66 protein-coding genes, 3 riboswitches and 2 other annotated features (2 of these 71 cut by a window edge) are annotated in these 56,183 nt (G+C 36.1%); of the genes, 49 read left to right on the top strand and 17 right to left on the bottom strand.

Features of this window, described 5'->3' with window-relative positions; all coding sequences use genetic code 11:
* The 3 genes in view from dltB to DN408_RS15160 are tightly spaced (at most 12 nt apart) and all read right to left on the bottom strand, a layout consistent with a single transcriptional unit that may run on beyond the window.
* On the bottom strand, positions 1 to 341 hold the 5' portion of the coding sequence (gene dltB, locus DN408_RS15170) for a D-alanyl-lipoteichoic acid biosynthesis protein DltB (RefSeq protein ID WP_002186338.1). It extends 826 nt beyond the left edge of the window; the window shows 341 of its 1,167 coding nt (coding positions 1-341); its start codon is at positions 339 to 341; its stop codon lies off the left edge, out of view.
* Positions 338 to 1,852 carry a D-alanine--poly(phosphoribitol) ligase subunit DltA gene (gene dltA, locus DN408_RS15165; RefSeq protein ID WP_078177948.1) on the bottom strand — a complete coding sequence of 505 codons (1,515 nt, stop codon included), beginning with the start codon at positions 1,850 to 1,852 and terminating at the stop codon, positions 338 to 340. The genes dltB and dltA overlap by 4 nt, the downstream gene beginning before the upstream one ends.
* A gap of 12 nt (positions 1,853 to 1,864) precedes the next feature.
* Positions 1,865 to 2,011, bottom strand: coding sequence for a teichoic acid D-Ala incorporation-associated protein DltX (locus DN408_RS15160; protein ID WP_002011626.1), 147 nt, complete (start codon positions 2,009 to 2,011; stop codon positions 1,865 to 1,867).
* 359 nt (positions 2,012 to 2,370) lie between these two features.
* Between DN408_RS15160 and DN408_RS15155 the strand changes: the two genes are divergently transcribed.
* The 5 genes from DN408_RS15155 (at position 2,371) to DN408_RS31475 (ending at position 5,432) form a co-directional block, all read left to right on the top strand.
* Entirely contained in the window at positions 2,371 to 3,549 is a 1,179-nt protein-coding gene (locus tag DN408_RS15155) for an amidohydrolase (protein ID WP_002188904.1), read from the top strand.
* Between the two features lie 223 nt (positions 3,550 to 3,772).
* Entirely contained in the window at positions 3,773 to 3,937 is a 165-nt protein-coding gene (locus DN408_RS31480) for a hypothetical protein (protein ID WP_002011628.1), read from the top strand.
* Positions 3,930 to 4,376, top strand: coding sequence for a flavodoxin (locus DN408_RS15150; protein WP_050000109.1), 447 nt, complete (start codon positions 3,930 to 3,932; stop codon positions 4,374 to 4,376). Before DN408_RS31480 ends, DN408_RS15150 begins: the two co-directional genes overlap by 8 nt.
* Before the next feature lie 24 nt (positions 4,377 to 4,400).
* Positions 4,401 to 5,174 (top strand): hypothetical protein, encoded by a 774-nt coding sequence (locus tag DN408_RS15145; protein ID WP_078177947.1) that lies wholly within the window; start codon positions 4,401 to 4,403, stop codon positions 5,172 to 5,174.
* A 96-nt stretch (positions 5,175 to 5,270) separates the two neighbouring features.
* Positions 5,271 to 5,432, top strand: coding sequence for a hypothetical protein (locus tag DN408_RS31475; RefSeq protein ID WP_002126244.1), 162 nt, complete (start codon positions 5,271 to 5,273; stop codon positions 5,430 to 5,432).
* Here DN408_RS31475 and DN408_RS15140 read toward each other — a convergent pair.
* Positions 5,429 to 6,337 carry an aminoglycoside phosphotransferase family protein gene (locus tag DN408_RS15140; protein WP_002126246.1) on the bottom strand — a complete coding sequence of 303 codons (909 nt, stop codon included), beginning with the start codon at positions 6,335 to 6,337 and terminating at the stop codon, positions 5,429 to 5,431. The two genes, DN408_RS31475 and DN408_RS15140, sit on opposite strands and share 4 nt — an antisense overlap.
* Before the next feature lie 112 nt (positions 6,338 to 6,449).
* On the opposite strand from DN408_RS15140, the gene DN408_RS15135 reads away from it, so the two are divergent.
* Positions 6,450 to 6,947, top strand: a complete 498-nt coding sequence (locus tag DN408_RS15135; protein WP_002126248.1) for a hypothetical protein — start codon at positions 6,450 to 6,452, stop codon at positions 6,945 to 6,947.
* 25 nt (positions 6,948 to 6,972) lie between these two features.
* On the opposite strand, the gene DN408_RS31470 is transcribed toward DN408_RS15135, so the two are convergent.
* From DN408_RS31470 to DN408_RS15125, 3 genes are all read right to left on the bottom strand, one after another.
* The gene (locus DN408_RS31470; RefSeq protein WP_000743737.1) at positions 6,973 to 7,122 is read right to left on the bottom strand and encodes a hypothetical protein; all 150 of its coding nucleotides are present in this window, start codon (positions 7,120 to 7,122) and stop codon (positions 6,973 to 6,975) included.
* Positions 7,123 to 7,140: 18 nt separating this feature from the next.
* The gene (locus DN408_RS15130) at positions 7,141 to 7,314 is read right to left on the bottom strand and encodes a hypothetical protein (protein ID WP_000343684.1); all 174 of its coding nucleotides are present in this window, start codon (positions 7,312 to 7,314) and stop codon (positions 7,141 to 7,143) included.
* A gap of 76 nt (positions 7,315 to 7,390) precedes the next feature.
* A complete protein-coding gene (locus DN408_RS15125; protein WP_002126252.1) occupies positions 7,391 to 8,749 on the bottom strand; it encodes an MATE family efflux transporter in 1,359 nt (452 codons plus the stop codon).
* A gap of 182 nt (positions 8,750 to 8,931) precedes the next feature.
* Here DN408_RS15125 and uppP point away from each other — a divergent pair, with 182 nt between their 5' ends.
* Together uppP and DN408_RS15115 are read left to right on the top strand one after the other, a co-directional pair.
* Positions 8,932 to 9,723 carry a bacitracin resistance undecaprenyl-diphosphatase gene (gene uppP, locus DN408_RS15120; protein WP_002011643.1) on the top strand — a complete coding sequence of 264 codons (792 nt, stop codon included), beginning with the start codon at positions 8,932 to 8,934 and terminating at the stop codon, positions 9,721 to 9,723.
* Positions 9,724 to 9,918: 195 nt separating this feature from the next.
* Positions 9,919 to 10,383, top strand: a complete 465-nt coding sequence (locus DN408_RS15115) for an SRPBCC family protein (protein WP_002126258.1) — start codon at positions 9,919 to 9,921, stop codon at positions 10,381 to 10,383.
* Between the two features lie 32 nt (positions 10,384 to 10,415).
* Here DN408_RS15115 and DN408_RS15110 read toward each other — a convergent pair whose 3' ends face one another.
* Both DN408_RS15110 and DN408_RS15105 read right to left on the bottom strand, forming a co-directional pair.
* Positions 10,416 to 11,003 (bottom strand): thioredoxin family protein, encoded by a 588-nt coding sequence (locus tag DN408_RS15110; protein WP_078177946.1) that lies wholly within the window; start codon positions 11,001 to 11,003, stop codon positions 10,416 to 10,418.
* Between the two features lie 33 nt (positions 11,004 to 11,036).
* A complete protein-coding gene (locus DN408_RS15105) occupies positions 11,037 to 11,468 on the bottom strand; it encodes a regulatory YrvL family protein (protein WP_002126264.1) in 432 nt (143 codons plus the stop codon).
* Positions 11,469 to 11,630: 162 nt separating this feature from the next.
* Here DN408_RS15105 and DN408_RS15100 point away from each other — a divergent pair, with 162 nt between their 5' ends.
* A complete protein-coding gene (locus DN408_RS15100; protein ID WP_002064429.1) occupies positions 11,631 to 12,050 on the top strand; it encodes a MarR family winged helix-turn-helix transcriptional regulator in 420 nt (139 codons plus the stop codon).
* Between the two features lie 153 nt (positions 12,051 to 12,203).
* Positions 12,204 to 12,359 carry a hypothetical protein gene (locus DN408_RS15095; RefSeq protein WP_002011733.1) on the top strand — a complete coding sequence of 52 codons (156 nt, stop codon included), beginning with the start codon at positions 12,204 to 12,206 and terminating at the stop codon, positions 12,357 to 12,359.
* Positions 12,360 to 12,381: 22 nt separating this feature from the next.
* On the opposite strand, the gene DN408_RS15090 is transcribed toward DN408_RS15095, so the two are convergent.
* Entirely contained in the window at positions 12,382 to 13,662 is a 1,281-nt protein-coding gene (locus DN408_RS15090; protein ID WP_078177945.1) for a dicarboxylate/amino acid:cation symporter, read from the bottom strand.
* Positions 13,663 to 14,834: 1,172 nt separating this feature from the next.
* Here DN408_RS15090 and DN408_RS15085 point away from each other — a divergent pair.
* Positions 14,835 to 16,178, top strand: a complete 1,344-nt coding sequence (locus DN408_RS15085; protein ID WP_002168825.1) for a TrkH family potassium uptake protein — start codon at positions 14,835 to 14,837, stop codon at positions 16,176 to 16,178.
* A 34-nt stretch (positions 16,179 to 16,212) separates the two neighbouring features.
* Here DN408_RS15085 and DN408_RS15080 read toward each other — a convergent pair whose 3' ends face one another.
* On the bottom strand, positions 16,213 to 16,587 hold the full coding sequence (locus DN408_RS15080; RefSeq protein ID WP_002011728.1) for a hypothetical protein: 375 nt from the start codon (positions 16,585 to 16,587) through the stop codon (positions 16,213 to 16,215).
* Positions 16,588 to 16,759: 172 nt separating this feature from the next.
* On the opposite strand from DN408_RS15080, the gene ytfJ reads away from it, so the two are divergent.
* Positions 16,760 to 17,167, top strand: a complete 408-nt coding sequence (ytfJ, locus tag DN408_RS15075; protein ID WP_002030645.1) for a GerW family sporulation protein — start codon at positions 16,760 to 16,762, stop codon at positions 17,165 to 17,167.
* 108 nt (positions 17,168 to 17,275) lie between these two features.
* Positions 17,276 to 17,365 carry a hypothetical protein gene (locus tag DN408_RS15070; protein ID WP_000608225.1) on the top strand — a complete coding sequence of 30 codons (90 nt, stop codon included), beginning with the start codon at positions 17,276 to 17,278 and terminating at the stop codon, positions 17,363 to 17,365.
* 428 nt (positions 17,366 to 17,793) lie between these two features.
* Here the strand turns inward: DN408_RS15070 and DN408_RS15065 are convergent, their stop codons facing one another.
* Positions 17,794 to 18,033, bottom strand: coding sequence for a YkuS family protein (locus DN408_RS15065; protein ID WP_002011725.1), 240 nt, complete (start codon positions 18,031 to 18,033; stop codon positions 17,794 to 17,796).
* Positions 18,034 to 18,119: 86 nt separating this feature from the next.
* On the bottom strand, positions 18,120 to 18,359 hold the full coding sequence (locus DN408_RS15060; protein WP_002126272.1) for a DUF3911 family protein: 240 nt from the start codon (positions 18,357 to 18,359) through the stop codon (positions 18,120 to 18,122).
* A 59-nt stretch (positions 18,360 to 18,418) separates the two neighbouring features.
* On the opposite strand from DN408_RS15060, the gene DN408_RS32480 reads away from it, so the two are divergent.
* From DN408_RS32480 to DN408_RS14955, 21 genes are all read left to right on the top strand, one after another.
* The gene (locus tag DN408_RS32480; protein ID WP_078177944.1) at positions 18,419 to 18,634 is read left to right on the top strand and encodes a hypothetical protein; all 216 of its coding nucleotides are present in this window, start codon (positions 18,419 to 18,421) and stop codon (positions 18,632 to 18,634) included.
* A gap of 141 nt (positions 18,635 to 18,775) precedes the next feature.
* A complete protein-coding gene (ilvE, locus tag DN408_RS15050) occupies positions 18,776 to 19,672 on the top strand; it encodes a branched-chain-amino-acid transaminase (RefSeq protein ID WP_002011723.1) in 897 nt (298 codons plus the stop codon).
* A gap of 15 nt (positions 19,673 to 19,687) precedes the next feature.
* Positions 19,688 to 19,916, top strand: a binding site (T-box leader).
* A 72-nt stretch (positions 19,917 to 19,988) separates the two neighbouring features.
* Positions 19,989 to 21,689 (top strand): acetolactate synthase large subunit, encoded by a 1,701-nt coding sequence (gene ilvB, locus DN408_RS15045; RefSeq protein WP_002086744.1) that lies wholly within the window; start codon positions 19,989 to 19,991, stop codon positions 21,687 to 21,689.
* The gene (gene ilvN / locus DN408_RS15040; RefSeq protein WP_000822948.1) at positions 21,686 to 22,195 is read left to right on the top strand and encodes an acetolactate synthase small subunit; all 510 of its coding nucleotides are present in this window, start codon (positions 21,686 to 21,688) and stop codon (positions 22,193 to 22,195) included. The genes ilvB and ilvN overlap by 4 nt, the downstream gene beginning before the upstream one ends.
* Before the next feature lie 27 nt (positions 22,196 to 22,222).
* The gene (gene ilvC / locus DN408_RS15035; protein WP_002126277.1) at positions 22,223 to 23,233 is read left to right on the top strand and encodes a ketol-acid reductoisomerase; all 1,011 of its coding nucleotides are present in this window, start codon (positions 22,223 to 22,225) and stop codon (positions 23,231 to 23,233) included.
* A 1-nt stretch (position 23,234) separates the two neighbouring features.
* Positions 23,235 to 24,755 carry a 2-isopropylmalate synthase gene (leuA, locus tag DN408_RS15030; protein WP_002064438.1) on the top strand — a complete coding sequence of 507 codons (1,521 nt, stop codon included), beginning with the start codon at positions 23,235 to 23,237 and terminating at the stop codon, positions 24,753 to 24,755.
* Between the two features lie 78 nt (positions 24,756 to 24,833).
* Positions 24,834 to 25,898, top strand: a complete 1,065-nt coding sequence (gene leuB / locus DN408_RS15025; protein ID WP_002011718.1) for a 3-isopropylmalate dehydrogenase — start codon at positions 24,834 to 24,836, stop codon at positions 25,896 to 25,898.
* Positions 25,898 to 27,292 (top strand): 3-isopropylmalate dehydratase large subunit, encoded by a 1,395-nt coding sequence (gene leuC, locus DN408_RS15020; protein ID WP_002011716.1) that lies wholly within the window; start codon positions 25,898 to 25,900, stop codon positions 27,290 to 27,292. The genes leuB and leuC overlap by 1 nt, the downstream gene beginning before the upstream one ends.
* Positions 27,270 to 27,851, top strand: a complete 582-nt coding sequence (leuD, locus tag DN408_RS15015; RefSeq protein WP_147740233.1) for a 3-isopropylmalate dehydratase small subunit — start codon at positions 27,270 to 27,272, stop codon at positions 27,849 to 27,851. The genes leuC and leuD overlap by 23 nt, the downstream gene beginning before the upstream one ends.
* 309 nt (positions 27,852 to 28,160) lie before the next feature.
* Positions 28,161 to 29,423, top strand: coding sequence for an ATP phosphoribosyltransferase regulatory subunit (locus DN408_RS15010; protein WP_002186327.1), 1,263 nt, complete (start codon positions 28,161 to 28,163; stop codon positions 29,421 to 29,423).
* Positions 29,399 to 30,034 (top strand): ATP phosphoribosyltransferase, encoded by a 636-nt coding sequence (gene hisG / locus DN408_RS15005; RefSeq protein ID WP_147740232.1) that lies wholly within the window; start codon positions 29,399 to 29,401, stop codon positions 30,032 to 30,034. Before DN408_RS15010 ends, hisG begins: the two co-directional genes overlap by 25 nt.
* Positions 30,035 to 30,045: 11 nt before the next feature.
* Positions 30,046 to 31,335, top strand: coding sequence for a histidinol dehydrogenase (gene hisD / locus DN408_RS15000; protein WP_002168817.1), 1,290 nt, complete (start codon positions 30,046 to 30,048; stop codon positions 31,333 to 31,335).
* Positions 31,335 to 31,919, top strand: coding sequence for an imidazoleglycerol-phosphate dehydratase HisB (hisB, locus tag DN408_RS14995; protein ID WP_147740231.1), 585 nt, complete (start codon positions 31,335 to 31,337; stop codon positions 31,917 to 31,919). The genes hisD and hisB overlap by 1 nt, the downstream gene beginning before the upstream one ends.
* A complete protein-coding gene (gene hisH, locus DN408_RS14990; RefSeq protein WP_002168816.1) occupies positions 31,920 to 32,549 on the top strand; it encodes an imidazole glycerol phosphate synthase subunit HisH in 630 nt (209 codons plus the stop codon).
* Entirely contained in the window at positions 32,522 to 33,241 is a 720-nt protein-coding gene (gene hisA, locus DN408_RS14985) for a 1-(5-phosphoribosyl)-5-[(5-phosphoribosylamino)methylideneamino]imidazole-4-carboxamide isomerase (protein WP_002186325.1), read from the top strand. Before hisH ends, hisA begins: the two co-directional genes overlap by 28 nt.
* Positions 33,235 to 33,993 carry an imidazole glycerol phosphate synthase subunit HisF gene (hisF, locus tag DN408_RS14980; protein ID WP_002126292.1) on the top strand — a complete coding sequence of 253 codons (759 nt, stop codon included), beginning with the start codon at positions 33,235 to 33,237 and terminating at the stop codon, positions 33,991 to 33,993. Before hisA ends, hisF begins: the two co-directional genes overlap by 7 nt.
* On the top strand, positions 33,990 to 34,295 hold the full coding sequence (hisI, locus tag DN408_RS14975; RefSeq protein WP_002086731.1) for a phosphoribosyl-AMP cyclohydrolase: 306 nt from the start codon (positions 33,990 to 33,992) through the stop codon (positions 34,293 to 34,295). The genes hisF and hisI overlap by 4 nt, the downstream gene beginning before the upstream one ends.
* Positions 34,296 to 34,305: 10 nt before the next feature.
* Positions 34,306 to 34,629, top strand: a complete 324-nt coding sequence (gene hisE / locus DN408_RS14970; protein WP_002168814.1) for a phosphoribosyl-ATP diphosphatase — start codon at positions 34,306 to 34,308, stop codon at positions 34,627 to 34,629.
* A 12-nt stretch (positions 34,630 to 34,641) separates the two neighbouring features.
* Entirely contained in the window at positions 34,642 to 35,661 is a 1,020-nt protein-coding gene (locus DN408_RS14965; protein WP_078203005.1) for a histidinol phosphate phosphatase domain-containing protein, read from the top strand.
* A 68-nt stretch (positions 35,662 to 35,729) separates the two neighbouring features.
* Positions 35,730 to 35,894, top strand: a complete 165-nt coding sequence (locus tag DN408_RS14960) for a YozQ family protein (RefSeq protein WP_002193236.1) — start codon at positions 35,730 to 35,732, stop codon at positions 35,892 to 35,894.
* 135 nt (positions 35,895 to 36,029) lie between these two features.
* Positions 36,030 to 37,010 carry a 2-hydroxyacid dehydrogenase family protein gene (locus tag DN408_RS14955; protein ID WP_003188176.1) on the top strand — a complete coding sequence of 327 codons (981 nt, stop codon included), beginning with the start codon at positions 36,030 to 36,032 and terminating at the stop codon, positions 37,008 to 37,010.
* Between the two features lie 32 nt (positions 37,011 to 37,042).
* Here DN408_RS14955 and pssA read toward each other — a convergent pair whose 3' ends face one another.
* A complete protein-coding gene (gene pssA, locus DN408_RS14950; RefSeq protein ID WP_002011698.1) occupies positions 37,043 to 37,744 on the bottom strand; it encodes a CDP-diacylglycerol--serine O-phosphatidyltransferase in 702 nt (233 codons plus the stop codon).
* A 182-nt stretch (positions 37,745 to 37,926) separates the two neighbouring features.
* Positions 37,927 to 39,813, bottom strand: a complete 1,887-nt coding sequence (locus DN408_RS14945; RefSeq protein WP_147740230.1) for an LTA synthase family protein — start codon at positions 39,811 to 39,813, stop codon at positions 37,927 to 37,929.
* Between the two features lie 253 nt (positions 39,814 to 40,066).
* On the opposite strand from DN408_RS14945, the gene DN408_RS14940 reads away from it, so the two are divergent.
* The 12 genes from DN408_RS14940 (at position 40,067) to DN408_RS14885 (ending at position 51,075) form a co-directional block, all read left to right on the top strand.
* Complete coding sequence (locus DN408_RS14940) at positions 40,067 to 40,462, top strand: DUF3888 domain-containing protein (RefSeq protein ID WP_041868037.1); 396 nt, start codon at positions 40,067 to 40,069, stop codon at positions 40,460 to 40,462.
* Between the two features lie 89 nt (positions 40,463 to 40,551).
* Positions 40,552 to 40,733: riboswitch (Lysine riboswitch) on the top strand.
* A gap of 180 nt (positions 40,734 to 40,913) precedes the next feature.
* Positions 40,914 to 42,230 (top strand): diaminopimelate decarboxylase, encoded by a 1,317-nt coding sequence (lysA, locus tag DN408_RS14935; RefSeq protein WP_002126306.1) that lies wholly within the window; start codon positions 40,914 to 40,916, stop codon positions 42,228 to 42,230.
* A 117-nt stretch (positions 42,231 to 42,347) separates the two neighbouring features.
* Positions 42,348 to 42,456, top strand: a riboswitch (SAM riboswitch).
* Between the two features lie 72 nt (positions 42,457 to 42,528).
* A complete protein-coding gene (locus tag DN408_RS14930) occupies positions 42,529 to 42,672 on the top strand; it encodes a YezD family protein (RefSeq protein ID WP_000116159.1) in 144 nt (47 codons plus the stop codon).
* An 87-nt stretch (positions 42,673 to 42,759) separates the two neighbouring features.
* Positions 42,760 to 43,464: a phosphoadenylyl-sulfate reductase gene (locus tag DN408_RS14925; RefSeq protein WP_002126308.1), complete on the top strand. Its 705-nt coding sequence runs from the start codon at positions 42,760 to 42,762 to the stop codon at positions 43,462 to 43,464.
* Positions 43,465 to 43,503: 39 nt separating this feature from the next.
* The gene (sat, locus tag DN408_RS14920; RefSeq protein WP_147740229.1) at positions 43,504 to 44,640 is read left to right on the top strand and encodes a sulfate adenylyltransferase; all 1,137 of its coding nucleotides are present in this window, start codon (positions 43,504 to 43,506) and stop codon (positions 44,638 to 44,640) included.
* Positions 44,641 to 44,652: 12 nt separating this feature from the next.
* Positions 44,653 to 45,246 (top strand): adenylyl-sulfate kinase, encoded by a 594-nt coding sequence (gene cysC / locus DN408_RS14915; RefSeq protein WP_002030679.1) that lies wholly within the window; start codon positions 44,653 to 44,655, stop codon positions 45,244 to 45,246.
* 11 nt (positions 45,247 to 45,257) lie between these two features.
* Positions 45,258 to 46,880 carry a nitrite/sulfite reductase gene (locus DN408_RS14910; RefSeq protein ID WP_078421978.1) on the top strand — a complete coding sequence of 541 codons (1,623 nt, stop codon included), beginning with the start codon at positions 45,258 to 45,260 and terminating at the stop codon, positions 46,878 to 46,880.
* Between the two features lie 11 nt (positions 46,881 to 46,891).
* Entirely contained in the window at positions 46,892 to 47,092 is a 201-nt protein-coding gene (locus DN408_RS14905; RefSeq protein WP_000366913.1) for a DUF3906 family protein, read from the top strand.
* Positions 47,093 to 47,176: 84 nt separating this feature from the next.
* Positions 47,177 to 47,953, top strand: coding sequence for a uroporphyrinogen-III C-methyltransferase (gene cobA / locus DN408_RS14900; protein WP_147740228.1), 777 nt, complete (start codon positions 47,177 to 47,179; stop codon positions 47,951 to 47,953).
* Between the two features lies 1 nt (position 47,954).
* Positions 47,955 to 48,707, top strand: coding sequence for a sirohydrochlorin chelatase (locus DN408_RS14895; protein ID WP_002030685.1), 753 nt, complete (start codon positions 47,955 to 47,957; stop codon positions 48,705 to 48,707).
* The gene (locus DN408_RS14890) at positions 48,682 to 49,299 is read left to right on the top strand and encodes an NAD(P)-binding protein (RefSeq protein ID WP_002186321.1); all 618 of its coding nucleotides are present in this window, start codon (positions 48,682 to 48,684) and stop codon (positions 49,297 to 49,299) included. Before DN408_RS14895 ends, DN408_RS14890 begins: the two co-directional genes overlap by 26 nt.
* Positions 49,300 to 49,360: 61 nt before the next feature.
* Positions 49,361 to 49,608: a binding site (T-box leader), on the top strand.
* A 111-nt stretch (positions 49,609 to 49,719) separates the two neighbouring features.
* On the top strand, positions 49,720 to 51,075 hold the full coding sequence (locus DN408_RS14885) for a sodium-dependent transporter (RefSeq protein WP_002186320.1): 1,356 nt from the start codon (positions 49,720 to 49,722) through the stop codon (positions 51,073 to 51,075).
* 32 nt (positions 51,076 to 51,107) lie between these two features.
* On the opposite strand, the gene DN408_RS31465 is transcribed toward DN408_RS14885, so the two are convergent.
* On the bottom strand, positions 51,108 to 51,272 hold the full coding sequence (locus tag DN408_RS31465; protein ID WP_003188170.1) for a hypothetical protein: 165 nt from the start codon (positions 51,270 to 51,272) through the stop codon (positions 51,108 to 51,110).
* Between the two features lie 98 nt (positions 51,273 to 51,370).
* Positions 51,371 to 52,645 (bottom strand): murein hydrolase activator EnvC family protein, encoded by a 1,275-nt coding sequence (locus DN408_RS14880; RefSeq protein ID WP_002126328.1) that lies wholly within the window; start codon positions 52,643 to 52,645, stop codon positions 51,371 to 51,373.
* Positions 52,646 to 53,138: 493 nt separating this feature from the next.
* Here DN408_RS14880 and gltP point away from each other — a divergent pair, with 493 nt between their 5' ends.
* The 3 genes from gltP to DN408_RS14865 all read left to right on the top strand — a co-directional run.
* Positions 53,139 to 54,413 carry a glutamate/aspartate:proton symporter GltP gene (gene gltP / locus DN408_RS14875; RefSeq protein ID WP_002126331.1) on the top strand — a complete coding sequence of 425 codons (1,275 nt, stop codon included), beginning with the start codon at positions 53,139 to 53,141 and terminating at the stop codon, positions 54,411 to 54,413.
* A gap of 68 nt (positions 54,414 to 54,481) precedes the next feature.
* Positions 54,482 to 55,000, top strand: coding sequence for a ribonuclease FAU-1 family protein (locus DN408_RS14870; protein ID WP_002168807.1), 519 nt, complete (start codon positions 54,482 to 54,484; stop codon positions 54,998 to 55,000).
* Between the two features lie 120 nt (positions 55,001 to 55,120).
* Positions 55,121 to 55,226, top strand: a riboswitch (SAM riboswitch).
* 94 nt (positions 55,227 to 55,320) lie between these two features.
* Positions 55,321 to 56,183, top strand: partial view of a Na+/H+ antiporter NhaC family protein gene (locus DN408_RS14865; protein WP_147740227.1) — the 5' portion only. The gene runs 454 nt beyond the window's last position; 863 of the gene's 1,317 nt are visible here — the first part of the coding sequence; it begins with the start codon at positions 55,321 to 55,323; its stop codon lies off the right edge, out of view.

Raw genomic sequence — 56,183 nt, 5'->3', positions numbered from 1 at the left:
ATTCCTAAAAATACAACAAACTTTAGCTCAGGTACAAACGGTGCAATTTTTGCTAAAACAAGCGGTAAAATCGACAAAATAACAGCCATATAAAACCTAAATGTACTATTATTTTGTTTTCTTAACATTAAATAGCCTTTAATAAGGGCATATTGCCAAATAATAAATGCGGCTAACATGATTGCTTGCTTCGGTTTATCAGAGAAGATAATAACGAGCATTACTAATGTTAAAACGGCATTATATTTACGCAACATTTTACCTTTTAATCCAGCTATGATAGTAGGTATTAATAAAATGCCTACTATAGCGAAAAAATAAAATGATCCATATGCGGTCATGCTGTAACCTCACTCAATAATTTTTTGCGATCTACCTTTCCATTTGGTGTCATTGGAATAGAAGATTGATACATGAATTTACGTGGAATCATGTAATTTGGTAATCGCTCATTGAGTTCTTTTTTGATTGCAGATGTTAATTTGAATTCTTTTTCAAACGAATGCTCTCCAGGAACAACAACCGCTAATAAGTAATCATATTTTTCACCTTTTTTAATTGGAACAGCAACTGCACCTTCTACGTAAGAACACGCGCGAAGATGATGTTCGATTTCTTCTAATTCCATTCGATAACCATGAAGCTTAATTTGGAAATCAAGACGACCATTATAGAATAGAAGACCATTTTCTACATAGCCAGCATCACCTGTTTTATAGGCACGCTCACCATCAATCATGGTAAATACTTTTTCTGTTAATTCAGGGCTTCCTAAATAGCCAACGCTTACGCTTGGACCGACAATTACGATTTCACCTTTTTCACCGTCAGGTGCAATTGTACCATCTTCTTTCATAATAAGAAGGCGGCAGTCTGATTTACAGTAGCCAACTGGAAGTGATTTGTATTGATCAAGCACTTCTTCTGTAACGTGAATGCCTGTTACAGCAACAGTAGCTTCTGTTGGACCGTACGTATTCATAATTGCTGCTTTCGGGAAACGCTCAATTAATTTTCTAGCTACTTCATTTGGCAACACTTCACCGCAGAATAAGAATGTTTTCATGTTTGGTAGCATACTTTCAGAGAAAGAGGCTTCCATTAAACACATTTCTGCGAAAGATGGTGTCGAAGTCCATACTTGTATATCCGATTGCTCTAAAGAAGCAAACAAGTCTTTTGGACGTGCAATCATGTCTTTATCGATTGCCCATAGTGTGCCACCCGTTACTAATGATGGGTAAATATCCATTACAGATAAATCGAATGAGAAAGGTGCTTGGTTTAAGAATACTTGCCCTGTTTGTAAGTTGAAATCTTCTACAGCCCATTTTGTAAAGCTAACAAGACAGTTATAAGTAATCTGAACCCCTTTCGGATTACCTGTACTTCCTGATGTGTAAATAATGTAGAAGTTCTCATCACCTTTTACCGCATGTTCAGGATTTGGAATGTTCCCTTTATGAGTAAAGAAAATATCTTTTAAGTTGTCTTCACTTACGATACGAACTGGTAAATCAGTTACAGTTACTTCAGTTCCTGATAAAAGTAATTTCGCACCAGAATTTTCAGCGATACGTTGTACGCGATCAGCTGGGATAGATAAATCTACAGGAATGTAAGCATGTCCAGCTTTTACACAACCTAAAAAGTTAATAATCATTTCAGGTTGCATATGGCCATAAACCATAATTGGTGAACGATCATCTGGATACTCAGAAGAAATCCAATGTGCTAACGCATCAGAATCTTCCTTTAATTGTTTGTACGTAATTTTCGCATCTCGCCAAACAAAAGCGGTTTGATCAGGCGTTTCTACAGCCCACTTTTCAATTTGTTCTAATAACTTCATAACGTTCCCACCCTAAAATTCGTTGTAAATAAATGTACTTGTGTTTGTATCATGGAATCCATACAACCAAAGCAATGCAAATAAAATTGCAAGGTAATAAACCGTCTTTGCAACCCATTGTGTGAGTGGTTGAGACCATATCTCTTTTAATCTTTCCATGTCTTTCCCTCGCTTAATGAAATAATAGCTCTTTGTAGGTATCATGTCCTACATTATTGTGAAAAAAACAAAATCCCACATTTTAGGTAAAAATAAGTCAAAAGGCTCTTTTCTGATATTAGCACTAAATACTAAAAAAGAAAATCCCTAACTTAGCAATTATATTACATTCAGCATGAATTTGTAATGGGTTTGACATGTAAATAGGAAGTGGATTGTGTGAATGTATAAAAGTGGATTGTGAGAAGGCGGGAAAATATTATATTTGTTTTGTTATTCCTGAATTGGAGTGGGTTAATAATCACTGGGTACTTAGTACATTTTCAAGGTATAGAGCCTTTTAAAAGGAGGTAATTATTATGAAAAGAGAGTGGAGGAGTTTTATTTCAGAGGAAAATATCATTAAATGGAGACGGCATTTCCATAAGTATCCGGAATTATCGTTTCATGAAAAAGAAACTTCGCAATTTATATATGAAACATTATGCTCATTTTCTTCTTTTGAAGTAACGAGACCAACGCAGTACAGTGTGCTAGCAATTAAAAGAGGAAGGCAACAAGGGAAAGTAGTTGCGATTCGAGCTGATATAGATGCTTTACCAATCCAAGAGGAAACAAGGAAACCTTATACGTCTGTGCATAAAGGAATAATGCATGCATGCGGGCATGATGCTCACGCAGCTATTTTATTAAGTGCAGCAGAGACGATAGCAAATATGAAGGAAGATTTTGCAGGCGAAATCCGTCTGTTCTTTCAGCACGCAGAGGAAGTGTATCCCGGTGGTGGACAAGAAATGGTGGAGGCCGGTGTTATGGACGGCGTCGATTATGTAGTAGGTTTGCACGTTATGTCTGGATTAGAAAGTGGAAAGATAGGAATTGTATATGGCCCTATGATGGCAGCACCAGACGTATTTACAATTGAAATTTTAGGAAAGGGTGGTCACGCGGCACGACCAGAAGAAACGATAGATCCTATTGCTATCGGAGCACAAATTATTACAAATTTACAACATATCGTATCAAGAAATACAAGTGCTTTTATGCATAGAGTAGTGTCAGTTACACAATTTCATGGGGGGATGGCCGATAATATCATTCCTAGTGCAGCAGCTTTAATGGGAACTGTTCGATCTTTTAATCAAACATTAAGAGAGGAAGCAAAAGAGAAAATTGAGCAAATTGTAAAAGGAATTACAGAAGCACATGGGGGAGATTATACATATACGTATCGTTACGGATATGATCCAGTTGTTAATAATGAGTACATTACGAAAATAGTAGAAAAAAGTGCGATAAAATTGTTCGGAAATCAGCGTATTGTGCATCTTGAACCTTCTATGGGAGGAGAAGATTTTTCAGCGTATTTAAGAAAAGCACCTGGTTGTTTCATTAAATTAGGAACAGGGAATAAAAATATTGATACTTGTTATCCACATCATCATCCGAAATTTGATGTGGATGAATCGGCTTTAATTAATGGAGTGGAACTATTTTTAGAGACAACTATAAGACTACTAGAAACTGATAAAGCATAAAAAAAGGCAACTGCACTCTATTGCAGTTGCTTTTATTTCTTCCGTCAGAGAGGGCTGAGAAAGAACTATGCTCATTTATAGTATATGAATAGCTAACGGACAAGCTTGTACATTTTAACTATTTTTTAAAAAATAGTTATTGACTTTGATAATCAATTTCAATTAATCTAATGGTATAATTGAAATTGATAATTATTATCAACGAAACAGATGAGGAACCTTAATGAGAAAAACATTTCACCTTTTACGAAGGGGATTAAAAAATAAAGATGTTGATAAGCATATTGAATGGCAACGAAATGTAATTCGTTCTGAATATGTAGATGAGAAGAGTACACTTCAAACAGAAAAAGAGATACAAGGTAAAAGGAGAGGTTCAGTTGAGTAAGTTAGTAATGATTTTTGCAAGTATGAGTGGAAATACAGAGGAAATGGCTGACCATATTGCGGGTGCGATTCGTGAAACAGAAAATGAGATTGAAGTAATTGATATTATGGATACACCAGAAGCTTCTATATTAGAGCAATATGACGGGATTATTTTAGGTGCTTATACTTGGGGAGATGGTGATCTTCCTGATGATTTTTTAGATTTTTATGATGCAATGGATTCTATTAACTTAACTGGTAAAAAAGCAGCTGCATTCGGTTCTTGTGATTCGGCTTATCCGAAATACGGGGTAGCGGTTGATATTTTAATAGAAAAGCTGCAGGAGCGCGGGGCAGCAGTTGTGTTAGAAGGATTGAAAGTAGAATTAACGCCAGAAGATGAAGAGGTAGAAAAATGTTTACAGTTTGGAGCTGAATTCGTAAAACACCTTTCTTAATGGCAGAAGGGAGATGAAGAGCAATTGCATGAGAATATCTCAATCAAAACGATGACAGATTACCATTTGTATGATTTTATGCGTTGTCCGCATAAATTTTATTTCCGTCATATAAAAAGAAGAGAACCTTCTTCATTTGAATGGCAACAAATAGCGCAAATGATTGTGAATCAAATTATTAATGAATATTACACGCTACCTGCGGGCCAACAAACGAAAATTGTACTTTTAATATTAATAGAAAAGTATTGGAAAAAAGTAAGGATTAATATGTTTGCTTCAAAGGCGGAGTACTATATTGTTTTAGCGAAGCTAACTGATCACTTATTACAGTTTGTTGAAAGGGATGATAGTCAGGCACCGCCGTTATTTTTATATGAGAAGTTTCAAACATATATGGAAGAGTTAGGTGTCCACATGTCATTGACATTTGAAGTTGGTGAGTGGAGTACTGAATCGTTTGTAATTAAAAAGTATGTTATCGATGCGGATGAGGAAATGCTTGCTCTTTGTCAGAAGCTAATGACAGTATTCAGTTATAAAGCTTTCGGTATTCTTCCAGGGAAAATTGAAGTTATTAATTTAATAGAAGGAACTAAGTATGAGTACATTCCAAAGCAGGAAGATATTATAACTGGAATGGATGATTTATTTAGAATGAAAGAAATGTTGCAGCAACCTGAGCACTATACAGAGCGTCATTTTCGTTCTGAGTGTATGAGTTGTGCGTTTCGTAGTGAATGCCAAAGGGAAGAAGTAAAGAAAGAAGCGAAGCAGAAGAAAAATATAGTACATTAAAGGATGCAATTTTGCATCCTTTTTTGTTATTGACATGAAAAGCTTTTCATCATTTACCGTGTATTTGTAGCAGATTAATAAAGGGAGGAATAATCAATGAAAGATGAAACGGCAGTATTTCAATGGTTAAAAGAACAGAATGCTCCTTTTGGAATTCAACTGCAAATTTTACAGGCATTTCAATTGTATAAAGTTATTGTTGAAATGGATAAAAAGTTAATGATGTATGAGGAGAGAGAGTATAGGGAGAGAATTTAATCTCGTCCCTGCAGTATTGCTTTAAGCTGTTCTTCATTCTTCTTTAATGTTATTTCGTTGTTTGTTTCAATGTTATAAATAAGGTTATGTAGTAAAGGGCTGTATTGATAAAAGGTAGTGATGCGGTGAATGAATAATGGATCGCGGTGAGAAATAAGTGCACTGTATTGTTCATATACAGATGTAGTAAACTCACGACCGAAATCATAATATAGCCCAGCAAAATCAAAAGCGGGATCGCCAATTTGAGCATCTCCAAAATCGATAACACCTGAAATGGTTTTGTTCAAGTTGTTAAATAAAATGTGGTGATGTGTAAAGTCAGCATGGATGATTGTATTTTGAAAGGTAGATTTAGCTATACAGGTAAAGAAATTTTCGAATAAACGATTTAAGGCTGATTTCTGTAATGAAGTAAGATTGTTAGTAAAATATTGATTTAATTTTGTTTGTAGTTCTTTCCAGTAGGTAAGTGTTTTTTCGATAGGGAACCCTAGCGTTTCAGTACGTTTTAAAGGAATACTATGTAAAGCCGCAAGGAAAGTGGCTAATTGTGTAATAATTACTTCAAGTTCTTTTTTCTCTAGCTTTGCAAGTAGTTCAGTTGTTAACGGTTCACCATGAATGAGAGGATAATAGCTGCAAAATGGAACCGTATTACAATCATTCTTATACAATAAATGATACTTAGGAATCTCGATTTCTTGTAATGAATGAGAAAGAATTGTGCACAGTTCTTTTTCTAACGGAATTCGGTTTGCATATTCAAGTTTTCGTGGGAAACGAAATAGTAGTTCGGCATTTATAATAACCGTTATATTATCCCACCCTTCTTCATTTTGTATATATGAATGTATAGAAAGATCTGGTAGAGCTTCTTTTATATATTGTTTGTAAGAGTCCATAATTGTTCCTCGTTTCTAAGTTAAAGGTAGGGTATTCCATTTTATGATATCAGAATTTTCTTTCTATATGTTAAAATATAACTATCATTAATGGAGGAGGGTGGGGTGCATTATGAAGAAAAGAATATTAATCATTTCTCTATGTATCGCTTTTGGATTGTTTTGGCCATATAAAGAGGAGGTTTTTGCCACCTTTAAACCGATAGATCGCTACGAGTTAAATAAGGAATTAAAGAACAAAAGTATAGAAACTTTAACTGATAAAGAAATGAAAATGATAGGAGAACACTTTGTGACAGCGCAACTAGCAGTGTTTGAGTTTAATAATAAAGAAGATGTGAAACGAAAAGGTGAAGAAATATTTGTAAGTAGAGGGTATGAACAGTTAATAGAAAATTATTACCCAAACCGTTTTCGGGATTTAGAGTATAAATTTACAAACGAAGAGATACGTGAAGAGACAGATGAGAGTTTTCGCTATCATGCTGTAGCGTACGTTACTGGTATTGAAAATGGCAAGAGAAGTGAAATGAAATTAAATTATGACATGAAAATTGTAAAGGTTAATAATTTATTCATGGTGTTAGAACAAAAACAATATGTACAATAAAAAACCCTCTAGAAGCAGAGGGACTTTAAAGATTTTCATTTTGTTGACCAAGTTCTTTTTGAGCAATGTATAAATTTCCTTGCTCAACTTGTTTCAGTGTATGAACAGAATCTCCTGCATATCCTTTTTCCGTTTTCACAGTTCTTTTTGAACGATTTGAATCTTGTTTCTTCATATAATAGACCACCCTTCTTTAAAAATAGACGAAAATGATGAGCACGAGTAATACAGCTGCGAAAATGGTAATGCCCATTAAAAAAGAAGTATTTTTATATTTAGGTGGCTTATGTACATCTTGCCGATATCCAGGTGAAATTTCAGGGGCGAACTCTTCATCGAATGATTGTTTCTTTTGTTTTTCGTCCATATGTATCCACCTTTCTTTTTCATTATGTTACACGTTACAAGAAAAAATATGCATGAAGAAAACAGCCGCTATATCATTAGCGGCTGCTTTGCGTTGTATATTTTCTTTGTACTTGAAAGAGACGGATAAGCAGGAAGATTGCTCCAAATGCTAGACCGATAATAAGACCGATCCAATAACCTTTTGCTGCCCAGTCAGTATAAGTTGCTAACATGTAGCCAAGAGGTAGACCTATTACCCAATAAGCTATTAATGTCATAATTAAGGCAACATTTACGTCTTTATAACCACGAAGTGCTCCTTGTACTGGAGTTGCAATCGCATCTGAAATTTGAAATAAAATCGCGAATATAAGAAATTCTTTAGCTAAATGATGGACATTTGCATTTGTCGTATAAATAGAAGCAATTTCATCATCAAAGAAATAAAGAAGGATTGAATATAAAAGAGCGAAAGCAAGGGCTAACCCAATTCCGATAAATCCATATTGTTTCGCATTATTGTATCGTTTTGCGCCAACTTCAAATCCAACGGCTATCGTCATTGCCATTGCTAAACTTAAAGGAGTCATATATAACAAGGAAGCAAAGTTCATAGCTGCTTGATGTGCTGCTATTGTTGTCGTACTAAAATTACTCATCATAAGTGTTACCGCAGCGAAAATACTCGTCTCAAAAAAGATAGCAAATCCGATAGGGACGCCAAGTTTCAGGAATTCCTTCCAGATTGTAAAGGAAGGGCGGTATAACTGTTTAAAGATATTGAAAGAAGCGAAAGGCTCTTTCGTACGAATAATAATAACCGTAATAATTAAAATACACCAATAGGTTGCTGCAGAAGCGATTGCCGCACCAACACCACCGAGTTTTGGAAAGCCAAAGTGACCAAAAATTAATAAGTAATTTAATACTACATTAATTGGTAATGATAGTAATGTAATAATCATCGTTGTTCGAGTTTTCCCTAATGCATCAATAAATCCACGTAAAACGGTGTAAGTAAATAAAGGGATAATTCCAATCGCGATAATAATTAAAAATTGTGCTGCAATACGTTCCACGGGTTCTTCTAATTGCATGCCATTTAAAATAGGTGAAACAGCGAAGAATCCGATAAGGATAACAACGAAACTAGCACAAATTGCTAAATATACTGCTTGTATGACAATGTGGGGAACGTCCTCCTTTTTCTTTGATCCAACGAGCTGTGCAACAATAGGAGTAGTAGCCATTAAAATTCCTGTTAAGCCGGTACTAACGGGAAGCCATATACTTGTTCCGATAGCAACACCCGCTAAATCAATAGGACTCGCATGTCCTGACATTGTCGTATCAAAAAAGCTCATCGCAAATAATGACATTTGCGTTACAAAAATCGGGAAAAAGAGTAATAAAAATTGCTTTAACTTTTGTGAGAATGAATTAGTTTCTTTCATAAAATCCCCTTTCAACGTAAAAAACAAACTCTTATTATCATACAATTTAATCAAAAAATAGAAAAGAAATAAGCGTATACAACAAATGAAATCAATAAAAAAAGGATGCACTTTGAAAAGGGATAAGGTATTATGATAAGGTGTGAAAAAATTACATATGCGTTATTAAGGAGGCACTAATTGTGGCTGATTGGTTAATTGGATTAATCATGGGTGCTGTTGAAGGTTTAACAGAGTTTCTACCAGTATCATCAACAGGACATATGATTTTAACAGGACACTTAATTGGATTTGAAGACGATAGAGCGAAAGTTTTCGAAGTTGTTATTCAGTTGGGATCGATTTTAGCAGTTGTTGTTATATTTTGGAAGCGTTTATGGTCATTGGTTGGAATAGGGAAAGTAACAGATGGGCCATCGTTAAATTTATTACATATTATTATCGGGATGATCCCTGCCGGAATTCTTGGTGTATTATTCCATAGTACAATTAAAGAAGTTTTATTCGGTCCAGGACCGGTTGTTATTAGCTTAGTAGTTGGTGGTATTTTAATGATTGTTGCTGAGAAGTTTTCAAAACCAAGTACAGCAAGAACGTTAGATGAAATTACATATAAGCAAGCATTTACAATTGGAATGTTCCAATGTTTAGCACTTTGGCCAGGATTTTCTCGTTCTGGATCAACAATAAGTGGTGGTTTATTAGCTCGCGTTTCGCATACAGCGGCAGCTGAATATACGTTCATTTTAGCGGTACCAATGATGGTAGCTGCAAGTGGCTTAGATTTAATTAAAAGCTGGGATATATTAAGCTCGGCTGATATAACGTTATTTGCAACTGGATTTATTACAGCATTCGTTGTTGCGTTGCTTGCAATCGTTTCATTCTTAAAATTATTAGCTCGTGTAAAACTAACACCGTTCGCTTACTATCGTTTCATTTTAGCTGCGGTATTCTATTTCTTCATTATGTAAGTATAAAATATCAGCAATACCCTATAGAATAGACACTTGAAAAAAAAGTCTACACTGTAGGGTATTTTTTTATAGAGAGAGAAAAATGAAACTTTTACCTTCAATTACTTGTATTTCACCATGTGAAATATGCCATAATGATTTCGTTATAATAATTTTAAGGAAATCGATAGGGTATTTGAGAGGAGCAATTTAGTGAGTTTTGCAATAGAAATAGTAATTCCAGCACCAATTGATGTTGTATTTGATTATGTACACAATGACGAGAAAATACTAGAATGGAGTACCTTTATGGTAGAAAATAGGTATCCTTCAAATATAGATGTTGAAAACCCTCGTGAAGGTGACAAATATATATCTGTGCAAAAGATGGGGAAGAAAATATATGAATTTGAGGCGGAAATTTTAGAGTATGATGAACCGTATATCGTTTCAGTTGGATGTGAGATGAAGCAAGGTTATACAGCTGCAACTTATATGTTAGAAGAGGATGAAGAAGGTACATCGCTTACTTTAATCGTAGAATTTGAACCGAAGAATTTTTTATATAAGATTATGTACAAGTTGACTGGGTGGATGACACGTGGAATATACATGGGTGAAATGGAACGTTTAGCAGCGTGCGTAGATGCTGTATATTCTCAGAAAAAAGGATTATAATTTAGTAAAATAAAAAACCTGCCGCAGGTTTTTTATTTTACTACTTTCTCAATCATGCTTTCCATTACATGTTCCCAAAGAGAAGTATCATCAGCTAATGTAGCACGGAAATTAGCATACATTTCTTTTTGTTTCTCTTCGAATGTTGGATCTTCTTTTTCAGGTAATGTAGCGCGCATTGAAGTTACTAATTCTTGTACTTTTGGAGCGCGTGGTCCAAAGACGGCTTGTTCATTTCCGTCTTTATCAATGAAAATAAAGATTGGAATCGCACGTGCTGTTCCGTTTGTTAAGTATTGATCCATTAACTCTAAGTTTTCATCGCGAATTAATAAACGCATATCAATATTTGCAACTTCAGAAATTCGTTTCATAACAGGTACACATAAAAGAGCGTCGCCGCACCAGTCAGCTGTTAATACGATAACGCGCCAGCCATCATTTTGACGTTCTTCTAAAACTGGAAGTAATTCATTTGGAATTAAAAAGTTATTGTAAATGTGTAGTAGCTCGTATTGGTTTACTTCCATTTCATTCACATATGTATCAAAGGACATGCCTTTATCAGCCCATTGTAGTAAGTTCATAAGTAACACCTCTTTAGTATGATTTATTTTTATTGTACCAATTTTTATATAGAAAAGCTTGTATTCTTACTCTTTCTTATCACTAAATAATTTATTTAGTGTGTAAAGGAATAGTGTGACACATAATTCAGCTATGTTGGGCATTTGTACACTCTCTATCCAGTCATCGGCGGTATGTATGACAAACCAATCTAACGTAATTTCAATTATAGAGAGCAGAGCAATTGAGAGCCAATTGGGCATACTTGTCATCATTGGATGTAGGAGCACTTTAAAGAAAATGAATATAAAATATGTAATACCGTCTAATAAAAGAATGAGTAAAAAAAAGAGTAGTAGAGCTGTTCTTGATGAATATTCTATACCTGTAATATGAAAGATTCCTACATATACAAAAAATATAAATGCAAAGAATATAATGAGAATAAGAATAACAACACTAATAATAATAGTCTTATCTTTTAGACTGAGATTAGAAAGTTTGTCTTCTTCACTCATTGCCCCAACTCCTTTTTCTGGAAAATCAATTTCATTGTACCATGAAATATCTATTAAAAAACTACGAATTATGGGGAAATAAGGTGACAAAAAGTAAGATTTCGTGTAAAATTATTAATAAGGTTTTTATTTAACTAAATTAAATAAAAGGGGCTGTCAAAGTTGTCTCAAAATCGAGAACAATTAATGGAAGAACTATCGACAAATGTTTTTGCAATGTTTCGCACGTTGCGTAATGATATTGGAAAAATATTTGGTGGTTACATACCGTGGAATGAGTTCATTGTCCTTAGAATATTGAACCGTACGAATAAAGAAATGGTCTCACGTGTAGCTAATGAGTTAAATGTGTCGAATAGTCATATTACAGCTGTTACAGAAAAATTAATTAATAAAGGCTTTGTAACTCGTTCACGTTCTACATCAGATCGCCGAGTTGTATATTTAGAGATTACAGAACAAGGGAAAGAGTTAGTTGCGAAAATGGAAGGTGAGAAAAAGAAATATTTACAAGAAAGATTTTCCGCACTTTCAGAAGATGAAATGGATATAATGATATCTATTTCTAAAAAACTTATTTAAATAATTACAAATAAGAAAACGCTTACCTAATTAAAAAGAAGACCTTCCTCATATATGGAAGGTCTTCTTCTGTGTGTAATAGATGATAAAAAATAAAATGTGTATGAAAAAAGATAGAGCGCCATACTACTAATAAAGGAAGGAGGGAGAAATATGACGAATCGTAATGGTAGTCAAGGAAGTGGAAATCAAGGTTCACCAAAATCAGGGCAATTCCAGCAGGAGTTTAGTACTGAATTTGAAACGGGAAATGATAATAAAGGAAAAGAATATCGTTCGAAAAAAGGAAGTAAATCAAAAAAGGAGTGAAATGATTCACTCCTTTTTTGATTTAAGATGCTGCAGATTGATCCGTATTATATTTTTCTTCTGATTTTGCAACAATCATTGCACAAATTGCATCACCGGAAATATTTACAGCAGTTCTAGACATATCTAGAATGCGGTTAATACCGATAATTAAAGCAATGCCTTCTACTGGTAGATTTACTTGATTTAAAACCATCGTAAGCATTACTAGTCCAACACCTGGTACACCTGCAGTACCGATACTAGCTAGTACAGCAGTTAATACGACCATAGCTAATTGTGGTAATGTAAGTTCAACGCCGTATACTTGAGCGATAAATACAGTTGCTACCCCTTGCATAATAGCAGTACCATCCATATTAATCGTTGCACCTAGTGGTTGTACAAAAGAGCTTATCGCTTTTGGAACTCCAAGTTTTTCTTGGGCGGTTTTCATGGCAAATGGAAGGGACGCATTAGAGCTAGATGTACTAAACCCAATTGCCATTACCGGACCGAAATGTTTAAAGAAACGAATAATACTTTCTTTGGCTAGTACCTTTAATAAGCCGCCATATACGAAGACACCGTGAATAATGAGTACCAACATAACGACAATCATATACTTGAACATCGCAGCGACGCCTGCAAGACCCATTTTACCAACGGACGAAGCGAGCAACCCGAATGTTCCGATTGGAGCTAATTTCATGACGAGATTAACAAGATACATCATTAATTCGTTGCCCTGTTCAAGTAATGAATGGACACCTTGAACTCGTTTTCCTAAAACAGCTAAACCGAGTCCGATCAATGCGGCAAAGACAATAATTTGTAGCATGTTCCCATCAGCCATCGCTTTTGCTGGATTATCTGGCACAATATTCAGCAATGTATCAACGAAAGATGTTTCAGTTTTTGCACCTTCATACTTAAGCCCGTCTGTTTTAAAGTTACCGCCAGCTCCTGGTTTTATGATAAGTGCAAATGTAACTGCAATAGAGATAGCGACAGCTGTTGTTACGAGAAAGAATGAAATTGATTTTAAACCAATTCTTCCAAGTTGTTTCGGATCTCCAAGACCAGCAGCCCCAAGTACGATAGAAATGAACACAACAGGAACAACTAGCATTTTAATAAGGCGAATAAACAGTTGACCAAGTGGATTGAACGCATATTGATTCAATGGCTCAAAAATAGATGGAGCAGCTAAATTTAAAGTGAGTCCGACAACTAGACCGAGAAATAATTCAATTAAGATTGCCTTTGTTTGTTTCGATAAAAACCCCCCTTTTGTTTTTGTAAAATTGCTTTCTAAATTAATTGTACCAAAAAATACCTATTTTGACAATATTTTCTAAATATTTAGTATAAAACTATCTGTTTCAATGTATATAGTCCAGTTTTGCTGAAATATGTGGAAAGAATACATTTATGTATTTGGAAAAAAAATAGACCATCACATGATGGCCTAGGGAAGGGGACAATTTATATCAATTTAATTAGGGATGGAAGCTATTCAAAGACACTGGGGAATGTCTTATAAATTAGGGAAGAACAGCTTCGATACATATACTATAAAAGATAGATGTGAACATAGAGTGAAAGAGAGAGGGAGTTTTAAGTAAGAAGAAAGAGAGAATAAAAAAATAAGACCATCACATATAGGATGGTCAAAGGAAGGGGACAATTTATGTCAATTTAATTAGGGATGGAAAGCTGTTCAAGACACTGGGGAATGTCTTATAAATTAGGGAGGAACAGCTCCGATACGTATACTATAAAAGGTAGATGTGATCCTCGTGTGAACATGGAGTGAAAGAGAGAGGGAGTTTCAAATAAAAGATAGAAAGAATAAAAAAATAAGACCATCACATATAGGATGGTCAAGGGAAGGGGACAATTTATGTCAATTTAATTAGGGATGGAAGCTATTCAAAGACACTGGGGAATGTCTTATAAATTAGGGAGGAACAGCTTCGATACATATACTATAAAAGGTGGATGTGATCCTCGTGTGAACATGGAGTGAAAGAGAGAGGGAGTTTCAAATAAAAGATAGAAAGAATAAAAAAATAAGACCATCACATATATGATGGTCAAGGGAAGGGGACAATTTATGTCAATTTAATTAGGGATGGAAAGCTGTTCAAGACACTGGGGAATGTCTTATAAATTAGGGAGGAACAGCTCCGATACATATACTATAAAAGGTAGATGTGACCCTCGTGTGAACTTGGAGTGAAAGATATGGGAATTTGAAAAGGGATAAAATAGTTGTTGTAAGAGTTATAGTATAAGTGGAGATATAATAGAAAATATTCTTTTGTAAAACGATAGGAGTCTGAATATAAATAAAAGTTGAAATCTATGAAAAAAAGGATTATGCTCAACTATGTTATGAGAATATAAGGTTTATCCCGCTACTTGTAGGTTCTTAAAGAGTCTTTATTTATGAGGGGATAAAAGCTTCACTTGATAAAGGGAGTTAGTGATATGGAAGTAGCAAAAAAACAAGGGTTGTATAATCGTTTTATACGATTGAATCCACCACAAATTTTAGCATTAGGCTTTTTTTGTTTAATTGTGGTCGGAGGATTGTTATTAAAGTTACCGTTTGCAACGAAAGTACATATTAGTTGGGTAGATGCTTTCTTTACAGCTACGTCGGCAGCGACTGTAACCGGTTTAGGTGTTGTAGATACTGCGAGTACGTTTACGATGTTTGGTGAAATTGTTATTATGTTTTTAATTCAAACGGGTGGTCTCGGTCTTATGACGATAGCCATTTTAATTGTTTGGGTATTAGGGAAAAAAATTGGTTTACGCCACCGATTATTAATTGGAGAAGCATTTAATCAAACAAATATTGGTGGTCTTGTGAAATTAGTAAAACGTGTTTTTATTTTTTCTATTTGTATTGAGCTAATTGGAGTTATCTTTTTATCGATTCGCTTTATTCCAGAGTTTGGTTTTGGAAAAGGTTTATACTATAGTATTTTTCACGTTATTGCGTCATATAATAATGCCGGCTTTGCGCTTTGGCCAGATAATTTAACAAGATATGTAGGAGATCCTATTATTAATATTGGGATTTGTTCTTTAATTGTAATAGGAGGGTTAGGATTTACGGTATTAATTGATATATGGTATAGCCGTAGTTTCCGAAAATTATCACTGCACTCCAAAATCATGATTGTTGGAACGATAGCACTTAATGTTATTGCGATGCTTGTGATTTTTGTATTGGAATATAATAATGTGAAGACTTTGGGGCACTTATCTTTAAATGAAAAATTATGGGCTTCGTTCTTCCAAGGAATTACACCTCGTACAGCTGGTTTTAACACGGTAGATTATGGGGGGATGGAAGAGTCATCGATACTATTTACAATGGTATTAATGTTTATTGGTGCGGGAAGTGTATCGACAGGCGGTGGAATTAAGTTAACGACATTCGTTATTTTAATTACATCAGTTCTTTCTTTCTTTAGAAAGAAAGAGGATTTTGTTTTATTTCAGCGTACGATTAAAATGTCGACAGTAACGAGAGCGTTAGCAATTGTCGTTGCTAGTCAAATACTTATTTTTACAGCGGTATTTGTATTAATGCTTACAGAAGACTTCAGTTTTATTCAGTTATTATTTGAGACAATTTCAGCGTTTGGTACAGTAGGGTTAACAATGGGGATTACTGCGAAGCTATCGGCGTTTGGAAAATGTATTATTATGTTTGTTATGTTTTGTGGATTAATCGGACCGTTAACACTTGTGTTCTCTTTGGCACGACCAGCAAAACAAAAAATTAAATATCCATCAGAAGATGTATTTACAGGATAAGGTATCCCGCATAAAGCGAGATACCTTTTTCTTTTTAAAAAAGAGAGAACAATAAACCAATAAGCGCCACTCGGAATAAAATCGCAATGAGTGCAGCGATACCACCCACAATGGCAGCGGTACCGCCAGTTACAGTAGCCCCGCGATTATAAGCGTAAATACCAAGTAGAACAGACACAAGACCAAATAGTGTTGGGAATGTGAATAATGATAATATTGCTAAGGCAAGAGCAATGAAACCAGCAGTCGATCCAGCTGCAGACGATCTTACATCATCGTTATCTTTATCATCATAATCGATACGCTGTGGTGCAACTTCAGCTGCGTATTCTTCTTTATAATCACTATCTATTCGATCTCTTTTTTTATATTCATCAAATTTCTCAGTCAAAGTAAGGACTCCTTTCATAACAAGGTTCAATAGTAGTATGTATCTCTTTTTCCTTTTTATCCGAGCATGTACAGGGAGTAATATCCAATTGGAAAGTGGAAAATGTTTTTTCAAAATAGGAAAACTTAGTATGACTTCCTCTATTTTGGAAAGTATAAAAAAGAATAATGAGGAAAGGGTGTAGTACATAATGGAACATCCAATTGAAAATTTAATGAAAACAGCAATGACAAATTTAAAAGAGATGGTAGATGTAAATACGATTGTTGGAAGTCCGGTTTCAACAGCTGACGGAAATGTAGTATTAACAGTATCTCAAGTGGCTTTTGGTTTTGGAGCTGGTGGAAGTGACTTTAAAGGTGATTTTATTTCCGAAAAACATAACGGCGGACAAGGGCAGCATAAAGAGAACAAGCAAAGTCATCCATTCGGAGGCGGAAGCGGGGCTGGGGTTTCTATTAGCCCAGTTGCTTTTTTAGTAGTTGGTTCTAACGGTGTGCAAGTGTTGCATCTCAATAGTAGTACACATTTAATTGAAAAAGCGTTAAATACTGTGCCAAGCACTGTGGATAAATTTGTGAATGGTCGCCAAAAGTGAACTTGCATTTTTTAGGAATTATGATATATTAGAAAAAGTGCGCTTTAGGACGATCGGAATAATTGAACTGTAAATATATATGATGTGTGGAATAAGGGAGAGGAATTTATGATTAATATCAAAAACTTAGTAGTTGGCTTATGTATGTTAGTAAGCGGTTTTGTTGTATATGTAATAAAAGAAAAAGCTCCATTCTAAAACAGACAAACCGTTAATGTCTGTTTTTAATTTGTAAAAAATGTTGACAAGTTATTGTATTGGTGTTAAAATTTTAATTCGTGTCTCGGTTAAAGCTAGTGTAAAGTAAATAAATCTTATGAATATAATACGAAAAGTTTGCGAAAGATCGGGTAGTCTTACCAACAACTTTTGTGAACAAACCCTATAAATTGTATATGTAAGCTTTATATGTATACTAGTGAATCAAGGAGCGGTCAGTGGAACCGTAATGATGAGAGAGAGGTAGGGCTTTCATCCAGTATATGTTACTTTCCCGTTAGGTGAATATAAAAAAGAGGGCTCCTTTTGAAAAGGAGCCCTTTTTCTATAAATAAATTGAAACTATAATCAGTGGGACCATTCCATTCCCTTTACATGTTAGCTCACAAATAATGTGATAAAAATGATTAAGTGCGGTTTTCAACTTGCTGACAAATTTCATCTGTTGTTAAACCATGTGCTTTAATTACAGATCCTTTTATCGATGTATCTGCAATGCCCATCATATTAGAATCTTGCCCGGTTACAACGCAACAATCACACCCATGTGCATCATTTTCAGAGTTAAGTGAAACGACTTCATGTCCTTGTTGCTGAAGAGCTTGTTGAACATCTGTTAAAGAGTTCTCAACACCAATTCTAGCCATAATTTTCACCTCCTACCATCTAGTTGCTAGTATGCTCAAGTCCATAGCATATATTTATGAAAAGATGGTAGGAAGAGAATATTTGTTTAGTCGTTATATACACCAGTAAGCATTTGACTAACGAATTGATCATTTAATGTATCTTGTGATGAACTGTTATTAGACTGAATATCGATTGAAGCTGTGTAGTTGTTATGTTTCCTACTATTTGGTTCTACTTCAACGTAATTATCGAATTTACAAAATCCTTTCGTATCCATTAGATCAAATAGTTGTAGCATTTCTACTACCTCTTGTCTCGTTCCTTTAATTTGTACACACGCCATTGTTATTTCCTCCTTCAATTTGACAAATTGTTTTTTAAAAATAGGATTATGATTACTAAATGAAAAATATGAATGTTATTTTTAGACAGCGTTATTTTTGTTATTTTCCCCCTTTTTCACCAAAAGTCGTTGTATATTCCCGGATTTATAAAATCGGACGTCCGTTTATTGAATACAATAGATTCGTATCAATTGGCGAAAACCCTTCTTTTAAACAAATATTTTTTTTAGTAGAATTTGACGAAAAAATTTTTTTGACTTTTTGTAAACGTTAACAATGTTATTAAATCAGTATGAACAAAGATGTACGTACGATTAAAAATTAAAAATTTTCTAAAAATTAACTTGATTTATTTGAAAAGGAGAGTAGACTAGGAAACAATAAAAAACTCATAGAACATAGGGGGCGCTTTCAAGTGAACGAGCAGTGGATTTTCTTAAATGGAGAATTTGTTCCAAAAGACGAAGCAAAGGTTTCAGTATATGATCATGGCTATTTATATGGCGATGGAGTGTTCGAAGGAATTAGGGTATATAGCGGTAATGTTTTCCGTTTGAGAGAGCACCTTGTCCGGTTATATGAATCAGCGAAATCCATCATGTTAGAAATTCCATATACGTTAGAAGAAGCAACGAAAATCGTTGTTGAAACGATTCGACAAAACAAACTATCTAATGGATATATCCGCCTCGTTGTATCAAGAGGACCAGGGAACTTGGGATTAGATCCTGATTCTTGTACGAAACCAAATGTAGTAGTAATTGCAGAGCAATTATCTTTATTTCCACAAGAATATTATGAAAAAGGGATTCCGATTATAACAGTTGCAACGCGTCGCAATCGCCCGGATGTTCTATCGCCTCAAGTAAAATCTTTAAATTACTTAAATAATATTTTAGTTCGCATTGAGGCGAAATTAGCTGGAGTACAAGAAGCACTTATGTTAAATGACCAAGGATATGTAGCTGAAGGCTCTGGAGATAATGTATTTATTGTGAAGGGAAATAAATTAATTACACCACCAAGTTCTGCTGGAGCGTTAGAAGGTATTACACGAAACGCGATTTTAGAAATCGGCGAAAAACTTGGATATGACGTAAGAGAAGAATTATTTACAAGGCATGATGTATATGTAGCTGATGAAGTGTTTTTAACAGGAACAGCTGCTGAAGTAATTGCTGTTACGACAGTAGATGGAAGAACGATTGGTTTAGGTAGAACAGGGCCACATACGAATCGTTTATTAGAAGAATTCCGTAAATTAGTTGTAGAAGATGGAGAGAAAATTTACGAAGAAAATAAAGTTGGATAATAGCTCTTATGACATGATAAAGCGTTGATAGGGAGGAGTAGTTGACTGTGAAGCCTCACAGAGAGTCGGTGGTTGCTGGAAACCGATGGTTCACGTCGACGAACATCACCCTTGAGTGCTAAGCTGAAACGTTTGTTTAGGCTTAGACGGTAGCTCCGTTATTAGCTAGACTCATATCCCGAGTCACTGAGGCAAGAGTAATCTTGCGAAGAAGGGTGGTACCGCGAAATCTTTCGTCCCTTCAGCACATAGCTGGAGTGTGGACGTAGGATTTTTTTATTTTATAAATGTTTAAAAAAGGGGGCTTATAAGAAAAATGTCTTCAAAAACGGAAGAGAAACTGGCAACTGGTGCACAGCTATTGTTAGAAGCGCTAGAAAAGGAAGGAGTAGAGGTGATTTTTGGTTATCCAGGTGGTGCGGTTTTACCTCTATATGATGCGCTTTATGATTGTGAAATTCCGCATATTTTAACGAGGCATGAGCAAGGTGCAATTCATGCTGCTGAAGGATATGCAAGAATTACAGGAAATCCAGGAGTGGTAATTGCAACAAGTGGACCGGGTGCTACAAATGTTATTACTGGTCTAGCTGACGCGATGATTGATTCATTGCCACTTGTTGTATTTACAGGGCAAGTAGCAACAACGTTAATCGGGAGTGATGCTTTCCAAGAAGCTGATATTATGGGGCTTACGATGCCGGTGACAAAACATAATTATCAAGTACGAAAAGCATCGGATTTACCCCGAATTATTAAAGAAGCATTTCATATCGCTAGAACAGGAAGACCAGGCCCAGTCGTAATTGACCTTCCGAAAGATATGGTAGTAGAGAAAGGTGAGCGATGTAGTGATGTTCAAATGGATTTACCAGGATACCAGCCTAATTACGAACCGAATCTACTACAAATAAACAAATTATTACAAGCGATTGCGACTTCAAAAAAACCGTTAATTTTAGCTGGAGCAGGTGTATTGCATGCAAAGGCATCGAAAGAATTAACAAGCTTTGCTCGTAAATATGAAATTCCTGTTGTTCATACATTACTTGGTCTTGGTGGTTTTCCGCCAGATGATAAATTATTTCTTGGGATGGGAGGAATGCACGGTTCTTACACGGCTAATATGGCGTTATATGAATGTGATCTACTTATAAATATAGGAGCAAGATTTGACGATCGTCTTACTGGAAATTTAGCTTATTTTGCTAAAGAAGCGATTGTCGCACATATAGATATTGATCCAGCGGAAATCGGAAAAAATGTGCCGACTGAAATTCCAATTGTTGCGAGTGCGAAGCAAGCATTAGAAGCTCTACTCAACTTTAAGGAAGGGGAAGTAAATCACAATGATTGGCTCTCATTATTGAATAGTAGAAAAGAAAAATACCCTCTTTCTTACAAAGAGCATTCGGAATGTATTAAGCCTCAATATGCAATTGATATGCTATACGAAATTACGAAAGGGGAAGCAATTGTAACGACAGATGTTGGGCAACATCAAATGTGGGCAGCTCAATATTATCCGCTGAAAAATCCAGATAAATGGGTAACTTCTGGAGGCTTAGGAACAATGGGCTTCGGATTTCCAGCAGCAATTGGTGCACAAATTGCAAGGCCAGAAGAATTAGTTATTGCGATTGTCGGTGATGCGGGATTTCAAATGACCTTGCAAGAACTAAGTGTATTAAAAGAGCATTCTTTACCAGTTAAAGTGTTTATTTTAAATAATGAAGCTTTAGGAATGGTAAGACAATGGCAAGAGGAATTTTATAATGGGCGATATTCGCACTCCTTACTTTCATGCCAACCAGATTTTGTTGCGCTTGCCAATGCTTATGGCATAAAAGGTGTTCGTATTGAAGACCCACTTCTTGCAAAGCAACAATTACAGTATGCAATTGAGTTAAGAGAGCCTGTTGTAATTGATTGCCGCGTACTTCAATCCGAAAAGGTAATGCCGATGGTTGCCCCAGGAAAAGGCGTTCATCAAATGGAGGGAGTGGAGAAAAGGTGAAGAGAATTGTAACAGCGACAGTTCGAAATCAAAGCGGTGTGTTAAATCGAATTACAGGTGTTATGACACGTAGACATTTTAATATTGAAAGTATTTCAGTAGGTCATACGGAATCATCGGATATTTCGAGAATGACGATTGTTGTACACGTTGAAAATGAACAGCAAGTTGAGCAGTTAATTAAACAACTTCATAAGCAAATCGATGTACTGAAAGTATCAGATATTACAGAAGAAGCGATGATCGCTAGAGAACTTGCACTTATTAAAGTAGCAACGTCTGTAGCAAGAGCAGAATTATATAGTTTAATTGAACCGTTCCGAGCCGCTGTAATAGACGTTGGGAAGGATTCCATAGTGGTGCAAGTAACAGGTACCCAGGAGAAAGTAGAAGCGTTAATTGAATTACTTCGTCCATATGGTTTGAAAGAAATTGCTAGAACAGGTGTAACAGCATTTACACGTAGTATGAAAAAACAAGATAAACAAGTTATGTTAATTCAATAATTATTTAAAAAATAGGGGGAAATGAAAATGGCGAAAGTTTATTATGAAAAAGACGTAACGGTAAATGTATTAAAGGAAAAGAAAGTAGCAATCATCGGATATGGATCGCAAGGCCATGCGCATGCGCAAAACTTACGTGATAACGGATTTGATGTGGTAGTAGGACTGAGGAAAGGGAAGTCATGGGATAAGGCGAAAGAAGACGGTTTTTCTGTATATACAGTAGCGGAAGCAGCAGAAAAAGCAGATGTAGTAATGATTCTACTACCTGATGAATTACAGCCGGAAGTATATGAAGCTGAAATTGCACCAAACTTACAAGGCGGTAATTCTCTCGTTTTCGCGCATGGATTTAATGTTCACTTTGATCAAGTAAAACCGCCAGCTAATGTAGATGTATTTCTAGTAGCACCGAAAGGTCCAGGACATCTAGTACGTCGTACGTTTGCGGAAGGGGGAGCTGTTCCTGCATTATTTGCAGTATATCAAGATGCAACAGGAGTTGCGACTGAAAAGGCACTTTCATATGCAGATGGAATTGGGGCGACGAGAGCAGGTGTATTAGAAACAACGTTTAAAGAAGAAACAGAAACAGATTTATTTGGAGAGCAAGCTGTACTTTGCGGCGGAGTAACTGCACTAGTAAAAGCTGGGTTTGAAACGTTAGTTGAAGCTGGTTATCAACCTGAACTTGCATATTTTGAATGTTTACATGAACTGAAACTAATTGTTGACCTTATGTATGAAGGTGGACTTGAAAATATGAGATATTCAGTTTCAGATACAGCGCAGTGGGGGGACTTCGTATCAGGGCCACGCGTTGTTACTGAAGATACGAAGAAAGCGATGGGTGCAGTACTAGCAGAAATTCAAGATGGTACATTTGCAAGAGGCTGGATTGCAGAGCATAAAGCAGGAAGACCAAATTTCCAGGCGACAAATGAAAAAGAAAATGAACATGAAATCGAAGTAGTTGGACGTAAATTACGTGAAATGATGCCTTTCGTACAGCCCCGAGTAAAGGTAGGGATTAAATAATATGAAGCAAATTTTGTTCATGGATACGACGCTTCGTGATGGCGAACAATCACCAGGAGTTAATTTAAATGAACAAGAGAAATTACAGATTGCGAGGCAACTAGAGAGACTTGGTATTAATGTAATGGAAGCTGGATTCGCAGCAGCTTCTGAAGGTGATTTTCAATCGGTAAAACGTATCGCAAATACCATTCAAAATGCTACGGTTATGAGTTTAGCTAGAGCGAAAGAAAGTGATATTCGAAGAGCCTATGAAGCTGTGAAAGGCGCTGTCTCTCCTCGTTTACACGTATTTTTAGCTACGAGTGACATTCATATGAAATATAAGCTTTGTATGTCAAAAGAAGATGTATTAGATAGCATACATCGCTCGGTTACGCTTGGGAAATCACTATTTCCAACAGTTCAATTTTCAGCAGAAGATGCAACAAGAACATCGAGAGCATTTTTAGCGGAAGCAGTAGAAGTCGCGATTCGCGCAGGAGCGAATGTAATCAATATTCCTGATACAGTTGGATATACGAATCCAGAAGAATATTATTCTCTTTTTAAATACTTACAAGAATCCGTTCCGTCGTATGAAAAAGCAATTTTCTCTTGTCATTGTCACGATGATCTTGGGATGGCAGTAGCGAATTCGTTAGCTGCGGTTGAAGGCGGAGCGTTACAAGTAGAAGGAACGATTAATGGAATTGGAGAAAGAGCGGGGAATGCGGCGCTAGAAGAAGTCGCGGTTGCTCTCCATATTAGAAAAGATTTCTATGAAGCAGAATCCTCTATGACATTAAAAGAAATTAAAGCGACGAGTACGTTAGTAAGTCGGTTAACGGGTATGGTTGTACCGAAAAATAAGGCGATTGTTGGAGCAAATGCTTTTGCTCACGAATCAGGTATTCATCAAGACGGTGTATTAAAAGAAGTAACGACGTATGAAATTATTGAACCATCACTGATTGGAGAGTCACAAAATTTATTTGTATTAGGAAAGCATTCCGGGCGCCATGCGTTTACTGAAAAAATGAAAGAACTTGGTTATGAGTTTACAAAAGAAGAACGAGATGTGGTGTTTGAAGCATTTAAAAACTTGGCTGACCGTAAAAAAGAAATTACAGAAGAAGATTTACGTGCGCTTATGCTTGGTGAAGCAGCATTTGCGGCCCAGCAATATAGCATTACTCAATTGCAAGTACATTTCGTATCAAATAGTACACAGTGTGCAACGGTTGTACTAAAAGATGAGGAAGGAAATATGTACGAAGATGCAGCAACTGGTTCTGGAAGTATTGAAGCGATCTATAATGCAATTCAAAGAATTTTAGGATTAGAATGTGACTTAGCGGATTATCGCATACAATCTATAACGCAAGGTCAAGATGCACTTGCACATGTTCATGTTGAATTAAAAGAAGGAACTCATCAAGTATCAGGTTTTGGTGTTGCGCAAGACGTATTAGAAGCATCGGCGAGAGCGTATGTTCATGCGGCCGGAAAATTAAAATCTTTTATTACTCTTGTGAAGTAACTGTTTGATAAGTGAGGGGATTGTCCCTTACTTATCAAAATATATTTCTGAAAATTCAGATAAAAAGGGGTGTTTTAATTGGAAAAACGTATCGTTTGTTTAGCGGGTGATGGTGTTGGTCCGGAAATTATGGAAAGCGCGAAGGAAGTATTGCATATGGTAGAGAGGCTATATGGACATCACTTTCATTTACAAGATGAGTACTTTGGCGGAGCGGCTATCGATTTAAATGGGCAACCATTACCACAGCGAACACTTGCCGCTTGTTTAGCGAGTGATGCGGTTTTACTTGGAGCGGTTGGTGGACCGCGGTGGGATGATGCGAAAGAAAGGCCAGAGAAAGGATTATTAGCTTTAAGAAAAGGACTTGGTGTATTTGCGAACGTTCGTCCTGTAACAGTAGAAAGCGCAACTGCACATTTATCGCCATTAAAAAACGCAGATGAAATTGACTTCGTTGTCGTTCGTGAACTAACAGGCGGTATTTATTTCTCTTATCCGAAAGAAAGAACGGAAGAATCGGCAACTGATACACTTACGTACCATCGTCATGAAATTGAACGTATCGTGTCGTATGCTTTTCAATTAGCGAGTAAGAGAGAGAAAAAAGTAACCTCTATTGATAAAGCGAATGTTTTAGAATCTAGTAAATTGTGGAGAGCTGTTACGGAAGAAGTAGCTCTTCGTTATCCTAATGTTGAATTAGAGCACATTTTAGTAGATGCAGCTGCTATGGAGTTAATTCGAAACCCAAGGAGATTTGACGTTATCGTAACAGAAAATTTATTTGGTGATATTTTGAGCGACGAGGCTTCTGTATTAGCAGGTTCATTAGGAATGCTTCCATCAGCGAGCCATGCGGAAAACGGGCCGTCTTTATATGAGCCTATTCACGGATCAGCGCCAGATATTGCAGGTAAAAATAAAGCGAATCCAATTGCGATGATGCGTTCAGTAGCGATGATGCTTGGGCAATCATTTGGATTAACGAGAGAAGGGTATGCGATTGAAGAGGCAATTTCTGCAGTTCTTCAATCTGGGAAATGTACAGCTGATATTGGGGGGAATGAGACGACAACTTCATTTACGAGGGCAGTTATTCAAGAAATGGAAGAGCAGGCACTAGTAGGGAGAGGAAGATAATGGGGAAAAGGTTACTAGATAAGCTTTGGGAAAGACATGTAGTTGTAACGAATGAAAATGGATTGGATTTATTATATATCGATCTTCATCTCGTTCATGAAGTAACGTCACCGCAAGCCTTTGAAGGCTTGCGGCTTGCAAATCGAACTGTTCGGAGACCGGAATTAACGTTTGCAACGATGGATCATAATATTCCAACGAAAGATGTTTGGAATATTACCGATCGCATTGCGAAGCAGCAATTGGATACACTTCGTGACAATTGTAAACAATTTAAGGTGCGATTAGCCGATATTGGTGATGAAGAGCAAGGAATCGTTCACGTTATAGGACCAGAACTTGGGCTCACACAACCGGGGAAAACGATTGTATGCGGTGATAGCCATACAGCAACCCACGGTGCTTTCGGTGCTTTAGCGTTTGGTATTGGTACGAGTGAAGTAGAACATGTATTAGCAACTCAAACGTTGTGGCAACGAAAACCGAAAGCGATGGGGATTGAATTAAAAGGAAAGTTACCGAAAGGCGTTTATGCAAAGGATATTATTTTGCATCTTCTCTCAAAGTACGGTGTAGCGGTTGGAACGGGGCATGTAATGGAATTCTACGGAGAGACGATTCGTGATATGGGTATGGAAGAGAGAATGACACTTTGCAATATGGCAATTGAAGGGGGAGCGAAAGCTGGCATCATTGCACCAGATGAGAAAACATTTTCTTATGTAAAAGGGCGTGAATATGCACCGAAAGACTATGAAACGTTTACGGGAAAATGGTCGGAGCTTTATACAGATTCAGATGCAATTTATGATTTACATATTTCGGTAGATGTTACGGATTTAGCACCGTATGTCACTTGGGGAACAAATCCTAGTATGGGTGTTCCTATTGATGAAAAATTACCAGAGAAGCATAACGAAAATGATGAAAGAGCATTTTCATATATGGGATTGAGCCCTGGGCAAAGTACGTTTGAAATTCCTGTTAAGCATGTCTTCATTGGTTCTTGTACAAATTCACGTTTATCTGACTTAGAAATTGCTGCATCTGTTGTGAAAGGGAAAAAGGTAAAAGAAGGTGTGCGAGCACTCGTTGTACCAGGATCAAAAAGTGTGAGAGAGCGGGCGATGCAAAAAGGCTTACATCGCATATTTGAAGAAGCGGGATTTGAATGGAGAGAGCCTGGATGTTCAATGTGTCTTGGGATGAATCCAGATCAAGTACCTGAAGGAGAACATTGTGCTTCTACTTCAAATCGTAATTTTGAAGGAAGGCAAGGGAAAGGAGCACGAACACATTTAGTAAGTCCAGCTATGGCTGCAGCAGCTGCGTTATATGGTCATTTTGTTGATATTAGAAAGGAGAGTTACGATGGAACCATTTCATATTCATAAAGGTACTGCCGCAGTACTTATGAATGATAACATTGATACAGATCAAATTATTCCGAAGCAATATTTGAAGAGAATTGAAAGGACGGGATTTGGAAAATATTTATTTGATGAGTGGCGTTACGGTAATGAGCGCCATGAAAATCCTAATTTCTCCCTTAATGCACAAGAACGAAAAGGAGCAAGTATATTAATTACAGGTGATAATTTTGGATGTGGTTCTTCAAGAGAACATGCTCCGTGGGCGCTTGCGGATTATGGTTTCCGCGTTATTATCGCCGGAGGATTTGCAGATATTTTTTATATGAATTGTATGAAGAATGGTATGTTACCGATTGTAATGGATAAAGAGATACGTGAACAACTTGCCAAAACGAATGCGAGAGATCAAATGGAAGTTGATTTAGAAAATGAAGTAATTATTACGAATACGCACAGGTTTCATTTTACAATCGAGAAAATGTGGAAAGAAAAATTATTAAATGGTCTAGATGAAATCAGCATTACAATGCAATATGAACAAGAAATTGAAGAGTATGAAAGAAAAGTAACTTCACATTAACTAAAAGTAGAATATTCGAAATGTATTTACATTCAGAATTAACTGTTATATACTATGTAAAAAATCAGAGGAGAAAGGGAGTAAGTATTATGAATATCGTGCAATCTATTAAAATGCTTACAAAACTACATCATCATACATGAAACCCTTGAACCTAACGTGAAAACGTGTAGGCACAAGGGTTATTCCCGTTGTACCTACACTCTACTAAAGAGCCTTGTAGGTATTTTGTCTACAAGGCTCTTTTTATTTTCGGTTTGGGTGGATGGAATGGGCATAAATTAAAGAGGGAAGGGTGTGTGAATTCAGATGACAAAGTGGAAACGGGCAAATCCGAATGGAACGAGAGATTACTTATTCGAAGAATGTACGTTAATTGAAGAAGTGGAACAAAAATTAAGACGGACCTTTTTAGAGAGAGGTTATGAAGAAATAAGGACACCTACAATTGAATTTTATGATGTTTTTGCATTTCAAAACAGGCCGATAGATGAAGAAAAGATGTATAAATTTTTCGATGAAAAAGGACGGATTATCGTTTTACGCCCAGATATGACAATTCCTTTAGCAAGAGTAATTGGAACACAGAGAGGGGATATTCCTCTTAAAGTAACTTATAGCGGGAATGTATTTCGGGCGAATGAGTCCCTTACTGGGAAATATAATGAAATAGTACAAAGTGGTATTGAAATTATCGGGATTGAAAATGTAAGGGCTGAAATTGAATGTGTGATAAGCGTAATTCAAGCACTTCAAAAATTAAAGGTGCAATCTTTCACAATTGAGATTGGGCAAGTGCAGTTATATAAATGTATCGTAAAAAAGCTCCCCATTAATGATGAAGAAGAGAAGTTACTTAGAACGTATATTGAAAGTAAAAATTATGCCGGACTCTCACACTTTATAGAAGAAAAGAAATTAAATCGGTGTGATGAAACAGTAAGGTTACTTGAGAAACTACCAAGGTTATTCGGGAGTTTAGATGTTGTTGAGGAAGCAGAAAAACTCGCCTCAAGTAATGAAATGAAAATGGCCATTGCGAGAGTGAAAGAAATATATGAAACAATTGAACAGTTAGGATATGGCTCTTACATATCAATTGATTTAGGTATGGTTCAACATTTGGATTATTATACGGGTGTTATTTTCAAAGGGTATATATATGAAATTGGAGAAGAGATTGTTAGTGGCGGAAGATATGATGAGTTAATTGGAAATTTTGGAGAGATGACGCCAGCGGTTGGGCTCGCGGTGCAAGTAAATCAAATAGTTAAGGCACTTCAAGAGCAGCAAGAACCATATAAACGAAAGAGAATAGATATTATGATTCATTATGAGTTAAATAGATTAGCAGAAGCGGAAAGGTTACGAAATTTACTTCAAAAGGACGGGAAGAATGCCCAGTTATCTTTATTCTCTAATTTAAACGATACTTTTCAATTTGCAAACAAGAATAAAATAATGACAGTCGTTGAGGCGAAGAGTGAGTCACTAGTGGAATATGTATGGAGAGAGAAATGGATCATCCAGAAAGAAGGGGAGGCTTCATGCGTAACATTCAAATTGCGTTAACGAAAGGAAGATTAGAAAAGCATGTTATTCCACTTTTTAAAAAAATTGGAATTGATTGTTCAGAGCTCAAAGATAAAGGAAGAAAACTTGTGTTTAAAAGTAAAAACACAAACATTTCATTTATTTTAGTGAAAGCGGTAGATGTTGCTACTTATGTAGAACATGGCGTAGCTGATATTGGAGTCGTTGGAAAAGATATATTAATGGAATTTGAGAAAGATATATATGAGATGGTCGATTTAGGAGTGGGCGTGTGTAAATTTTGTGTCGCTTCTATTCCTACGTATAATCCGAAGAGTTATCGAAAAAAACGAATTGCTACGAAATATCCGCACATTACTTCTACATATTTTCATGATAAAGGGGAGGATGTAGAAATTATTAAAATAGAAGGATCTGTAGAGATTGCTCCACTTCTAGGTTTGGCAGATGCAATTGTTGATATTGTTGAAACAGGAAAAACATTACAAGAAAACGGGTTAATTGTATTTGAGGAAATGTGCTCTATATCAGCTCGAATGATTGTGAATAAGGCTGCATTGAAAACTAAAAAAGACGAAATATTCTGCATTATAAATATGATGGAACAAGAAATTTTGTCAGGGAAATAGGGGGACTTTAAATGGAGATAGTTTTTGAAGATTTCCAAGAGGCTTTATCGAAAATAAAATTGCTACGAGAAAGCGCTCATATAATAGAAGAAACTGTTCAAAGAAGTGTAAGCGAAATTGTTCAAAACGTAAGGGAGAGTAAAGATGAGGCGTTATCGTTCTATACAAAAAAGTTTGATGGTGTAGAAATCAAAAATTTTCGTGTAAGTGCAGAAGAAATAAAACAAGCAAGTAGGTTTGTAGAACAAGCTTTTTTAGAAGCGTTAGAAGAGGCAAAGAAAAACATTGTCTCGTATCATGAAAAGCAAAAAAGACAATCTATGTTTGATTGCGTGAGTGAAGGGGTAATTAGAGGGCAGCTTATTCGTCCGTTAGAAAATGTAGGTGTATATGTGCCGGGCGGGACTGCTTCGTATCCTTCATCAGTATTAATGAATGTATTGCCAGCAAAACTCGCAGGAGTGAAAAAAATTGTAATGGTAACACCGCCGAAGCAAGGAGGAATTGATCCGCATATTTTAGCTGCTGCAAGTCTTGCAGGTGTAGATGAAATATATATGGCCGGTGGTGCTCAAGTAATTGCTGCTCTAGCATATGGAACGGAATCGATTCCTAAAGTAGATAAAATAGTTGGACCAGGGAATTTATATGTCGCGCTAGCGAAGCGAGAAGTATATGGGATAGTCAATATCGATATGATTGCTGGACCATCAGAAATTGTAGTTATCGCAGATGAAACAGGAAATGCCGAATATATTGCTGCTGATTTATTATCACAGGCAGAACATGACGAGAGGGCAACAGCTATTTGTATTACAACAAATATAAAGCTTGCTAAAGAAGTAGAAAGAGAAATAGAAAGGCAGCTAGAGACGTTGCCTAGAAGTGAAATCGCTCGTGAATCCATAAAAAGAAATGGAGCAATTTTTATTGTCCCTTCTTTAGAAGAGGCGTTTCAATTATCAAATGAAATCGCTCCAGAACATTTAGAGTTACACATAAAAGAGCCAATGAATGCTCTAGCTTATGTAAAGCATGCTGGATCAATTTTTCTTGGTCCATATGCACCTGAACCGCTCGGAGATTATTTGGCGGGGCCGAATCACGTATTACCGACAAGTGGAACGGCAAGATTTTTTTCTCCGTTATCCGTCGATGATTTCGTAAAAAAATCAAGCTTCGTTTCGTATACGGAAGAAGCGTTAAGAAGTGTACAGCATCATATTGTAGAACTTGCAAATAAAGAAGGTTTACATGCACACGCAAGAGCAATCCAAATTAGGTTTAAGGAGGAAGAATAATGCGCGAGTCTAGTCAAGTACGTGAGACGACGGAAACAAAAATTAAATTAAGTTTGCAACTTGATGAAAGTACGAATGTTTCTGTGCAAACAGGAGTTGGATTTTTTGATCATATGCTAACTTTATTTGCTAGACACGGAAGATTTGGTTTGCAAATTGAAGCTGAAGGTGATGTATTCGTTGATGCTCATCATACGGTTGAAGATGTTGGAATTGTACTCGGAACTTGCTTGAAAGAATCATTGCAAAATAAAGAGGGGATTAACCGTTACGGCTCAGCGTATGTACCGATGGATGAATCTTTAGGATTTGTCGCGATTGATATAAGCGGGCGCTCATATATTGTATTTCAAGGTGAATTAACAAATCCGAAGCTAGGAGATTTTGACACAGAACTAACGGAAGAATTTTTTAGAGCAGTTGCCCATGCTGCAAATATTACGTTACATGCTCGCATTTTATACGGAAGCAATACACATCACAAAATTGAAGCTTTATTTAAAGCGTTCGGTCGAGCGCTTAGAGAGGCAGTCGATAAAAATACCAATATTAATGGTGTAAATTCAACGAAAGGGATGTTGTAATTGATTGCAATTATAGATTATGGAATGGGAAATATTCGTAGTGTGGAACAAGCATTAAAATATATTGGAACAGAGTACATCATAACGGATGATAAAAAAGAAATATTGAGAAGTGATGGAGTTATTTTACCAGGAGTAGGCACATTTCCGAAAGCGATGGGCGTTTTAGAAGAAAAAGATTTAGTATGTGTGCTAAAAGAAGTTGGGAGCTTAGGAAAACCGCTTCTGGGTATTTGCTTAGGAATGCAGCTTTTATTTGAAAAAAGTGAGGAACTACAAAATTGTAACGGATTAAATTTATTGCCAGGTGTTATTCGAAAGTTAAAAGTTCCTTATAAAATTCCACATATGGGGTGGAATGAATTAAAAAAAGAAGGAGAAATATCGCTTTGGAATGGAGTAGAGGACGGTTCTTTCGTATATTATGTCCACTCTTATTATGCAGATTGTCCGAATGAAATTGTGTATGGGGCAAGTGAATATGGAGTGAAAGTACCTGGTTTTGTAGCAAAAGGAAATATATTTGGCGCACAGTTTCATCCTGAAAAAAGTGGGGAAATTGGGATGCGAATGTTAAAAAATTTCAAAGGGGTGGTAGAAGCATGGAAATCTTCCCAGCTATCGATGTAAAAGAAGGACGATGCGTCAGGCTTTATCAAGGAGAGTTTAGTAAAGAAACGGTGATGAATGAAGATCCAGTCGCACAAGCAATCATATTTGAAAAACTTGGAGCGAAAATACTACACGTTGTTGATTTAGATGGAGCAATTGTTGGGGAGTCAGTAAATTTACCTGTCATTGAAAAAATATGCAAGGCGGTACGTATTCCAGTGCAAATTGGAGGAGGAGTTCGGTCACTCGCGGCAGTGGAGAAGTTGTTGTCAGTAGGTGTAGAAAAAGTGATATTAGGAACGGCTGCCCTTTACGATAAATTATTTTTAGAAGAAGCGGTTCGTCTATATAAGGAGCAAATCATAGTTGGAATTGATGCGAAAAATGGTTTCGTAGCAACGAGGGGCTGGTTAGATGTGTCTGAAATTTCGTACATCGATTTAGCGAAGCAAATGGAAAGTGTAGGTGTTCAAACGATTGTGTTTACGGACATTTCAAAAGATGGGACACTTGCAGGACCAAATTTTGAGCAATTAGAGTTACTGCAAAAAAGTGTGGGTATTCGTGTGATTGCATCTGGAGGTGTCGCATCTATTCAAGATGTGAAAAGATTAAATGATATGAACATATATGGCGTCATTATTGGGAAGGCACTTTACGAGAAAACGATTGATTTAGAAAAAGTGTTACAGGTAACAAAACTATGTTAGCAAAACGAATTATTCCATGTCTAGATGTGAAAGAAGGGCGGGTAGTAAAGGGTGTGAATTTTATAGGGTTACAAGACGTCGGTAATCCTGTTGAAATAGCCGCATTATATAATGATGCGGGAGCAGATGAAATCGTATTTTTAGACATTACTGCGACGCATGAAGGGCGAAAAACGATTATAGATGTTGTAGAACAAACAGCCTCAAAGGTGTTTATTCCTCTTACAGTTGGCGGGGGGATTTCAAGTGTTAAAGATATGTACAATTTACTAAGAGCTGGAGCAGATAAAGTTTCAATAAACTCAGCGGCAGTGAGAAATCCGAAGTTAATCCAGGAAGGTGCGGAACATTTTGGCTCACAATGTATTGTCGTAGCAATCGATGCTAGAAAAGTAGCAGAAGATAAATGGAATGTATACGTAAATGGCGGAAGACTTAATACGGGAATGGATGCAATCGAATGGGCGAGACGCGTTGCCCAGCTCGGAGCAGGAGAAATTTTGTTGACGAGTATGGATGCAGATGGAACGAAAAACGGATATGATCTTCGTTTAACTGGAGCAATTTCAAACAGCGTTTCTGTTCCAGTAATCGCATCAGGTGGATGTGGTCATGTGGATCACATTATAGAAGTATTTCAAAAGACAACAGTTGATGCAGCATTAGCGGCATCAATCTTTCATTATGGTGAAGCGACTGTACAAGATGTAAAGAGAAAATTAAGAGAAGCAAACGTTGAGGTGCGGTTATGAAACCTAATTTTGCAAAAGGATTGATACCAGCTGTTGTTATCGAGGAAGATACGAAAGAAGTTTTAATGTTAGCTTATATGAATGAAGAAGCGTATGACAAGACGCTGGAAACGAAAAGAACATGGTTTTATTCCCGTTCGAGACAATCGTTATGGAATAAAGGAGGTACATCGGGAAATGTCCAATATGTGCAATCACTTTATTTAGACTGTGATCAAGATGCAATCGTTGTTGTCGTAAAGCAAGTAGGGCCTGCTTGCCATACGGGAGAAAAAACGTGTTTTCACTACAAAATTATATAGGGGGATACATATGGAAGATATCCTTAAGTTATTATTTGAAACAATTGAAGAACGAAAGAAAAATCCACTCTCTGAATCATATACGAATTATTTATTTGCAAAAGGTGAAGATAAAATTTTAAAGAAAATTGGTGAGGAGTGCACCGAAGTAATTATTGCGTCTAAAAATAATGATAAAGAAGAAATAGTAAAAGAAATGGTTGATGTGTTCTATCACTGTTTTGTTCTATTAGCCGAAAAAAATATTCCATTAGAAGATGTCATGCAAGAAGTGAAAGAAAGAAATGGAAAGCTTTCGCGAGTAGGGGACAGAAGAGAAATAGATACATTATAAGGGGGAATATGGATGAAAGTGGACTATCACATTCATTTAGAAGAAGGGCCATATTCAATAGGGTGGCTAGCTAAAATAAATGATGCGCTACAATATTTTGAACCGCTTAAAGAAGAAAAACATTCTATGGAATGGCTTATGAAAACACAAGAACGCCTGCAAAGACGTGTGAAGGAAGGTCCATTTACAGCGAAATGGATTGATTTATATTTAGAAGAAGCTGTGCGAAAAGGTATAAAAGAAGTTGGTATTGTCGATCATTTATATCGTTTTCATGAAGCGAAAGGATATTATGAAAAGTATGTAGATATTAGTGATTCTAAGCTTGGTCGCCTGCAAAAAGAATGGTTAGATCAAGTAAGAGTAACGTCTATTTATGATTTTACAAAGGCGATTGAAGAGGCAAAAGAGCGATGGAGTAAACGAGGGATAACGCTCAAACTTGGAATTGAAGCGGATTATTTTATCGGGGGTGAACAAGAGTTAAAAGGTTTACTAGCATTAGGAGACTTTGATTATGTAATCGGTTCGGTCCATTTTATAGATGGATGGGGATTTGATAATCCAGATACGAAAGAGTATTTTGGTACGCATGAGTTACATACTTTATATCACACGTTTTTCGCTACAGTTGAAAGTGCTGTTCGTTCCGAGCTTTTTGATATTATAGCTCACCTCGATAACATAAAAGTATTTAATTATCGATTGGATGAGAATGAACAGCTTTCTTATTATAAGGAAATTGCTCGTGCGTTAGTGGAAACAAATACAGCAACAGAAATAAATGCGGGATTGTACTATCGATATCCTGTGCGCGAAATGTGCCCAAGTCCGCTTTATTTACAAGTATTAGCTAAGCATGGAATTCCGATTACTCTATCCTCAGATGCCCATTATCCGAATGATTTAGGAAAGTATGTGGAAGAGAATATAAAGACATTACGCAATCATGATATTTCTCACATAGCTACATTTACGAAACGAGTAAGAACGATGAGATTGCTTGAAGAAGAAGGAATAATTTCAAAATGAAACACGATTTTTTGATGAAAATCACCCTTTTTGTTCAAAATAAGAAAGAATGAAAAGGAGGATAAAAAATGGCGAAACAACAAAATAAACAAAATGTACAAGCGGCAGGTCAAGCCTATACTTCTGAAACAAATAATACTGCTAATTCAGTTATTGAGGAACAAATTAGCGATACAGTTGCAGAAGGAACAATCGATGCGAAGCTTGGGAAAGAATCGCAAGAAAAAGCGTAAAAAGAGGGGAGAGTTGCATCTCCTCTTTTTTTATGGAAAAGTGTCGATTTTCAAAACTATAATCAAATTCCTTGGTTTTTATATGTAGATTTCTTACAATGAAATATAAGAGATATCATATTTTGTATAGAAGAGGTGTTAGTAGTGGCGAAAATATTAGTAGCAGGGAAAATTCCAGAAATCGGATTAGAATTATTGAAAAATCATGATGTAGAAATGTACAATAAAGAAGAATTAATTAGTGTAGAAGAGTTAGCAGAACGTGTAAAAGATAAAGATGCACTTTTAAGCTTACTTTCTACGAAGGTATCGAAAGAGGTTATTGACGCAGCACCAAACTTGAAAATTATCGCAAATTATGGTGCTGGTTACGATAATATTGATTACACATATGCTGGAGAAAAGGGTATTGCTGTTACAAATACGCCGAAAGTATCTACAGAGGCAACAGCAGAATTAACGTTTGCACTGCTTTTAGCAGCGGCACGTAGAATTCCTGAAGGGGATACCTTATGTCGTACAACTGGATTTAACGGCTGGGCACCATTATTTTTCTTGGGTCGTGAAGTGCACGGTAAGACAATTGGAATCATTGGCCTCGGAGAAATTGGGAAGGCAGTTGCAAAGCGTGCGAGAGCATTTGGAATGAATGTTTTATATACAGGACCAAATCGAAAGCCTGAAGCTGAAAGTGAACTGGAAGCGACATACGTAACGTTGGAAGAATTATTACAAACAGCGGACTTTATTACAATTAACTGTGCTTATAATCCGAAATTACATCATATGATTGATGAAGAACAGTTTAAAATGATGAAGAAAACAGCATATATTGTAAATGCTTCACGTGGACCAATTATGCATGAATTTGCACTTGCTCATGCACTAAAAACAAATGAAATTGAAGGTGCAGCTCTTGACGTGTTTGAATTTGAACCGAAAATTACAGAAGAGCTAAAAGGATTAAAGAATGTGGTGCTTGCTCCTCACGTAGGAAATGCAACATTCGAAACACGTGATGCAATGGCTGAAATGGCAGTAAGAAATATTTTAGCTGTATTAAATGGTGAAGAACCTGTAACACCTGTAAATCAAAAAGTATTAGTTACAAAATAAAAAAGAAACCTTCCGAAATACGGAAGGTTTTTTTATTTTTCTTTATTCGCTTTTTTAGAAGGTCTTTGTCTAATAAATTGAGATAACATATACAAAATGTATAGTGGAATAGCAATGAATAAGAAAACAGAAATGTTGCCAAAACTTGTTTGGTACATTGTGATAATAATTCCAACTAAAAATAGTGTAATAATTATGCTATATCGTGGAATTGGTACATCTTTTAAACTTGGGATACGAACACGGCTCACCATTAAAAATGCGAACGTTACAAATACGGTAATGAGAACGATTTTTGGAATGGTATGTGAAAATAATGTTAAGAAAGCAACAAGCCCTCCTGCTGCGGTAATCGGAACTCCAGTGAAATATTTCATAGAAGTAGAAGATGGTGTTACATTAAATCGTGCTAAGCGATATGCTCCGAACAGAGGGAATAATCCCGCTATGTATAGTCCAATGATTCCGTAGTTGGAAAAAGATGTGTAATACATTAAAACAGCAGGTGCTGCGCCAAATGTTACAACATCCGCGAGTGAATCAAGCTCTTTTCCCATTTGTGAATCAACGCGTAATAAACGAGCGACACGACCATCAAGACTATCTAACATCATCCCGATCAGTACTAAAATAGCAGCTGATTTATAATATCCTAAAGATGCATAGCCGATTGACAAAAATCCGCTATATAAATTCCCGAGCGTAAATAAGTTTGGAATAGCTGCTCTATACAAAATCTGATCCCTTGCTTTCTGTTATAAATTCTTAATTAGTGTATGAAAGTTTACTTATTTTATCATACCATAAATTTCTTTCTCATACGAAAAAAATTCCCAATTTGTGAAAGATTGTATAGAAGAGAAATTTGAAAAATAAGTAAAAAAAGGAAGCAACTTTTGTGAAGTTGCTTCCTACACTATTCAAATTTCGTTGTTATCGTTCCGGTTTTATATCGATTGTTAGGATCAAATCTTAATAAATCTCCATAAATGAGTTTGTCGGATAATTTTAATTCTGTTTTTGCTTTTTCAATATAAGGCTGACATAGTGTTAAATCAGCTTCTTCACCTGTGCTTCTTTTATAGCACATATTTTTTGTATAAACATAATCTTCCGAAACAAAACTGCCGTCCCGCATTACCATAAGAGGGTCTTTTTCTTTCGTAAATAAGTCTGTTCCAAATTCTACGGATTGATTTGTTTTAATACCAAGTAAATGAAGTAACGTTGGTTTAATATCAATTTGACCAGATACTTTAGAGATGACTTTTCCTTCTTGGCCAGGCACATGAATAATGAGAGGGACGCGTTGTAATTGCATAGAATCAAACGGTGTAATAGCGTCTTTCCCAAGGAACTGAGCCATAGCTGCATTATGGTTTTCAGAAATGCCGTAATGATCACCATAAATGACAATAACGGAATTATCATATAGTCCTTCGTCTTTCAATTGTTTAATAAATAATTTAAGAGCTTCATCCGTGTAACGAACGGTTGGGAAGTAGCGATTTAAAACACCACTTTCGGAATTAAATTCATCAACATATTGATCTTCTGGATTTAGAAGAAATGGAAAATGGTTTGTTAACGTAATAAATTTTGTATAGAACGGTTGTGGTAAAGATTTTAACTTTGGAATAGATTGCTCAAAGAACTCTTTATCTTTTAATCCCCAACCGACAGACATTTGTTCCGTTCCTACGTAATCATTTAAATTAAAGTAACGATCATATCCAAGCGCAGGATACATTACGTCACGATTCCAAAACGTTTTATCGTTTGAATGGAAGACAGCAGAAGAATATCCGTATTTCTTTAATTGTTCTGGTGTGGCAGTGTATTCATTTGTTGCATGAGTAAAGAATACAGAACCACGGTCTAACGGATAAAGGGAATTTTCAACGATAAATTCAGCATCAGAAGTTTTACCTTGTCCCGTTTGATGATAGAAGTTATCGAAATAAAAACTATCTTTAATAAACTCATTTAAAAATGGAGTAATCTCTTTTCCATTTATTTTTTTATTAATAACAAAACTTTGTGTAGATTCCATTGAAATTAAAATTACATTTTTACCCTTTGCAGCTCCAAATAAGTTTTTATCAACTTGTTTATCTTTTGAGTCTGTATAGTTTTTAATTTCAGAGAACCCGTCTCCACTTGCAAATACACGCTCAGCTGAAGACTTAGATTGAAGTGTAATATCAAATAGATGATATGTGTATAAACCTAAATTTTTCACGACAGTTTGACGATCAAACGAGCGTGAGAACATTTGTGGTTTATATATAACTGAAACAACAATTTGTAGTGCTAATAATACTGTTACACCGCTAAAGAAAGTTCGCTTCTCAGAGCGAGAAAGGGGTGTTTTATCACCAAATGATGGGAATTTACGCGAAATAAACATTAAAATAATTGCGTCTGCAAATAAAAGTAATGTTTTATACGTAAAGAGTTCTTTTATACTCGTCCCTAAGTCAGCCATATTATTTGTTTGGAATAAAACAGGGAAAGTAACAAAATCGTTATAGAATCCGTAAAACATTGCATTTCCAAATAAAATAAATGACAGTATAAAACTAATTACAATAATAATTCGGTTTCGGTACTTAGATGCAAGTAAAGCGAAACCAAAAAATAAAAGTAACGAAGCTAGTGGGTTAATAAAAAGCATAAACTCTTCAAAGAAGTTATCAATTCTAATATCAAATGCTAGCTTGTACACAATATATGTTTTTATCCATAATAAAACGACTGCAACTAGTGCAAATCGCAGTTTTGGAAACAGATTTTGTAGCATAATATACTCCTCTCCTAAAAGCATGACGGTTCTTGTGAGCCGGTTTGATTAGCGCCTCATTTTATATATACGAACAGTCCTTTGTTATTATGTTTATTATACTATGAGTATCATTATACGAAAATAAAAGAGAGTTGTGGGCTTTTTTATAATAATTGAGTAGAAAAAGGGCAGTGGGAGACAATAAAACGGAGTTTCTATGTATGATAATTATCGTGCGCAAAAAGAATCGAGTAATAAAACGGAGGTTATAATGCGAAAATTATTATATTTTATAGTATGCAGTAGTGTTATACTTTTTGCTTCACCGAGTGTGTCGGTAGCACAATATGATGCACCCCTTATGGAAGATGCCCTTTATTCTGTTTTATTTCCAAAAATAAATAAGTCAATTGAAAAACAATATGGGAGCTTGAAGCCTTATCAATGTCCTAAAATTATTAGTTTAAAAAAAGTGTATAGTGGTACATATTTATTTCAAGCGAGTATTGAAGTAACGAAGTATGAACAGGTTGGTGGGAAAATTGTTCCACCATTTGAGAAGGTAACGATTACATTTAATAACGAAGAGGGCGAATGGGAAGTGACAAAGGTTTCAGTAAAGCGCTTACCAAATGATACGAAATTAAACTGTAAAAAAACAATATAAAAAATTGTTTGACAAATAAAATGGTCCTTTGGTATTGTTAATAGCAACAATTAGATGTTTGAAAATTAAATAGACTTACCTCATCTACTCTCAAAGGTAGAGGCCGCGATAGGAAAGAGTAAGCTATGGGAGATTTAATGGAATCTGTGATCATAGGTTGAAAGGGACTATTGCCGAAATATAAGAATAACCATCTTATTCATATATTGGGACTGCATTGAATAAATGTAGTACTGTCATAAGATTTATTTTATGAAGAGCTATTTGGAGATGTTGATGCGGTTTCTTATTTTGAGGAGATAACAACTCGTTTATTTTTTCAATATATATTTTTCCTAATAAGAAACGCGTGTGAACATTGTTCCGCGCGTTTTTTGTCTATCTAAAAGCGTGCTGCAATGAATAGAAGATTGGGGTTATGAGTTTTAGAGGAAATAAGGGAGGAATTCAAATGTATTTACACGGCACAAGCCGAATCAATGGGCAAGGACACTTAGAAATTGGTGGGTGCGATACGACGCAGCTAGCAAAACAATACGGAACACCACTTTATGTATACGATGAAGAGTCTATTCGAGGAAAGTGCCGCGCGTTTCATCGTGCTTTTAAAGAAAGTGGTTTCTCTTATCAAGTAGCATATGCAAGCAAGGCGTTCTTGTGCATGGAGATGTGCCGAGTAGCTCGTGAAGAGAATATGTCTTTAGATGTTGTTTCTGGAGGAGAATTATATACTGCGCTCCAAGCTGGTTTTCCGGCATCGCGTATTCATTTTCACGGAAATAATAAAACAGAAGAAGAAATGATTATGGCTCTTCAGGCGAATATCGGTTGTTTTGTAGTAGATAATTTCTTAGAATTAGAAATTTTACATGATTTAGCAATGCAACATGGGAAATTTGTGAACATATTAATCCGTGTAACGCCTGGAGTAGAGGCACATACACACGAATATATAACAACAGGTCAAGAGGATTCGAAATTTGGATTTGGTGTTTCAAATGGTCAAGCGATGCAAGCAATTGAGCTTGCCTTGCAAAAATCAAATTATAATGTGCTAGGAATTCACTCGCACATCGGATCACAAATATTTGAAACGGCTGGATTTGTTCGAGCAATTGAAGTACTCCGCCAATTTTTAGAAGAAGTGAGAGAGCGAACACATTATGTGATGAAAGTATTAAATGTGGGCGGAGGTTTCGGTATACGTTATACGGATTCAGATACACCGTTAACACTTGAAACGTATGTGCACGCTGTAACAAGTACGATAAGAGAACAATTTACATTATGTGAATATCCGCTTCCAGAAATATGGATTGAACCAGGTCGTAGTATTGTAGGTGATGCTGGAACAACACTTTATACAGTCGGAGCGGTGAAAGAGATTCCTGGCATTCGGAAATATGTTTCAGTCGATGGTGGAATGACAGATAATTTAAGACCAGCGCTATACGGAGCCCGTTATGAGGCGATGTTGGCGAATCGAGGGAATGATGAGAATGAGGAACTCGTTTCGATTGCTGGGAAATGCTGTGAAAGTGGAGATATGCTGATTTGGGATATTAACTTACCGCAAGTTGCTTCTTCTGATTTACTAGCAATTTCTTGCACGGGGGCATATGGGTACTCGATGGCGAATAATTATAATCGTATTCGTAGACCAGCTGTCGTCTTTGCAAAAGGCGGGACGTCACAAATTGTCGTAGAACGTGAAACATATGAAAATATCATTGGGAACGATCGCATACGTATTAAAGAGCTGGTGTGAATGAGAAAGAAGGAGTTGTCTAGTAAAGGCAGCTCCTTTTAAAAAAATAAAAATAATTAAATATATCGGAAAACTAGGATTGAAAAAAATCAGAATTGTGATAAAATACAAATACAAAGCTTATCAAGAGAAGCTGAGGGAACTGGCCCTACGAAGCTCGGCAACCTGCTTATAGAAAGCAAGGTGCTAAATCCAGCAAAATGGAATCCATTTTGAAAGATAAGGTAAAATATATTACCGAACAGTCTTTTCGAAATGGGAAAGATTTTTTTTATGAATAAAAAGGGGGGCTGTTTGCGTGAGCGTACGGGAGCATTTTGATGAAGTATCTGAGAAAATTCAAGCGATGCTTGCTGATATGAAATATGGTTCCATTACAATTGTTGTGCAAGATGGAAAAGTGATTCAATTAGAAAAAAGTGAAAAGGTTCGTTTAAAGTAAAAAGCGCTGACTAGAAAAACTAGAGGCGGTTTTAATCTATTTTTAATAGGTTAAAGCCGTCTTTTTGCTTTTACAGGGGGAAAAAACATGTTGACGTACGAAACGTGGAAAGAAAATAGTGTTTCATTTTCTGAAGAAGATGAAACGAAAGGCGCGCTATCAGTATTAAGTTGGGCTTATAACGAATATAAAGATGAAATTGTATATGCATGTAGCTTTGGGGTGGAGGGAATGGTTTTATTGCATCTTATAAACCAAGTAAATCCATCTGCTAAAGTTGTATTTTTGGATACAAATGTTCATTTTCAAGAAACATACGAATTAATTAAGAAGGTACGCGAGAAATTTCCTTCATTAAATATTATAGAAAAACAGCCAGAACTTACACTCGATGAACAAGCGAAGCTTCATGGAGAGAAGTTATGGGAAAGTAATCCGAATCTTTGCTGTAGTATTAGAAAAATTTTACCGTTAGAAAAATCATTAGCAGCGGAAAAAGCGTGGATATCAGGCTTAAGAAGGGAACAATCAGAAACGCGTAAGCATACACAGTTTATAAATCAAGATCGTCGTTTTCAATCTATTAAAGTTTGTCCACTCATTCATTGGACTTGGAAAGAAGTTTGGCGATATGTATATAAACATAGTTTGCCGTATAACCCATTGCATGATGTTGGCTATCCGAGTATTGGGTGTGAGAAATGTACATTACCTGTAGGTGATGGTGGCAACTCAAGAGATGGAAGATGGGCTGGGAAAATGAAGACGGAATGTGGCCTTCACTTTCAATGAGATAGATTTTGAAATAAAGCTAAGAAGGGATATAAGAAGATGAGTACAACAAATGAATTAGTAAACCGCATTGATGAAACATATGAAATATCGAACATTGTAAAGGAAATCGAGATAGACAAAATTGCACTTAGTGATTTAGAACTTTTGGCGACAGGAGGATATAGCCCTCTTACAGGATTTTTAGGGAAGAGAGATTATGATTCAGTAGTAGAAACGCTTCGTTTAGCAAATGGTAGCGTATGGAGTATACCAATTACATTGCCGGTAACAGAGGAAGTAGCAGAGGGACTGAAAGCTGGAGAGGAAGTAAAACTTGTTAACGATGGAAATGTATATGGTGTTATTCAAATAGAAGATATTTTTGTACCTGATAAAGAAAAAGAAGCGTTACTTGTATATAAAACGACGGATGAAGCTCATCCAGGAATAAAGAAATTATATGAACGACCAAACGTTTACGTTGGAGGAGCTATTATTCTTACAAAACGTTTTGGGAATAATCCATTTCCTTCTTATCATTTAGATCCAATTGAAACGAGAGAAGAATTTAAAAAACGCGGTTGGAAAACAGTAGTTGGATTTCAAACGAGAAACCCAGTACATCGTGCCCATGAGTATATTCAAAAATCTGCCCTTGAAATTGTAGATGGTCTCTTTTTAAATCCGCTCGTTGGGGAAACGAAGTCAGATGATATTCCTGCTGATGTAAGGATGGAAAGCTATGAAGTATTACTTCAAAACTATTATCCGAAAGATCGTGTCTTTTTAGGTGTATTTCCTGCAGCAATGCGTTATGCAGGACCAAGGGAAGCGATATTTCATGCACTAGTAAGAAAGAACTTTGGTTGTACCCACTTTATTGTAGGGCGTGATCATGCTGGGGTAGGGGACTATTACGGAACATATGAAGCGCAGGAAATCTTTACGAATTTTACAGTAGAAGAGTTAGGGATTACGCCGTTATTTTTTGAACATAGTTTTTACTGCACGAAATGTGAAGCAATGGCTTCAACGAAAACATGTCCGCATGGAAAAGAAGACCGTGTCATCTTATCGGGTACGAAAGTACGAGAAATGTTAAGGAATGGTGAGATTCCGCCAAGTACATTTAGTCGTAAAGAAGTAGTGGAAGTGCTAATTAAAGGTTTGAAAAAAGAAGTAGTAACAGAATAGGGAGAGAATAAGATGGATACGAATATTACTTGGCATACAGCTTCTGTTTCAAAAGATGAGAGAAGAGTGAAGAATGGGCATCACAGTTTTGTAGTTTGGTTTACTGGTTTATCAGCTTCGGGTAAATCTACAGTAGCGAATGCGGTTGCTCGTAAACTATTTGAAAAGAATATAGGAAATTATGTGCTAGATGGGGATAATATTCGGCACGGTTTAAATAAAGACTTAGGTTTTTCTGAAAGTGATCGTATGGAAAATATAAGACGTATTGGCGAAGTGGCGAAGCTATTTGTAGATCAAGGTACTGTTGTTCTTACAGCGTTCATTTCACCATTTCAAGTAGATCGAAAACAAGTTAGGGATTTATTAGCGGCAGATGAGTTTATAGAAGTGTTTGTAAAATGTCCAATTGAAGAGTGTGAAAAACGTGATCCAAAAGGGTTATACAAAAAAGCGAGACAAGGTGATATTAAAGAGTTTACTGGTGTTGATTCACCGTATGAGGAACCAAAACAAGCAGAATTAATTGTAGAAACGCACAAGTATTCTATTGAAGAATGTGCAGAACAAATCGTGAAATACTTACAAGAGCGTAGTTTTATATAGGGGGATAAAAGATGAGTTATGAAAAAGTGTGGGCTAATAATGAAAAATTGAATCCGTCCGAGCAAAAGAAATTAGAAAAAGATGGATTAGAAATCTTTAATGATATTCCTTACTATGCGGAGAATGGATTTGAATCTATTCCGAAAGAAGAGTGGGACGCTTTTAAATGGGCAGGATTGTATTTGCAAAGACCAAAAGAAGCGGGCTATTTTATGATGCGTGTCAACATTCCTTCTGGAATTATTACAAATGCGCAGGCAGAGGTGCTGGCTTCCATTGCTGAAGATTATGGGCGTGATGTGTTAGATATTACGACAAGACAGGCGATTCAGTTTCATTGGTTAGAAATTGGGCAAATTCCGGATATTTTTAAGAGGTTAGCTAGAGTTGGTTTATCTTCAGCGGGGGCATGCGGTGATATTACGCGTAATATCACAGGAAATCCACTTGCTGGAATTGATGCGAATGAACTATTTGATACAACATCGATTGTTAAAGAAATATACGATTACTTCCAACATAATGAAGAGTTTTCTAATCTACCACGTAAATTCAAAATGTCTATTAGTTCTAACATTTATAATTCAGCAAATGCAGAGATTAACTGTGTGGCGTTTACACCTGCTACGAAAGAAATAAATGGTGAGGAAAAGGTTGGGTTTCATATAAAAATAGGCGGAGGATTATCAGCTCGTCCGTACTTAGCGGAAGAATTAGATGTATTCGTTTTACCAGAAGAAGTGAAGGCAGTGTCGATTGCAATTGCTACTATATTCCGTGATTTTGGATATCGTGAAAAACGCCACTTAGCACGTTTGAAATTTCTTGTCGCTGACTGGGGCGCTGAGAAATTTAAAGAGAAACTAGTAGAATACACAGGCCCATTGCAAAGTAAAGGGGAAAGTGCTCTCAAAGGCTGGAATGCAGGATACTTTTATGGCGTTCAAGATCAAAAACAAGCAGGATTAAAGTATGTCGGCTTTAATGTACCAGTAGGGCGTTTACACGCAGAGGAAATGTTTGAGATTGCAAGAATTGCAAAGAAATATGGAAACGGGCAAATTCGAACTTGTAACTCTCAAAACTTCATTATTCCGAATGTTCCGCCAGAAAATGTTGCAGGATTATTAAGTGAACCGTTGTTTGAAGCAATTTCAGCAAATCCGAAATCGTTTATCGGTCATGCGGTTTCATGTACTGGCATTGAGTATTGCAATCTTGCGTTAGTAGAAACGAAAGAAAGATTACGCAAAATCGCAGAGTACTTAGATACACAAATTGCACTCGATGTTCCAGTTCGAATTCATATGGTAGGATGCCCGAACTCATGTGGTCAACGTCAAATTGCTGATATTGGTTTGCAAGGGATAAAACTGAAAACGAAGGAAAAGGGAATCGTTGAGGCGTTTGAAATATATGTGGGCGGAACACTATTAGACGGAGGAGCATATAACGAAAAGTTAAAAGGGAAAATAGATGGAGAAGATTTGCCGGATGTTCTCGTGTCCTTTTTAAGTTATTTCCAAAAGAATAAATTACTAGCCGAAACGTTTTATGATTTCGTAGGACGTGTTGGAGTGGAAGAATTACAAATTGTACTAAATCGTGTATTAGAAGAAGTAATAGCATCTTAGGAGGGGGCAATATGGACTTATATCGATTTGAAGCTGTATTAGTAAATAGTATTGTTCCAATTGTTGTCGTTGCTCAGAGTGAAGAACAGGCATTTAAGCTTGCGGAAATTGAGCTTGAAAAACATTTTTTACCGTTACCAGAAGTGAAAGAGATTTCTTTGTTTGAAAAAAAGAAGATTCGAAAAGGGGCGGCATTTGTTATTCATGAGTAGAGAACATGTAATACGAAATAATAGTAACTTCCATTCGTGATTAAGAGTGGAAGTTTCATTTTATAGTAGAAATGAGGAGAGATTATGGGGAAGGTTTATATCGTCGGGGCGGGTCCTGGTGATCCGGATTTAATTACTGTTAAAGGGTTGAGATGCATCGAGAAGGCTGATGTTATATTGTACGACCGTCTCGTAAATAAAGAATTGCTTTCTCATGCAAAGCCTGAAGCGGATTTAATTTATTGCGGGAAACTCCCAAATTATCACACGATGAAGCAAGAGATAATTAACACATTTCTTATTAAATATGCGAAAAAAGGAAAAGTTGTAACGAGACTTAAGGGCGGAGATCCATTTGTATTTGGAAGAGGTGGAGAAGAAGCTGAAGCGTTAGCGAAGCAAAGTATCCCATTTGAAATTATTCCTGGTATTTCAGCTGGTATAGCTGCTCCTGCTTATGCTGGAATTCCAGTAACGCATCGCGATGCAAGTGCAAGTTTTGCTGTTGTGACAGGGCACCGGAAAGAAGGGGCTGAAGAGGAAGTGAAGTGGGAAAGTTTAGTGAAAGGTGTAGATACATTAGCGGTCTATATGGGGGTTAGTAATTTACCTTACATATGTGAACAACTAATAAAACATGGAAAAGATCAAAGTACACCTGCCGCTATCATTGAGTGGGGAACGACATCTATGCAGCGTACTGTTACAGCGACGTTAGGAACAATTGTAGATGTTGCCAAAAAAGAACGAATTCAAAATCCAAGTATGATTGTTATTGGAGAAGTTGTCCGTTTTAGAGAAAAGATACATTGGTTTGAGAAACAAACGGAAAATGCATATCAAGTAAGCGGAGTATTGTAAAATGAAGGCTGTTATATATATATGTCATGGAAGCCGTTTGAAAGCAGCAAAAGAAGAAGCGGTTGCATTTATTACGTCATGTATGAACCGTGTAGAGGCAAATATTCAAGAAATTTGTTTTTTAGAGCTAGCGAATCCTTCTATTGAAGAAGGATTTCGTACATGTGTGAAGCGTGGTGCTACAGAGATTGTCGCTATTCCTGTTTTTTTATTAGCGGCAGGACATGTAAAGAAAGATATTCCGTTTGAATTACGAAAGTTAAACGAGGAATATCCGGATATCAAAATAGTGTATGGTAATCCATTTGGTGTATCAGAAGTGCTTGTAAAAGCGGTATATAACGGAAGTGGTATTAAAGACTATAAAGAAGAAGTAACACTTTTGCTCGTTGCAAGAGGGAGTAGTGATCCGGAAACTTTACAAGACATAAAGTGGATTTCTTCTTTATTTCAAAAAGAAGAGAACATTAAAGAGGTGGAAGTTTGTTATTTAGCAGCCGCGGAGCCGAAGTTTGATGAGAGGTTGAAAGAAATTGTAGAACAAAAAGAACGGAACATTGTTGTGTTACCTTACTTATTATTTACAGGCTTACTCATGAAACATGTTGAGAAAGAAGTGCGTCAATATGAGTCGGAAGAGATAAAAATAAGTCCCTATTTAGGAAAGAATGTAGCGTTTCGAGAGATGTTAATTCAGAAAACAGAGGAAATATTGAAGGGAGATCAATATGTATCCACTTACAGTGCGAGTTGATAAGAAACGTGTTGTTGTCATTGGTGGAGGGAAAGTAGCGGGGTTTAAAATTATTCCTTTACTAAAACAAGGTGCGGATATTGTTGTAGTAAGTACAGAATTAGATGCAAATTTAGTGAAACTTGTAGAAGAAAAGCAAATTCGTTGGTATCAAAGAGAGTATGAGAAAAGTGATATTAAAGATGCTTTTTTAGTAGTTGCAGCGACTAGTGATTCGGTACTAAATGAACAAATTGCTGAAGATGTCTCGGTAAATCAATTGGTAAATGTTATTACGAATCCGGAAAGTGGAAATGTTCATTTTCCGGCGGCGTTTCATCGTGGTTTGCTTAATGTAGCTGTTTCTACAGGAGGAGCAAGCCCGAAATTGGCGAAAAAAATTCGTGACGATATCGCAAATAAATATGATGAGACATATGAAGCGTATCTTAATTTTTTATATGAAGTAAGAATAAAAGTGAAAGAATTACAAGTAGATAAGCGGCAGAGAAATATACTATTACAAGAAGTATTAAAGTCAGTATATGTTCTAAATGGAGAAAAAAGAGAATTGTTTTTACAAGAATTAGAGAGAAAGGTTCATATAGGATAATGAATAAATTGTGCTTTACAACTATAAGAATATAATTTATAATCACAAGTAACTTCAATAGATGAAATCGATGAGCAAGAAGAGTACGTATATTTGATGCGTTCAGAGAGCTGGGGTAAGGTGTGAGCCCGGTACGATAAAATATACAGAATGGGCTTGCGAGAGGTATGCTGAACATTGCAGTAGGCAACCCGGGTTCCGCCGTTAAAAGGATAGAGTATCGGAATTTTCCTGTACTTGAACAAGTGGGATTTATCAATCCAATTGAGGTGGTACCACGGTATTTATATTACATATATCGTCCTCTACATGCATATTTGCGTGTAGGGGACTTTTTTATTTTCTAAAGGAGGTGTGCGAGTATGAAATGAAAGTGTATAATTGGTAAAAGTTATAATATTCAGAAAAGGAGAAATTATAATGAAAGAAACACAGCAATGGACGTCGAAAATAGGCTTTGTACTCGCAGCAGCGGGAGCCGCAGTAGGTCTTGGGGCAATATGGAAGTTTCCATATGTTGCAGGTAATGGAGGGGGAGGCGCGTTCTTCCTTGTATTCTTACTATTAACTTTATTTATTGGTATGCCTCTTCTTGTAGCTGAATTTGTTATTGGCCGTAGTACTCAAAAAGAGGCAGTTACAGCTTATAAAGTATTAGTACCAAATAGCAAGTTATATCCTTGGATTGGTCGTATGGGGGTTGTTACTTGTTTTAGCGTACTATCTTTTTATAGTGTTGTAGGTGGATGGATTTTACTTTATTTATACTATAGTGTCACAGGTAGTTTCTGGAACGGAGTAGTCGATTATGGGCAATTGTTTGCTGAAACAATTGCAAATCCAGTAAGTGCGATTGGGGCGCAATTCATTTTTATGCTTTGTACCATTTTTGTTGTTAGTAAAGGTGTGGAAAAAGGCATAGAAAAGGCAAGTAAGTACATGATGCCGCTATTATTCATTTTATTTATTGCTATCATTATTCGTGCGTTAACACTTGATGGTGCTATGGCTGGGGTAGAGTTCTTCTTAAAACCAGATTTTTCAAAGCTTACAGCAGATACGATTTTATATGCGATGGGACAATCTTTCTTCTCACTAACGGTAGGTGCCTCGGTAATGGTAACGTATAGTTCGTATTTAAAGAAAGAAGAGCATTTAGCTAAATCAGCAACATCTATTGTAAGTTTAACTGTATTTGTTACAGTACTTGCAGGATTAGCGATTTTTCCGGCGATTTTCGCATTAGGAGTTAAACCGACAGAAGGACCAGGGCTACTGTTTATCGTTCTTCCTGCTGTCTTTGCGAAAATTCCATTTGGACAATTTTTCTTCATTATGTTTTTAGTTTTATTCTTCTTTGCGACTTTAACATCTGCGATTTCAATGCTTGAAATTGTAGTAGCATCTGTTGCGAAAGATAATGAGAAGAAGCGTCCGTCAGCTTCGTTATTAATTGGTATTCTTATTTTTGCAGTTGGAATCCCATCAGCGTTATCGTTTGGAATTATGAGTGATGTGAAAATATTTGGTAAGACATTCTTTGATTTCGTCGATTTTTCGGTAAGTAATGTATTACTGCCACTCGGAGTACTAGCCATTTCGTTATTTGTACCAAATAAAATGAGTAAAGAGCTATTAATGAAAGAATTAGAAGTTACGGAAACGAAAGGGAAAACATTGTTTAATATTTGGTTCTTCTTGCTTCGTTATGTTATTCCGGTAACTGTAATTATCGTATTTTTAAATGCGATAGGTGTATTTAAAATGTTTGCATAATAAAAAGACGGAGATGTGGATTCTCCGTCTTTTTATTGTGTTGTAGAAGTATTTAATAAGCGATTATATGCTTTATAAGCTGTGACAACTGCGATAAATGATCCAATTAAAAATAACGCTGAGCCGCCGAATGTAAATAGCCGGCCAATGTATGTTTCTCTAGCTTCTTCTATTTCTTCTTGTAATTGTGTATTCATATTTATCACCCCGCAAAATATAGGCATTTAGTTGTAGTTTATGTAAAACGCCTAAAAAGTGTGAAGTAGTAAAAAAAACTCGGTATGCACCGAGTTTTTTATAATCCGATATAAGGAGACGGATCAACTGCGTTTGTCTTACCAACATTCCATTCCCCAATATGAAGTTCGAAGTGTAAATGTTGTCCGTAAGATTGACCGGTATTTCCCATAAAGCCAAGTTGATCGCCTTGTTTCACAGTTTGTCCATTGGATACAGAGCGGCTATTCATATGTGCATACACTGTCGTATATGTTTTTCCGTTAACACGGTGAGATAAGTAAACAACGTTTCCGTAACTAGAGGATAATTCTGAACGGATAACAACGCCATCTGCAGCGGCAATAATTGGAACTGTTCCCGAAGCTGCGATATCGATTCCTTTATGGTTATCTAAAGAACGTGTGCCGAATCCAGAAGTTTTTGAGCCAGCGGCTGGCTTAATAAATCCACCTTTGTTCGTATCTTGCGGTGTTGGTGCGGATTGTGTGCTTTCTTTAGCAGAAGCGGCGGCTTGTTTTTTTGCTTCCTCAGCCTTGCGTGCCTCTTCCGCTTTCCGAGCTTCTTCCGCACGTTTTTCTTCTTCAATTGCTTTTTGAACAGCTTGACGCTGGTTTTCTAAAATACCTTGTGACTCTTCTAATCCTTCAATCTCGGAATCTACTTTTGATACTTTCGTATGTAGATCTTTAATAAGAGTTTGTTGCTGTTGTTGGTTATTTTGTAACTCTTGTTGTTTTTGCTCTAATTTTTGTTCAGATTCTTTCAGTTGTTGCTCTTTTTTCTCAACAGCCTCTTTTTCTGTCGTTACAGCATATTGATCATCTGTTTGCTTTTTCACAATATCGGTATCGTTATTTAAAATTAAACTTACAGAATACATATTATCAACAAGATCAGCGATATTTGCAGAACTTGTTAATACTTCTGTAATGATACTCGTACGAGGCTTCTCTTGCATAGATTGTAGTCGTTGTTTAATAACCTCTTGACGTGTATCTATGTTTGTTTGTAATTGCTCTATATGTTTCTTTTTTTCAGCAATTGCTTGCTGCGTTTTGCTAATTTCTTTTTTTGTATCGTTTAATTCAGCTTCGTTTTTATTAATAGAAGTAGTTAATTCGTCGATTTTCTTTTGTAATTCCTGGATTTCTTTTTCTATTTGTTCTTTCTCAGCTGATTTATTTTGTAAGTCATTTTGTTTGCCTTCTAATTCGGATTGAATATTAGATAATTTATTCTCATTCGTTTCAGCGTATACGGGTGAAAGTAACGGGGAAACGAAAATCGTTCCAGCTGCTAAAACACTAAATGCTGCAAATTTCTTTTTCATGGTTGTCTTGCTCCTTTCCCTATGAATGTTATATATCATAAGAAGAAGAGTGTCTATCGTTGTAATCATAATGTAAAGAAAATTTTATAATTTTGCTAAGTTTTGTCGGAATTTAGTATCTTTTCGTAGTGTTTGTCATAAATTTAAAATTCTTGAATGTATAGAAAAAGATATCAATTTCTATATTTTTTTAAAAAAAACATGGGAAATGATGGAGTTTTCCATAATGAAACAGTATTTTAAAAACCTATCAATCACTAGTAAGGAATCGATTTCATGTGAGGTTTTCTGACATGGAGTTTGTTTTTGTCAAGAAAATTATTTGTATTCGTGCAAACTTATTTTGTTGTCAGATTTTAAATTTTGATTTATGATTTTTAACAGGGACAAAATGTAGTGAATTGTCGAATAATATGTAATACTCTTAATTTCATGTTTTATAGAGATAGAATGAGAGATAGAGTGACACATCGAAGAGGGGGTTACCACAAGTATGAAAAGAATAGGACTTGCATGGCAAATTTTAATAGGACTTGCGCTTGGTATTACAGTTGGGGCGATTTTCTTTGGCAATCCGGAAGTGGTGAAGTACTTACAACCAATTGGTGATATTTTCATCCGATTAATTAAAATGATCGTTGTACCGATTGTTGTAGCGAGTATTGTTGTTGGGGTTGCTGGTGTTGGCGATGTTAAGAAGTTAGGCCGACTAGGCGGAAAAACAATTATTTACTTTGAAATTATTACAACACTTGCAATTGTTGTTGGTCTATTAATAGCGAACATTTTCCAACCTGGAAAAGGCGTTGATATGGATCAATTAACAAAGACTGATATTTCAAAATATACAGCTACGACAGAGCAAGTACAAAGTCATTCGTTCGCGGATACGTTTGTAAATATTGTTCCGACGAACATTATGAAATCATTAGCTGAAGGTGATATGCTTGCTATTATCTTCTTCTCAGTATTATTTGGTTTAGGTGTAGCAGCAATTGGTGAGCGTGGTAAACCAGTTCTACAATTTTTCCAAGGTGTAGCAGATGCAATGTTTTATGTAACGAACCAAGTTATGAAGTTTGCACCATTTGGTGTATTCGCATTAATTGGTGTTACAGTTTCTACATTCGGATTAGCTTCATTAATTCCATTAGGGAAATTACTCATTGTAGTATACGGAGCAATGATCTTCTTCGTTGTAGTTGTATTAGGACTTACAGCGAAAATATTTGGAATAAACATTTTCCAATTCTTTAAGATTTTAAAAGATGAGCTGATCTTAGCGTATTCTACAGCAAGTTCAGAAACGGTTTTACCGAAAATTATGGAGAAAATGGAGAAATTCGGTTGTCCGAAAGCAATTACATCTTTCGTTATTCCAACAGGTTATTCATTTAACTTAGATGGATCAACTTTATATCAAGCAATTGCGGCAATTTTCTTAGCGCAAATGTACGGTATTGAATTATCCATTACACAACAAATTACGTTATTACTTGTATTAATGGTTACATCAAAAGGTATCGCGGGTGTACCGGGCGTATCATTCGTTGTATTATTAGCAACACTTGGTACAGTAGGTATTCCAGCTGAAGGTTTAGCGTTTATTGCAGGTATTGACCGTATTCTTGATATGGCTCGTACAGCAGTTAACGTTGTAGGTAACTCTTTAGCGGCTGTAGTTATGTCTAAGTGGGAAGGTCAATATGACGCTGAAAAAGGACAAGCCTATTTAAAAGAGATATCTGAAAAGGGTCAAGCGGCTTAATTATAATATGAACAAGCTCTCACATAATATGTGGGGGCTTTTCTATATATAGAAGAGGAGCGGACGTAATGAAACGTAAATATGGTGACGGTTCTTCGTGGAAGCGACTAATAGAGAAGGATTATATGGTTAAGCAAGTAGAGGATGGAATGTTAGGAATACTGGACATAAAAAAAGTGAGAGAACCTAGTTATAAAGAATACAATGGTAAACAGCTTTGCATTGCAGGTGATGGGTATACATGGATGCAATATTTTATAAACGGGGAAAACTTTGCAATTACAGCTATGTTAGACAATCAAAAACAATTACTGCAATATTATATCGACGTGACGAAAGAATATAAAATAGACGAGCGTGGTTTACCTTATTTTGATGATTTATATTTAGATGTAGTATTGTTACCGAACGGTGAGATCTATGTACTGGATGAAGACGAGTTAGAGGATGCCTATAAAATTGGTGATGTTACAAAAGAAGAATATGAGTTAGCATGGAATACAACAAAATGGATTATCGCGAAGATAAAAAATAGAAAATTTTATTGGATCTCAATATTGGATAAAGAAATCGAAAAGTTAAAATGATTGGTTTATTCATATTTTTGCATAATTACCAAAAAAATCTATACAAAAAATAATTGACTTTTGTTTTGTAAGCGAGTAAAGTTAGGAAAGAAATTATTATTAAAAAATAAATATGAAACCTTCTTATAAAGAGAGGCGGAGGGACTGGCCCTACGATGCCTCGGCAGCGGACTCGATTTCAGAGTGCTGTGCCAAATCCAGCAAGCGTGTGCTTGAAAGATGAGAAGAGCGTTTCTTATAGATGTATAAGACCTCTTCTCATCGGAAGAGGTCTTTTGTTATTCATTAGAAAAGGTTGAAAACTAGGGAGAGATGATACTTTGAAAGAAACGAGAGGAAATGGTTTAGCTTTATTACCACTTGGAGTATTTTTGGCGCTATTTATTGGTTCTGGAATTATTACAGGTGATTTCTATAAATTGCCGATACTTGTAGCAATTTCAATTGCTGTAGGAATTGCTTTAGTGATGAATCGTAAGGAAAGCTTTAATGTGAAAGTAGAACGATTTGCTAAAGGTGCAGGAAACCCTGATATTATGATCATGGTTCTGATTTTTGTACTTGCAGGGGCGTTTTCTGAAACAGCAAAAGGAATGGGCGGAGTTGATTCCACTGTTAACTTAGCGTTATCTATTTTACCCCAAGGATTTATCGTTGCTGGAATTTTTGTTATAGGGGCATTTATTTCATTAGCGATGGGAACTTCAATGGGAACAATTGCTGCATTAGCACCGATTGCTGTAGGTATTAGTGGGCAAACTGATATCTCAATTGCGCTTACGATGGCTACTGTTGTGGGTGGAGCGATGTTTGGTGATAATTTATCATTTATTTCTGATACGACAATTGCTGCTGTTCGTTCGCAAGGAACAGAAATGAAAGATAAGTTTAAAACGAATTTTTTAATTGTATTGCCAGCTGCAGTCATTACAATTGTACTATTAGTAATGATTACTTTAGGTAATGATACAGAAATTAAAGCTCATACATTTGATTGGGTGAAGATTTTACCATATGCAGGTGTACTTGTTACAGCGCTACTTGGCTGGAATGTACTTATTGTATTAACCGGTGGAACTGTACTATCTGGTGTTATCGGTCTTATAGATGGAAGTTATACGTTAGAGAGTTTCTTTAAAAGTGTAACGACTGGAATGGGCGGTATGATGGAGTTAGTGTTACT

Source organism: Bacillus sp. AR13-1, from assembly GCF_008042285.1.
Lineage (GTDB): Bacteria > Bacillota > Bacilli > Bacillales > Bacillaceae_G > Bacillus_A > Bacillus_A mycoides.
This window is presented reverse-complemented; position numbering and strand designations above follow the sequence as displayed.

Excerpts from the sequence above, each read along its gene's own strand:
- DN408_RS15070 (WP_000608225.1), top strand. The coding sequence starts at position 17,276 with ATGATTAATATCAAAAACTTAGTAGTTGGCTTATGTATGTTAGTAAGC.
- hisD (WP_002168817.1), top strand. The coding sequence starts at position 30,046 with ATGGAGATAGTTTTTGAAGATTTCCAAGAGGCTTTATCGAAAATAAAA.
- leuD (WP_147740233.1), top strand. The coding sequence starts at position 27,270 with ATGGAACCATTTCATATTCATAAAGGTACTGCCGCAGTACTTATGAAT.
- hisG (WP_147740232.1), top strand. The coding sequence starts at position 29,399 with ATGCGTAACATTCAAATTGCGTTAACGAAAGGAAGATTAGAAAAGCAT.
- cysC (WP_002030679.1), top strand. The coding sequence starts at position 44,653 with ATGGATACGAATATTACTTGGCATACAGCTTCTGTTTCAAAAGATGAG.
- DN408_RS15105 (WP_002126264.1), bottom strand. The coding sequence starts at position 11,468 with ATGAGTGAAGAAGACAAACTTTCTAATCTCAGTCTAAAAGATAAGACT.
- dltA (WP_078177948.1), bottom strand. The coding sequence starts at position 1,852 with ATGAAGTTATTAGAACAAATTGAAAAGTGGGCTGTAGAAACGCCTGAT.
- sat (WP_147740229.1), top strand. The coding sequence starts at position 43,504 with ATGAGTACAACAAATGAATTAGTAAACCGCATTGATGAAACATATGAA.
- DN408_RS15130 (WP_000343684.1), bottom strand. The coding sequence starts at position 7,314 with ATGGACGAAAAACAAAAGAAACAATCATTCGATGAAGAGTTCGCCCCT.
- DN408_RS14895 (WP_002030685.1), top strand. The coding sequence starts at position 47,955 with ATGAAGGCTGTTATATATATATGTCATGGAAGCCGTTTGAAAGCAGCA.
- DN408_RS14940 (WP_041868037.1), top strand. The coding sequence starts at position 40,067 with ATGCGAAAATTATTATATTTTATAGTATGCAGTAGTGTTATACTTTTT.
- DN408_RS14880 (WP_002126328.1), bottom strand. The coding sequence starts at position 52,645 with ATGAAAAAGAAATTTGCAGCATTTAGTGTTTTAGCAGCTGGAACGATT.
- DN408_RS14890 (WP_002186321.1), top strand. The coding sequence starts at position 48,682 with ATGTATCCACTTACAGTGCGAGTTGATAAGAAACGTGTTGTTGTCATT.
- DN408_RS14960 (WP_002193236.1), top strand. The coding sequence starts at position 35,730 with ATGGCGAAACAACAAAATAAACAAAATGTACAAGCGGCAGGTCAAGCC.
- DN408_RS15060 (WP_002126272.1), bottom strand. The coding sequence starts at position 18,359 with ATGGCGTGTGTACAAATTAAAGGAACGAGACAAGAGGTAGTAGAAATG.
- ytfJ (WP_002030645.1), top strand. The coding sequence starts at position 16,760 with ATGGAACATCCAATTGAAAATTTAATGAAAACAGCAATGACAAATTTA.
- cobA (WP_147740228.1), top strand. The coding sequence starts at position 47,177 with ATGGGGAAGGTTTATATCGTCGGGGCGGGTCCTGGTGATCCGGATTTA.
- DN408_RS31470 (WP_000743737.1), bottom strand. The coding sequence starts at position 7,122 with ATGAAGAAACAAGATTCAAATCGTTCAAAAAGAACTGTGAAAACGGAA.
- DN408_RS14910 (WP_078421978.1), top strand. The coding sequence starts at position 45,258 with ATGAGTTATGAAAAAGTGTGGGCTAATAATGAAAAATTGAATCCGTCC.
- leuA (WP_002064438.1), top strand. The coding sequence starts at position 23,235 with ATGAAGCAAATTTTGTTCATGGATACGACGCTTCGTGATGGCGAACAA.
- DN408_RS31480 (WP_002011628.1), top strand. The coding sequence starts at position 3,773 with ATGAGAAAAACATTTCACCTTTTACGAAGGGGATTAAAAAATAAAGAT.
- DN408_RS31465 (WP_003188170.1), bottom strand. The coding sequence starts at position 51,272 with ATGAATACACAATTACAAGAAGAAATAGAAGAAGCTAGAGAAACATAC.
- DN408_RS14925 (WP_002126308.1), top strand. The coding sequence starts at position 42,760 with ATGTTGACGTACGAAACGTGGAAAGAAAATAGTGTTTCATTTTCTGAA.
- hisF (WP_002126292.1), top strand. The coding sequence starts at position 33,235 with ATGTTAGCAAAACGAATTATTCCATGTCTAGATGTGAAAGAAGGGCGG.
- DN408_RS15155 (WP_002188904.1), top strand. The coding sequence starts at position 2,371 with ATGAAAAGAGAGTGGAGGAGTTTTATTTCAGAGGAAAATATCATTAAA.
- DN408_RS32480 (WP_078177944.1), top strand. The coding sequence starts at position 18,419 with ATGAAAAATATGAATGTTATTTTTAGACAGCGTTATTTTTGTTATTTT.
- DN408_RS15010 (WP_002186327.1), top strand. The coding sequence starts at position 28,161 with ATGACAAAGTGGAAACGGGCAAATCCGAATGGAACGAGAGATTACTTA.
- gltP (WP_002126331.1), top strand. The coding sequence starts at position 53,139 with ATGAAAAGAATAGGACTTGCATGGCAAATTTTAATAGGACTTGCGCTT.
- leuC (WP_002011716.1), top strand. The coding sequence starts at position 25,898 with ATGGGGAAAAGGTTACTAGATAAGCTTTGGGAAAGACATGTAGTTGTA.
- hisA (WP_002186325.1), top strand. The coding sequence starts at position 32,522 with ATGGAAATCTTCCCAGCTATCGATGTAAAAGAAGGACGATGCGTCAGG.
- ilvC (WP_002126277.1), top strand. The coding sequence starts at position 22,223 with ATGGCGAAAGTTTATTATGAAAAAGACGTAACGGTAAATGTATTAAAG.
- DN408_RS15160 (WP_002011626.1), bottom strand. The coding sequence starts at position 2,011 with ATGGAAAGATTAAAAGAGATATGGTCTCAACCACTCACACAATGGGTT.
- hisI (WP_002086731.1), top strand. The coding sequence starts at position 33,990 with ATGAAACCTAATTTTGCAAAAGGATTGATACCAGCTGTTGTTATCGAG.
- DN408_RS15135 (WP_002126248.1), top strand. The coding sequence starts at position 6,450 with ATGAAGAAAAGAATATTAATCATTTCTCTATGTATCGCTTTTGGATTG.
- DN408_RS14905 (WP_000366913.1), top strand. The coding sequence starts at position 46,892 with ATGGACTTATATCGATTTGAAGCTGTATTAGTAAATAGTATTGTTCCA.
- DN408_RS15095 (WP_002011733.1), top strand. The coding sequence starts at position 12,204 with ATGACGAATCGTAATGGTAGTCAAGGAAGTGGAAATCAAGGTTCACCA.
- ilvB (WP_002086744.1), top strand. The coding sequence starts at position 19,989 with ATGTCTTCAAAAACGGAAGAGAAACTGGCAACTGGTGCACAGCTATTG.
- DN408_RS31475 (WP_002126244.1), top strand. The coding sequence starts at position 5,271 with ATGAAAGATGAAACGGCAGTATTTCAATGGTTAAAAGAACAGAATGCT.
- lysA (WP_002126306.1), top strand. The coding sequence starts at position 40,914 with ATGTATTTACACGGCACAAGCCGAATCAATGGGCAAGGACACTTAGAA.
- DN408_RS14965 (WP_078203005.1), top strand. The coding sequence starts at position 34,642 with ATGAAAGTGGACTATCACATTCATTTAGAAGAAGGGCCATATTCAATA.
- DN408_RS15085 (WP_002168825.1), top strand. The coding sequence starts at position 14,835 with ATGGAAGTAGCAAAAAAACAAGGGTTGTATAATCGTTTTATACGATTG.
- hisB (WP_147740231.1), top strand. The coding sequence starts at position 31,335 with ATGCGCGAGTCTAGTCAAGTACGTGAGACGACGGAAACAAAAATTAAA.
- DN408_RS14870 (WP_002168807.1), top strand. The coding sequence starts at position 54,482 with ATGAAACGTAAATATGGTGACGGTTCTTCGTGGAAGCGACTAATAGAG.
- DN408_RS15080 (WP_002011728.1), bottom strand. The coding sequence starts at position 16,587 with ATGAAAGGAGTCCTTACTTTGACTGAGAAATTTGATGAATATAAAAAA.
- DN408_RS14945 (WP_147740230.1), bottom strand. The coding sequence starts at position 39,813 with ATGCTACAAAATCTGTTTCCAAAACTGCGATTTGCACTAGTTGCAGTC.
- DN408_RS15140 (WP_002126246.1), bottom strand. The coding sequence starts at position 6,337 with ATGGACTCTTACAAACAATATATAAAAGAAGCTCTACCAGATCTTTCT.
- DN408_RS15125 (WP_002126252.1), bottom strand. The coding sequence starts at position 8,749 with ATGAAAGAAACTAATTCATTCTCACAAAAGTTAAAGCAATTTTTATTA.
- DN408_RS15065 (WP_002011725.1), bottom strand. The coding sequence starts at position 18,033 with ATGGCTAGAATTGGTGTTGAGAACTCTTTAACAGATGTTCAACAAGCT.
- hisE (WP_002168814.1), top strand. The coding sequence starts at position 34,306 with ATGGAAGATATCCTTAAGTTATTATTTGAAACAATTGAAGAACGAAAG.
- DN408_RS14885 (WP_002186320.1), top strand. The coding sequence starts at position 49,720 with ATGAAAGAAACACAGCAATGGACGTCGAAAATAGGCTTTGTACTCGCA.